Here is a 57,671-nt window from a genome sequence, read left to right on the forward strand (position 1 = left end):
AAGTGATCCACTAATTCCCATAAAAATGATTCCAATTGCACGCGCACGAAAATGCGGTTCTACTACACTAGACGCAAGTGTTACAGATAGTGCAATAATTAATGAACCACTCGCCGCACAAATAACCCTTGAGAACATTAGCATTCCGTAATTCACACTAAACGCGGAAATAATATTTCCGATTAAGAAAATCGATAATGCTCCAACATACAATGTTTTTCTTTCAAACTTCCCTGTCACAGCTAATAAAACTGGACCTGACAAAGCAAATACTACCGAAAATATTGTTATAAGCTGACCAGCTGCGCTAATAGATACTCCTAAATCATTGGCAACTAAATCGAGCGTTCCTCCTATAATTAACTCAACCGTTCCGACTACGAAAGCCGCGATAGCTAAAATATAAACACGAAAATTCAAGTCTTTCCCCACGCTTTCTATTTTGGTTACTACGATTATAGTAACCAAAATAGAAAGTGGACGCAAGTATAATTTTTTTACAGTAAAAAAGGTAGGCGTATTATACGCCTACCCTTCCATCATTCTGTTTCTTTCTTCTTATTTAAATACCAATACACCGGCAGTCCAGTAAAGACAATTCCAATTGATAAGAAACAACTTACTGGATCGTTAATAATCGCACTACCGATTACAAAGAACGAACCTAAAATCGCTACGATTGGTACGATTGGGAATAACGGTACACTATATGCACGCTCTTTATTCTTATTACGTTTTCTTAAGATGAAGACACCAATAAACGTCATTACGTAGAAAATATAAATAATGAATACGGAAATCTCAGATAGCTTATTTGGATCACTAATAATCATTAAAATAATTCCTAAAATGATTTCAACAGTAATCGCATTTGCTGGTGTTTTAAATCTCGGACTTTCCTTTGCAATAAACTTAGAAAATGGAAGTTGTCCACGCTCTGCCATAGACATTGGAATACGTGGGAATGTTAAAATCTTTCCATTTAAACAACCGAAAATAGAAACGATAATACCGATACTAATAATTTTCCCACCATATTCTCCAAGTAACATGCCTGCAGCTGTCGCTGTTGCATTTTCTCCAAGGTCTACAATTTTCGCTGCTGGTAATACATTTAATAACGCCAAGTTAATTAATACGTAAGCAGCCGTTACGATTAAAATCCCTACTGTCATTGCTTTCGGTAATAACTTTGTTGGATTCTTCATTTCTCCACCAATCGAAGCAAGTAAAATCCAGCCGTCATAAGCAAATAACGTTGCTAAAATTGCCATACCGATACTTTGATTTTCCGATATCGGCACAACTACGTTAAAGATATCGCTATTCCCTTTCCAGAAACCTAGCACAACAATTAACACAATCGGAATCATCTTCCCAATTGTCGTGATTGTTTGAACGATACCTCCGTATTTTGTTCCCATACTATTTACAACGCCAAGGAACACAACCGTTCCAATTGCGATTGGTAAATTCCACACTTTATCTAAATAGAAAAAATTAATCATTAAAGAACTAAAGTATAAACCTAATGTTCCGATAATAGCAGGTCCATAAACAATTGTTTGCATCCAACCTGATAAATATCCCCAAAAACTTCCGTAAATCTCCTCTAAATACGTATACAACCCACCATTTTTCGGGATTTGCGCTCCAATTTCAGCTACTGTTAAACCACTTGCTAGCGTCAACAGACCACCAATTACCCAAGCAAGAATGGCCATATTAGAACTCCCCGAGTAATCTAATACGCTCCCTGGTTTCATAAACACACCAGATCCAATAATCGTTCCTACTACGATAGAAAGTGCTACTGTTAAACCAATTTTGTTCTTCTCATCATGATGCATGCTGCGTATCCTCCTTCCAATCCTAGTGTGATGCAAAAATGAAATAAAAAAACACTCCTCCCTAAAAAAGGGACGAGTGTTGTATTCGTGGTTCCACCCTTGTTTCAATTCGTAAAGTAACACACTTCACCAATTTCTCAAGTCTAAATAACGGTTTTTGCCGGCAAGCAATTACTAGATGCTCGTTCACTGCTGCAGTTCAGAGGTGGTAATCCATTTTTCCGTATTAGGAAGCTCACAGCCAAAGGCTTCCCTCTCTGAAAATCGTAAAAAATTGATCATGTCCTCATCATCACTTCTTGATGTCGAATTTTGTAGTTATTGTTCATTATATTGAATTGTTAGAAAAAATCAATATATTTTTTTATATAACATAGGAAATATTTCTCTTCTTATATTATAACAGAACATACAAAACTTCTCTAATTCCCTAAAAATGGTATAATCCATTTAGGAGGTGTACTAATAATGATTGCTGTCTTTTGTATCATTGCTACGTTTCTCTCTATTCTATTCGCTATCATGCATCGGCACAAGTATCCTGGTTATAGCATTTTAGCGGTAGCTATTATACCAGCTGTTTCCTTCTACGTATTGGGTAAATATCAATATACGGAAGTGTTTATCGGTTTTGCAATCTTCTACTGCATCTTCGGATACATACTAACAATGAAAAGAATTTTATTGAATCATTAAAAGGGACCGATTTCTGCTGACAGAAATCGGTCCTCGCACGTACCTTCCGGTTGCCCACACGAAAGATACATAAATCAATTATTTATCTTCTTTTTTCATAAAAAACTTATGGTGCGGTAAATCAACATTCAATGCCTCTAATTGTTTCTTTTCGTTGTCTAAAATCGCTTTTGCTTTTGTTTTTGTTGCTTCATCTAATCCAGCAAAGATGTCTTCATGCTTCTCTTTCTCTGGAAGTTTCACACCTAATTTTGTTAATTCTTCTTTTGCTTGCTCATGCGTTAATTTTCCGGATTTCTTTTGCTCTAAAATTGACTTCGCTTTCTCTTTTGTCTGTTCATCTAAGTTAGCAAACATGTCTCCATGTTTACCTTTCTCCGGCATTTTCACGCCTAGCTTTGTTAATTCCTCTTTTGCTTGCTCATGCGTTAATTTTCCAGATTTCTCTTGCTCTAAAATGGACTTCGCTTTTTCTTTCGCCTGTTCATCTAATCCCGCAAACATTTCTTTGTGCTTACCCTTTTCCGGGAACTTCACGCCTAATTTTGTTAATTCTTCTTTTGCCTGTTCTCGTGTTAATTTACCAGACTTCTCTTGCTCTAAAATGGACTTCGCTTTTTCTTTCGCCTGTTCATCTAATCCTGCAAACATGTCTTTACGCTTCTCTTTCTCTGGAAGCTTTACACCTAGTTCCTCTAACTGTTTCTTTGTATCGTCCATAATTGTTTTTACTTTTTGTTTTGTAGCGTCATCCAAATCCTTTTTCGCCGTTTTTGCAGGCTGATCCACTGCTGGAGTATTCGTTGCCGCGAATGCCGGAATGCCGACTCCTCCAATGATTCCGAATGATAAAGCACCTGCAATCGCTAAATAACCAACTGTTTTCTTCTTCATAGGAAATTTCCTCCTTCATATTTCTAATGCATGTACACTTTCGTATACAATGCCTATAGTAATGTCGGTTTCTTAACATTTCCTTAACGATTTAACAAAAAAACACCGCTCGTAATGAGCGGTGTTTCTCTATGCTTTTTGTAATTGTAACTCTTCACGTTCCATTATTTTTCTTAATACAATTGTTTGTGTCATTGTAAATAAGTTACCTGTTATCCAGTACAACACAAGTCCTGATGGCGCCGCAAACCCCATAAATAGAATCATTGCCGGCATCATAATTTGCTGCATCTTTAGCATCTGTACTTGTTCTCCAGGTGTAATATTCGATTGGAAAACTTTCATCTGAATAAATGTCGTTAACGCTGCAATAATCGGTAATATATGATATGGATCTGCATGTCCTAGGTTCACCCATAAAAACGAAGATGTGCGAATCTCTTCAGTTCTGCTAATCGCATAATACAAAGCAGAGAAAATCGGCATTTGTATTAATAATGGCCAGCAACCAGCAAGTGGATTCCAACCGCCTGATTTCATTAGTTCTGACATTTCTTTTTGATACTGCTTTTGTTTTTCAAGGTCTTTGCTTACATCACCGTACTTTTTCTTTAGCTTCTGCAATTCAGGTTGCATTTTCTTCATTTTCGCTTGGCTGCGATATTGCGAAACAGCTAATGGAATCATTGCTGAACGAATAACGAGCGTCATAATAATGATAGCAATCCCAAAGCTAGCTCCAGGTATATGATGAGCAACAAATTGAATCATAAACGAGATTGGATATACAAAATAATGATCCCAAATTCCCGTACTATGTGCATCAATTGGGGCTGCATTACTGCAACCAGATAAAACAAAAACAAATAATAATGATAAACTAACGAGCACAGCTCGGTATGATTTTAACATGTTCATTCCTCCAATGTTTCGTAATTATTTAGCGAAACATTGGTGTATACGGACCGACCTCGTCATTCTCTTCACTTGATTCTTGTCTGCGTACAGAACGAATCATTCCATATTTATAAAAAATAGAAAATAGCGGTACATTTCCTGCACTATCTTCACATGTATCAACTAACGCAAAAGCTCTTTGTCTACCGTTTGATGCTTGTTGACGCACAAAGCGAGAAACATTAGCAAGGAAGAAAACTTCTAATAAACAAAGTGCCGTCGTTACAAACGATATATATAGAATTGCATCCTGCAATAAAAATTCCATCGCTTCACATCCTTAATAAGGTCATTTTAGCACATCGGGCAAATATTCTCTATTTCCTTTTATTTTCAAAAAAAGTATTTTGCATATTTTCTCAAGAAAACAATAATTAAGAAACGTTGTATTCGCTTTCTTTAGCATATTCACACACATCAATGAATAGGCTTGATTTATTAGAAATTTATAAAATTTTTGCATTATAATAAAACTATTGCCAGTTTTTGAAAAAACCTTTATTCTCTTCTTGTAATCAAAAATGAATATGGAGATGAAACATACTATGGGTCAACTAGGAGACGCCGATTACGTTCCCGACACCGCCTTTTTATCCTTCCCAGCAGCTAAAACATTTCACTTAGAATTTATGATACAGTTGGTTGTTATTTTTATAGCTTCTATTTTGTATGCAATTTCTATGAATATGTTTTTTATCCCGCATAATATGATTAGCGGTGGATTCGCTGGTGTAGGGATGATTATCGGTTATTTAATGCACTACAATATCGGTGCACTTATCTTTTTACTAAACATTCCTCTTCTTATTTTAAGTCACTTTTACTTAGGCAAGAAGACAACCTTTTTAACAGCTTACTTTGTAGCTGTGTCATCGTTAGCGATGAACATTATCCCGGTACACCAAGTTTCAGACGATATTTTACTTTCTTCTGTATTCGGTGGTGTTATCTGCGGAGCAGCTTCAGGAATTATATTCCGATTTGCTTCTTCAACAGGTGGTTTTGATGTTGTTGGATTGATTGTAGCGAAATATCGAGATGTTTCAATTGGAGCAATCATATTTGTATTCAACTTAATCTTACTTGTAGCAGCAGGTTTTATTTTCGGATGGGATATTACACTTTATACGTTAATTAGTCGATTTGTAGTCAGCAAAGTTATCGACGCTGTGCATACGAAACATATTAAATTAACGATAATGACTATTACAGAAAAAGGCGAGGAAATAAAAAGCGCACTACTACATCACGGCATACGTGGGGTGACAATGGTAGACGCTGTCGGCGGCTATACAAACCATAAGAAAAAAATGATTTACACTGTCGTGACTCGCTATGAGTTAGGCGAAATGAAACGTATTATCCGTCAAGTGGATAACAAAGCATTTATGAACATTACTGAAACAGTTGAAATTGTCGGCCGTTTCAAACGCATATAAAAAGGTTAATAAATTAAAGGGCATAACATATTAGTCATATATAATATGTTATGCCCTTTGTTATTCAACTAACGTACCTTTTAGCATAATAAAATCACTAAGTTTATTACTACAAATCGGAGGATAGCATTCCATATACAATACTATCTGTCCATTCATCTTTATTCCAAAAATCTTGTATGAAATGGGCTTCCTTTCTCATACCTATTCGTTCACACAATTTTTGTGAAGCTGTATTACGTGCATCAAGATTAGCCTGTATACGATGTAAATTACATTCATTAAATAATTTCAATACCAAACTACTTACTGCTTCTGTCGCCAAACCTCTCCTAGCTACTTCATTTGAAAAACTATAACCAATCTCAACAGTGTCTTTCATATTTGTGTACCATACGGATAAATCACCAACTACTTTAGTTTTGTATATAACTGCCAAACTTAATATTGTTTCTTTAGTAAGTACATTATTTGCTAACTTCTTATTAAATCTTTTCTGCATGTCTTCATGAGTCCACTTATTATGTAATAGGAACTTACATGTATCATCACTATTATAAATAGCAAATACATCCTGTAAATCAGTACTCTTAAAAGGTCTAATTATTAATCTTTCTGTTGTGAACTCCAAGTTAGCTCTCCTCCCTTACATTCATGCTATAAAACATTTTTTATAGTATTTAAGCCTCATTCTTAGATCTCACCTTGATTACATATTTCATCATAATAAATTAAAATCCTTCTTCCACTAAACTGCACCGTTAATAGTATTTCCTTGCGCTTTTTATTTTTTACACTTATTACAAAATCAGATAATTCTATTATTATGTCCCTAAATGTGTTATAATGAAAGCAGACTCACAAAAAAAGAGTATATAGACTTGGAAGTTTCTCTTATTTTACAAGCAAAAAGAAACGAGCAGTCGGGTATATTTCAGACACCATACACGTAACGGTTTAAACAACCGATCATCTTAGTTACTCTTCAATGATCTTTTTATAAAAAGATACGTACAATTAAAACTCACTTCAATATACTATACCTACCTTTTTGACTTCCAAATCATCTTATTACATAGGGAGATGAACATATGAATCAATATATACGATATACAATAGCTGTCCTGTTTGCTATTATCGGCGGAACAATCTGCTTCTGGACAAACACTCAGCTTGGAGAGAATATCATCTTTAATGGAATCGAAACACTTGTAAGCGCTTCAATTTTAGGCGGATACATTTACTTCCTCTTCAATCCAGAAGAAAACGCTCAAAAAACAATGTTATTAACAATGATCGGAATCGTTGGTGGATGTATTTCCTACTCAATGACAAACTATACATTACCACTTCAATTAAGCTCAGCTTTCTTCCACGGTCTATGGACTTGGTTCATTGCATTCTGCCTAGCAGACGTATTCAACCTTTTACAAGACAATGAAGAAGATAGCGGTCGCCAAATTGAAAGTAACTCTTAAGCTGGAAGATACTCTTCCAGCTTTTTTATGTTGGTTTGCATATCCCCGCATCACGATAAAAAGAAGTTACCCTCACGGCAACTTCTTTTCCACATACCCCACTTCGTATTCACTAAAATATATCAACGATTTTTCAAATATATCGATCGTTTCTCCACTTATATCAACGATTTTTTCATTATATCGACGCTTCGACACAAGATATCGATTTACCGACAACCTTCGACACTCAAAACGCACAACATACCCTATCCACCAAGCAACTTACTGCCGAACTCTACGATTAAAAAGATAATTAATAAGATCGCGAGTATCTTTAATGCTACATATGCCACTTTAAAAACAGCATAAATGAGCAAGACGATTAAAATAATCGCTAAAATTTCCATCTAGAATTCCTCCAAGCTTTGCTCTTCTTATCTCATTTTACTCGTCCTAGGCTGTTTATGGAACGGCATAAGATGACATAGAAAAAAGAGGATACCTCACCCATCGTAAGATACCCTCTCTTTCAGCTGCTCAAACCATTCTCTTTCTAATTGTAAATATCCCATCTCACTCTTCTCGGCGCTCTTTAATTCTTGATCGGCTTTCTTCATATAAGTACGGGACGCTTCCATATTACCCTCTACATATCTAATAATTCCTTGTGTACGGTAATATCCACTTAGGTCCATTTTTGTAATAGCCTTTGCATGTTCCTTTGCTTCTTGCAAAGAAAGACTATCCATCTGATAAAGGGCTTTATATAAAAGGTACCAACTATGAAAACTACTAACGAAAAACTTATTTTCTTTCGTTACAGGTAGTTGAACAATTCGTTCTATATACGGTATCGCTCTTTCCATTCCCTCTTGATCTGCACGAGCAAAAAAGACGAGCATAAGTCTACTCATTATCTCTCTTATCCCTTTATTCTCTTTTATTTTCTCCTCACTCAATTCTACTAACCTTTCATCCCAATCTTTCGGTCTTTTATAACTAAATAACTCACTCGATATTTGAATCTCATATAAGTGATTTCTAGCTCTTTCATCATCTTTAATTAAAATAAGAAATTGCATCCCATCACTCATAAGCATTCCTTTTATCGGCACAATTGTAACCGCAAAGATTGCAAAATGGAAAAAGGAAAAATATAAAAGATATTGATAATAACTCACCATATATATGTAACCGGAAGTAATACCAAATAGTAAACTCGTAATCGGTCCACCTAAAGTGAGCCACGCCCACTTTTTCGAAAGATTCGGTGTCTCTATAGAAGGTGGTACTAGTGTTGCAACGCCTCCAAAGTACGCCCACAATTTATTTTCTCGAATGCGTAATTTTCCCTTTTCTTTTTGAATAGTAATGGGTCCTACTGTCATAAATTTAAATGTCAAACCACCTATTACACCAAATACTACATGTCCTAGCTCATGAATGGCTAACACTAACAATGAAATTCCAACTATTGCCCATAAGTTCAAAATTACTTCTAATTTCCCAGTTCGGATTACTCCGTATAAAATGGACAGAATTAGCGCCACTGTCATTGAGCCAGCTGGCCTTCTTAAAATATCCACCTTTTTCTCCCCTTAATAAATCATTTTTCTTTGCATTTCGTACATGAACTTCCCGAGATGCAATATCCAAATAAATGAGATTAAGCCAATTAATACAAAATCGATATCACTAGCAGCTGTATATATAACGGCAGCCCACCATACATATGCCAATATTGTATTCGTAAATTCATACGCTTTATATCCAGCCTCATGCACAATGTGCTTTAATCCTTCATCTGCGTTTTTCGTCCACATTTTCATAGATTCCATATACGTTACACCTTGTTCAGGATATAGCTTATTATAACGTTTTTTTGTTATAAGTCCGATAATTACTACAGTAGTTAAACAAACAATAGAAGCTACTAAATTCCACACCGCAAATGAAACATTTGTATCCTGCAACAGTGCACGTCTACATGTAATAACTGCATATACAAACCATGCCTGCGTAACTATATCGCCTACACGTAAATATATACTTATAATGCCTAATTTTCTGCCTTGTACGCTCTCTTCTTCATCGCGTGCCTCTGCTAACATACGTGTATTCTTCCAAGTATAGTACATCATTAAGATTCCAAAAATAGTACATATACCTATAAATGTATTGGATGATAATTTTCTCGGTTCATCCGAGAGTAAATTTAAAGCTATATAAGACGTTAAAAAGCCACCCATCATACTTAATGCTATTTTCCCCACAGAATCAAATTGTTTTTTTCGTTTACTCTTCATCGTCCTCTTCCCCCTCTACTAACGTAAATATTTCCTCCACCGGTACATTGAAAATTTGTGCGATTTTTAACGACAATACGATAGATGGTGCATAATCCCCGCGCTCAATTAAACTAATCGTTTGCCGTGATGATCCAATCGCTTTCCCTAAATCCCCTTGTGATAAACGATGCTTTGCTCGCAATTCCCTCACTCGATTTTGAAGCTTCATGTCTTCCCTCTTTTTCATTTATTTAATTAAAATTGTAAATAATATCCTTATCTTTGTCAATTATAATTGTCATTACGACTATAATAATTGACAAGATACTTATTTCTTATCCTGTATCAAATTCCTATAAAGAATGTAAAATGTGCATTAAACATAGTCTTAAAAATAAAAAAGTCAGTGCTTTTGCACTGACTTCCTAAATTCTGACATAGAATGGATTTCATATTAACTTGCGTTTTGTAGTAATACTCGTTTTAACTGCTTACGGAAACGAATACCTAACGTAACCGCTACAATCACAATAACTCCAAAAATGATTTTACCGATATGACCTTCTAGCACTCCAAAGATATCATGTAAGTTTCCACCTAACCAGTAACCACCGATTAAGAAGAATGATACCCAAAATAGAGCACCTGAATAAATTGTAATGGCAAAACGACGGAATGGTAAATTAATAATTCCTGCAAAGTATCCTGTGAAATGACGTACACCAGGAATAAAGAAACCAATAAAAATTAAGAAGTACCCATACTTATCAAACCACATTCTCGTTAAGTCAATTTTTCTTTGCGTTAAAAATACGTATTTCCCATACTTTTGAATAAAAGGCATACCTAATTTATTTCCTAAAAAGTATTGAATCGTCATTCCTACACTTGTCCCAATAAAGGATAGAATAATTAAAATCGGTAAACTTAAATCACCCTTATGTGCTAAAAATCCCGCATATGCTAACGTTGGCTCTCCCGGAAACGGAAGTGCAATATATTCTAACAGCAAGCCGACAAGTACAACATAGTACCCGTATTGCTGAAATAATTCATGAATCCATTCCATGTCATCTCTCCTTTCAATCACGTACAACTTCTTACTATTATTGTATAAAAAAATTGTCGAAATAACTATCACAATAGCTTACATTTTTATTACATTTTTGTAAGGGTCACACTAGTGATTTTCGTTCTTTATTAAATAGTAAAAATCATTTTTCAAGTCGAAATAGCGAAAAGGCGCATTAATAACATGCAGATTTTATCCATTTTTTAGCACTAAAAACCTCTCTTATTTTGTTCTCAATAAAAAACCATCACAAACTCATACTAACTTCATATTAGCTTCATATATGTATTGTAAGATTATATCGGAATTTGTTGAAAAATTTAACCAATATATGACTAAGCATTAATTTGAATAAATATAAGTCGTTTTTCGAAATTGAAAAAAGGGTGAATACGAAATGGAAGCATATAAAATGCACGATTTTATTAATACAAATGTTGAATCTCATCAAAATGAAACCGTTTTTAATTTACAAATATGTGAAACAAGTGAATTTGACGTAAGTTTAACAAAATCTACAACACTATCTTTTATCGTTTCAAAAAAGAATATTAAAATTGTCACGAAAAAATGGATTAATTCAAATCAAGAAAGCATGATTGGCAAAAGCTACATCATTCCAACAAAAGCTTTTCATTATTTCTTACCAATCATCTCTGAAAATGAAGATGAGCTAAATATTCAAGTTCAAAGTTTTGGACTACGTGGTGAGCTTTTATTAAATGAAAGATTACTTATTGATAACAACAACAAACACAACAGCAAAATCACTACATTCTTTGAAACATTAGATGAAAATGTAAATAAAGCATTACGAGGATTACAACTTCATTGTATGTAAGACTCTTACGATAGTAAAAGGAGAATAACAATGAAAAAATTATTATTAAGCGCACTATTATCATTAGGATTTTTAACTCTTCCATTCTCTAGCGCAGAGGCAGCTACAACGAAAGATCAATTAATCGTAGACACTCAGTTAAATAAAATGGATTATTATCAGGATGGAAAATTTATAAAAAGTTTTACTGTCGCTACTGGAAAAGCTGCAACACCTACACCTAAAGGCACTTTTCAAATCGTAAATAAAATTAAAAATCGCCCTTATTATACAGGCAAAATTAAAGGCGGCGATCCACGTAATCCACTTGGTGACCGTTGGCTCGGATTAAATATGGCAGGAACTTACGGAACAACTTATGCGATTCACGGAACTAACAATAATCAAGCAATCGGCAAATGGACAACACTTGGTTGTATTCGTATGTATAACAATGATATACACTGGTTATTTGAGCGCGTTCAGCAACAAGCTACTGTCACTGTAAAATAGCCTAAAAACAAGATTTATGTGTAGCCAAGAATTTTATGTCTTGGCTTATTTTATTTATTCATTTACAGTAGCAAAACAACTGTATTTACATATATAATAGGAATAGATTTGATTAGCTGATATTTAAACATTGATAAACGTAGATATTAAAATTATACAGTTATAATGTTTTATAAATTTTATAATACATACTATAATAGAACTACTGTAATTCTGAACTATTCAGTAACACTAAACTATTCCCCTTGCTACCTTCATGATTATTTTATAGCGGGGGCTTATTATATGTATAAACAATCTGAGTCACTCGAAAAATGATGAATTCGAATATTGCAGTAAAAAGCGTTATTTAGGAGGTGTTACTATGACGCATATACTGGTGATTGAAGACAACCCAGATATACAAGAACTTATTCGTGAATTTCTAATGGCACAAAACTTTATAGTTGATGTAGTTGGTGCTGGAACAGAAGGTATTCTTCTTTTCCAAAAAAATTCATACGATCTTGTCCTCCTCGATGTAATGTTACCAGATATAGATGGCTATAGTATTTGTAAAATTATGCGAGGACAATCTGATGTACCAATCATTATGTTAACAGGCTTACATAATGAAGAAAGTGAAATTAAAGGATTTGAGTTAGGTATTGATGACTATATTACGAAACCGTTCCATTATACTGTATTTATTAAGCGTGTAGAGGCTGTATTAAGAAGGGCAGCAACGAAGGAAGCAGAAGCTGCAACTATACTACAATTCCATGAATTGATGTTAAACTCTACAGCATATGCAGCTTATGTTCATGGTAATCAAATTGAATTGACAACAAAAGAATTTGAAATTATTTATACTTTACTGCAAAATCGAGGAAAAGTATTATCAAGAAGTGATTTGTTGAATAAGGTATGGGGCTATGAACATTATGGTGATGTAAGAGTTATAGATACACATATTAAAAACTTAAGAAAAAAATTAGGAATTCCTTATATTAAAACGGTGAAAGGCATTGGCTACAAAATCGAATCGTAGCAAAGACAACATCACCAAAAATATTTTCATCAAAACCTTATTATTTTGTATTCTTTTATCACTTTGTCTTTATCAAATTATTTACTTTCTAGCTTCAAACTACGATAAAGAACGTTTTGCGAAAGAAAATGGAACGCCGACTACAGAACAGGCCGATTCAGATAAGCAAAACGACGGAAGTAAAACGAAGCAAAATAAAGCTGTGTCAGAGGGGAGCATTTCTAATTTCCAATCTTCTATTATAGATTATAAATCTCTTTCTACAGCTATCAATCACCTTTTGCAGCCTAGCCAAACTGTAAAGGCAAAAGAACATACACAAAATCTTTCGGGGAAAAATAGCACTTCTAATCCGCCTACAGAAGCAGAAAAGAAAGCCGCTAATAATGATGCCTTACATACACAAAATGCAGCAAGTAAAACAAATGATACAAATGATAATCCAAAGTTAGCAGATGCGTTGCAGCAATTAGCTCCACATATTGGCGCGACAATGCTTGCATTATCACTACTCGGATCTTTAATTTATACAAAACTAATTGCCAAACCTTTTCAATATATGAGCGATGCTTTAAAAGATATTATGAATCTTGATTTCTCAGATAAAAAGCTACTTAACAAAAATACAGATCAAACAGATTTTAATTTGCAAGTAGCTGCTTCACAAGTACCAAATATTGTGAAGCATTTACATGCAAGCAATCAAGATTTAAGAAATGAGCTCAAGAAGGAACAACAATTAGAACAATCTCGTAAAGAATTTATGTCTATGGTATCCCATGAATTAAAAACACCAATCGCAGCCGTTATGGGACAACTAGATGGCATGATTCACGGAATTGGAGCTTATAAAGATAGAGATAAGTATTTGAAACGTTCCTACGAGATGATGCAAGACATTAACATATTAACGGAAAAAATGTCGGAATTATCCAAAATACAAAACCCTCAATTTAAACCGAATTTAGAAGTCATTTCTTTATCTAATATTATTGAGGATGTTATGAAGAAAGTAGATTACTTTGTATCTGTAAAACAATTAAATGTACAATCTAATATTAAACACGACGTACAAATTTTAGCTGATCCTAAATTTATTCAAACTGCTATTTTTAACATTATTTCAAATGCAATTCATTATACAATTGACCATCAGCACGTATATATAAAGCTTTATGAAAAACCAAATGGTTACGCATTAGAAGTATTAAATACAGGTTCACAAATTGATGAAGATAAACTTGCTCATTTATTTGAGCCTTTCTATCGCGCAAACCCTGATAAACACGGTTTAGTACAAGGTAGTGGTCTTGGATTATATATCGTGAAACAAATATTAGATAAACATCAGTTTCCTTATGGGATACAAAACACGCCTCAAGGTGTAAAATGTTCTATTGTATTCCCAAAAGCAATGTAAAAACCTACTACAATTTCATACCCCAAATTCATACTTCGTATGAGTGGCGGAATTTTGTAGAGTATATGACTCTGTTTCGTTCGCCCGTTATCCTTATTTGGATAGCGGGCGTTTTTTATTACTTAAAAGGAGGATTTTTTATGGAAAAGTTTAAATATTCATTGCTCGTTTTATTCGGTGCTTGCAGCTATGGCATACTTTCAACTATTTTCAAACTCGGATTCATAAATGGATTTTCAGCACATCAACTATTAGGGGGACAATATGTCTTCGGATGGATTGGACTATTTCTACTCGTTCTTTTCTTTTCACGTCATAAAGTAACAAAAAAACAATTCTTTTCCTTACTAACCGTCGGAACAACAATGAGTATGACCGGGATTTTCTACGCTATTTCTGTAGAAGAACTACCCGCATCTATCGCTGTCGTCCTACTCTTTCAGTTCACTTGGATTGGTGTCATTATCGAAGCAATTGCAAATCGAACATTTCCAAGCCGCGATAAGATTATATCTATCCTTATTTTATTTGCTGGTACATTGTTTGCAGGTGGTGTATCTGAAGGCCTCGGACAAAGTTTTTCTACGAAAGGGATTATCTTTGGACTATTAGCTGCTGTCTCTTTTTCATTCTATGTTTTTGCAAGCGGGCGCGTCGCTACGGATGTTCCGCCTTATACGAAAAGCTTCCTTATGACAACAAGCGCTACTCTTATCGTATGCCTATTCTTTCCGCCAACCTTTTTAACAGACGGTGCTTTGCAAGCCGGTCTATGGAAATATGCTTTCTTCCTCGGATTATTCGGCGTTGTTGTACCTGTCATTTGTTTTTCAATCGGTGTACCAAAGGTTGGAACAGGGCTTGGTACAATATTAGGTGCAGCTGAATTACCAACTGCTATTATTGCTTCTATTACACTTGTACATGAAGTCGTAACGTTCATGCAGTGGATTGGAATTATTTTCATATTAGTTGGGATCTTCACTCCTAAGCTGCTTACGGCTAGGAAAGAAAGGAAACAAAATCGCGTGCATAGCGCTTGAAAAAATACAGAATTTATATAAAAGATATAACTGCAATTAAAATAAGTAAATTTATCTGGAGGTATAAATGACTATTTTAAGCATCGTATTTTTTGCTATTATGTGTATCTTCTTCCTAATAAGATATATGAAAGAAAAGAAATTTTACGATTTACTTCTCATTCCCGTTTGTATATATGCAGGAGCAGTGAAAACTCCTTTCGTAGAGTACTTAAACTTTAATACTACATTTAAAATAACGTATGATATTGCAGCTATTATTCTTGTAATCCTTGCTGTACTTTTCTTTTTGAAAGATAAGAAAGAGAATCATACTGCATAACAAAAGACCTTTCATTTACTTGAAAGGTCTTTTTCTCTATCTCATTTTACCGCTCCATACATCTTCTCTATCTCATGCTCAATTTGTTTTACATCGATTCGCTCAAATAATGGCTGTACGCTATCAATTCTACTTGGCAACGTATTTTGCGGTTCCCAATTTCGTTTCACAATCGACAATGTGTTTCGAACTCTTTCACTTGAAAATGGTAAAAACGGTTCAAGGAGATTTGCAAAATTAGCGATAAGATACACACAGTTATAAATCGTTTCTTCACATGAAACTGGATCATCTTCTCTTTGTTTCCAAGGCTGCTTTTCATCAAAGTATTTATTTGCAAAACGTACTGCATCAAATATTGTTTCTAGCGCCACCTTAAATTTAGTTTGCTCAATCGCCTCTCCTACACGCTTATATAATCCTTCTACTTTATCTTTCAGCTCTACCTCAATACTTCCCTTCGGCACGATACCACCATAATATTTTTCGATAAACTTTAATGTCCGGTTCACAAAGTTCCCGTATGCACCTAATAATTCACTATTATGACTGTAAATAAATTCCCGCCATGAAAAATCAGTATCGCGATTTTCTGGTGCGTTGACGGTTAAAAAGTAACGAATAGAATCTGGATCATAGCGTTCTAATATGTCAGGCACCCATACTGCCCAGTTTTTACTTGTAGATAATTTTCTTTTTTCAACTGTTAAATATTCATTCGAAACGATATGACGCGGGATTGCTTCCTCCCCTATTCCAAGTAATACCGCTGGCCAAATGACGGAATGAAACGGAATATTATCCTTTCCGTGCACATAATATGTTTTCGCTTCGCTATCCCAAAACTCTTGATCATCTTTCCCTGTTTCTTCAGCCCAATGTTTACTCGCTGAATAATAGCCTGTCACTGCTTCAATCCATACGTAAATTTTCTTATCTTCATACCCTTCTACTGGAATTGGTACCCCAATTGGTAAATCACGTGATACGGCCCTATCTAGTAATCCTTCCTTTACATATCTCTCTGTTAGTTGAATCGCATTGTCGCGCCATGTCCCTGTTTGCTTGGCAATTTCTACAGCCCTTTTAATTTGCTCCTGAAATGTATGCAATGCGAAATAGAAATGCTCTGTTTCCTGTACAGATGGTGTACTACCACATAACTTACATTTCTTTTCTAACAAATCGAGTGGATCTAAAATAGCAGAACACGCATCGCATTGATCTCCTCTTGCTGCTTCATGGCAATGTGGACATATTCCTTCTACATAACGATCCGGTAAAAACTGCGTACACGTTTCACAATACGCTTGTTCCACTATTTTTTTATAAATATGTCCTTCTTCTAATAAACGTAAAAAAACATTTTGAACCGTTTCATGATGGTGCTCACTATCTGTACGTGTATAGCAATCATAAGTAAAACCAAGGCTACGAAAACATCGCTGGAACTCTTCATGATACTGATCAGCAATTTCCTTCGCCGTCACACCTTCTTGTTTTGCCCTAATTGCAATCGGTGTTCCATTACAATCACTTCCTGAAACATACAGCACATTCTCACCTTTTGACCGGTAATAACGTGCTAAAATATCTCCAGGTAATAAACTCGCAATATGACCAAGATGTAATGAACCATTCGCATACGGCCAAGCGCCCCCAATAAAAATACTCATCTTACATTCCTCCTTTAAAATATAAAAAGCCCCGCCCCTATCTTAAAAAAGATAAGGGCGGGGCTGTATAAACAGTCGCGGTACCACCTTATTTCGCCAATCACTCACATAATTAGCCTTAACAAGTACGGAGCTCTATGCTCTTATACTGTGGTTTTGATAACGAGTACCAACTCTCGTCGCCGCCTACTATTATCATTTGATAAGTTCAGGACGAAGCTCAAAGGCCATTGTTCAAATGAATATTCTTGCTTCTTCTCAGCTACCGAAGCTCTCTGGAAAGAATGTGTTCATCCTACTTTTCCTTTTCAACGCTTTTACGTATAACAAGTATTGTACGACTTAATCACAGAAAAATCAAACTTTTATCTAGAACGAAAAGGAAATCCCATCCTCCCGCAGAATACCTATACGTTCACAAAAGGAGTGATAACATTGAACCAAAAACAACTAAGCGCTATAAATGAAAAAAGCTGGAATACAGCTGCTTATGAAGCTTGGACGAATCGCCATGGGGCACCGGAGGATTATGCGAAAAAAATTATGGAAGATCCCACACGCGAAGTAGCACATTATTTACCTTATATACAATCTCCAAAAGGAAAACGTATTATTAACTTACTCGGCTCAAAAGGAAATAAAGCTGTCGCACTTGCCCTTTTAGGCTCTGACGTAACAGTTGTTGATATTTCAGCAAGTAATGCAAAATATGCAAATGAACTTGCGGACGCAGCAGGTGTCTCTATCCAGTATGTCGTTTCTGATGTATTAAATGTGCAGCTCTCCGAATCATTTGATATCGTATTGCTGGAACTTGGTGTACTCCATTACTTTCTAGATTTAAAACCACTCTTTCAAAAAATTGCTACTTTACTTAAGCGAGATGGAATGCTTATCCTTCGTGACTATCATCCTGTTTACACGAAATTATTAGGAGTCGACCACCCATCATTTCAGGCCAATGGAAATTATTTCGATGAAGAATTAATTGAAGATGATGTTGCTTATAGCATCCTTCTTACAGAAGCACAGAAAGAATCGCTACCTAAAACAACCATCCGTCGCTGGACGCTAGGAGAAATCATTACAACACTTGCGGAAGAACGTTTTAAAATCGAAAAACTAGTTGAAGAACATGGATCTCATCAAAGATGGGTCTTTCCTTCTACTGCACCAGAAGGAATCGAAGAACGTATCCCTGGTCTATATACAATAATTGCGACAGCATGCAAAAAAGGATCCCTTCACGGATAGGATCCTTTTTGCATGCTCACGCATATAAGTTGAGGTTGGAGATTACCATAATTCTGTAGAATAGGACACAAGATATTTCAACATTTCGTCTCTGACTTACGTCGTCAAAAAGGGGTATGACCAACATAACGAAGAGTAATGTTTTTAGTTGATACTGATAATCGTTATCAACTAATTAGAAGTATACATGATGTCATTTCAAATTTCAATAGCATTTCTAATATTTATTTATGAATTTTATGATATGCAAATGTATACATTTTAAGAACTTTTTCTAATACTAATCTGACTCCTTCCATTATCTGCTATAATTTTCATTGAACAGATTAATAACTTCATAATAATGTTTTTATTAATTTCGTTTTAAATATCTATAAATCATAATAAACAGTTTAAATGAGGGTAGGGGTAACGATGAAATATGTTAGTATTCGAAAAAAACTACTGTTCACACTCTTAAGCATTTCTTCTTTATTTAGTATTGCTCTTATTGTTATTCTTTCATTCGCCATGAATCAAGCAAGTGAAATCGAAACGTTAAAAAATGATGTATCAAAAAGAGCGACGATTTTAAAAGAACGTGGCGATTGGTTCCAAGCACAAGTTGCTGGTTTACAAGAATATTTGCTATCACATGATCAAAAAGGATTAGATAAGTTCAATCGAGAAGGGAAAAAATTAGCTGATACTAGAGAGAAAGTAACAAGTGACAAGAAGCTCCCAGAAGGAATGAAAGAAGCTATTTTAATGGGTGGAAAATGGCGTAGCGTCATAGATAATGAGGTACTACCTCTTGCGCGTGAAGGAAAATGGGACGAAGCATCCAAAATTGCTTTATCACAAACAGATTATGTAAATGATCTTTTAGGTCGTTTTAATAAATATACAAATGAAGAGAATGAGAAACGTGACGCATTAATTGCTGATGTCGAGTCTTCTTCATCACTTATTCAATATATTATTTTCTTCTCACTTATTACATGTACATTAACGTCTATCTTATTAGCATGGTGGTTCTCTGGTAAACTCGTTAAACCAATTCGACAAATTGATGAGAAGTTAAAAGAATTAGCTTCTCAAGACGGAGATTTAACGGCTAGATTACACGTAACAAGTAAAGATGAAATTGGTGACATTGCAAATTCCTTTAATCAAATGCTCACTAACTTACAGCATATAATAAAACAAGTTCAACAAACATCAACAAGTGTAAAAGAAGCTTCCGAAAATGTATTTATCGAAACAACCGCTTCTATGGAAAATACCGCAAGAACCCAAGAAACTATGAATGCTCTTGAACACAATATTCGTTCACAAGTTTCTAGCATTGAAGAAAGTTCAACCGCAATGGATGACATGGCAACGAGTGTTCAGCGTATCGCTGAGTCCGCCTCTTCTGTTACTAGTTTAGCTGTCACAACTTCAGAAAAAGCAGATGATGGGAATAAAGTCATTGAGAAATCTATTACACAAATGCATACAATTAACGAAGCTGTTAACGCTACATCACAAGTAGTTGAGCGACTCATTACACATACAAATCATATTGATACTGCACTTCAATCTATTTCGAATATCGCTGAGCAAACAAATTTGCTCGCTTTAAATGCTTCTATTGAAGCAGCTCGTGCTGGTGAACACGGCAAAGGATTCGCTGTTGTTGCCGATGAAGTTCGAAAACTTGCTGAACAATCTCAACTAGCCGCAACTGACATTAACCATTTACTTCATCAAATTCAAGCTGATACAAAAATAGCAAATGATATGATGACACAAGGTCAAGCAGAAGCTTCTGAAGGAATTACGGTTATTCGTACCGCCGGATCTTCATTCTCAGAAATTGTTAACCACATTAACAAAGTCTCTACACAAATGCAAGAAATGTCTGCAACTGCTGAAGAGATGGCTGCAAGCTCTGAAGAAATGAACGCAGCTTTAAATAATATCGCTTCTATTTCAAACGAAGTTGCTGCAGAAACATCACAAACAGCGCATTCGGCTGGTGATCAAGTAAACAAAATGAGTATCGTGGCTAACAAATCATCTGAAATGAAAACAATCGTACAAGAACTTGAAGTTCTCGTCTCTCATTTCAAAACAAACGCTTAAAGTGAAAATGACACGAGCTCAAAGGTATAGGAATGAAAGTTTTACAGTCTCTCTTTTTTCACTTTAAAATATCTCTTTCTATCTCTCATTCCGTCTGCTATAATTCCTAAAGGAAATAAGAAAGCTTTATTCCAACTGGAGTAAAGCTTTCTTTCAATTTTTTACATTTATTAATTCTAATACTAAGATTTCACAAAGGAGGCTTTTAATTATATGAATTTTGTAAGTATCAGAAAAAAACTTATGTTCATGATGGGAACGATTTGCGCTTTATTTGGTGTCGCCTTAGCATTTATTTTATTTTTTGCTATCGACCAATCTCGTAAAGCTGAAACATTACAAAAAGAAATTTCTCCACTGGCAACAGAATTGAAAGAGCGTGGAGACGCTTATCAAGTACAGCTCTCTGCTTTAAGAGGTTATTTACTACAACATGATCAAGTCGAATTAGACAAGTTTAATGAGATGAGTAAACGTCTTGAGGATTCAAAAGATAAACTTCTTTCTAATCCAAATCTTTCTTCGTCCGTAAAAAGCACAATGGAATTAGGGTCTACTTGGAGAAAGTTCATTGAAGAAAAAGTATTCACTCTTGCAAAAGAACAAAAATGGGAAGAAGCTTTACAAGTAGCTTCTTCAGAAAACGGAACGGTCTATAAAGTAATTGGTGACTTCACAAATTACAGTAATGAACAAGCTAAATTACGTGAACAATCTATTGAAAAAATTGATCAATCTGCACTCTTAATCGAATATGTTATTTTCTTATCACTTGTTGTATGTATTATCGTTGCAATTATTCTTGCATGGTGGTTCTCTGGTAAACTGGTGAAACCAATTCAACAAATTGACACGAAACTAAAAGAATTGGCCTCTCAAGAAGGTGACTTAACGGCACGTCTACAAGTAAATAGCAACGATGAAATAGGTGCTATCGCAACATCATTTAATAAAATGTTAGAAAACCTACAACATATTATTAATCGTGTTCAAAAAACATCAGTGGAAGTACAAACCGCTTCTGAAAATATGCTAGAAAAAACGAATACATCACGTGAGGCGACATTAAGAGTCCAAAGCTCGATGTCCAACTTAAATGCAAGTATTCAATCACAAACTTCTAGTATGGAAGAAAGTTCAACTGCAATGGATGATATGGCAGTAAGTGTTCAGCGCATTGCTGAATCTGCTTCATCTGTAGCGGAACTTGCTGTTGCCACATCTGAACATGCTAGCGATGGCAGTACCGTTATCCAAAAATCTGTTTCACAAATGACAACAATACACGAAGCTGTAAATGCTACGTCAGAAGTGGTTGAACGTCTAATCACTCATACGAAATATATTGATACTGCTGTACAATCTATTTCTAATATTGCTGAGCAAACAAACTTACTTGCTTTAAATGCTTCTATTGAGGCAGCTCGTGCTGGTGAGCAAGGAAAAGGATTTGCTGTCGTAGCTGACGAAGTTCGAAAACTTGCTGAACAATCTAAAACAGCTGCAACAGACATTAATCAATTACTACATCAAATTCAAAATGATACAGAAACTGCTAGCTCTATGATGTCTCAAGGCCGTTCTGAAGCATTTGAAGGCATTAATGTTATTCGTGAAGCTGGTACTTCTTTCTCAACAATTGTAGAACAAGTAAATAAAGTATCTACTCAAATGCAAGATATATCAGCAACTGCTGAAGAAATGGCTGCAAGTGCTGAAGAAATGAACGCTTCACTTAATAACATCGCTTCTATCTCTACTGAAGTATCGAGCGAAACTGCCGCAACGGCACAATCTGCTGAACAGAAAGTTATTGTTATGAATGAAATGACAGTAACTGCTAGAAAAATGAAACAAACAGTTGAAGAGTTAGATCAACTCGTATCTCATTTTAAAACAGAATAGATGTTCAAAAAATATCCCTTCTTTGAAAGAGGGATATTTTTTTGAGCTCATTTCCTGCACATTATGCTCATTTCCGTTATAATGAGAATCGATATCATTAAAGTGTAGGAGGGGCTGCTTATGTCACAAGAAGCATTTGAAAATAAATTACTTGCCAATTTAGAGGCTGTTATTGACCCTGAACTAGGTGTTGATATCGTTAATCTTGGATTAGTTTATGATGTTACAGCAGATGAAAATAATAATGCTGTCATTACGATGACTATGACTTCTATCGGTTGTCCAATGGCTGGGCAAATCGTATCAGACGTTAAAAAAGTATTATCAACAAACGTACCTGAAGTTAATGAAATAGAAGTAAATGTCGTTTGGAATCCACCGTGGTCGAAAGAACGTATGTCACGTATGGCGAAAATCGCATTAGGCATTCGCGACTAAATAAAGTGGAAATTTCATCATTTGCGGATAGCGGGATAAAGAAAAGACCTGACTAGGATGTCAGGTCTTTTCTCTTATTATTTTACACCTACTGCATCATAAGCTTTCGTTACAGCTTGTACAGCTTTAGAGTTTTTACCATATAAATCTTCAGCTGACTGAAGAGCAGCTTGACGCATCATTTTGAAGTCAGAGTTTGCAGTTAAATATTTCGTAAGAGCACGGTAGTAAATTTTTTCTGTCGCTTCACGGCCCACTCCAGTTACTTTCACGCCGTAATGATCTCCGCCTTCAGATACTAAATATGCAGCTTTATTGTTAATACTGCTGTTAATATGAACACCGCCATTATCAGCTGTTCCAGTATAACGTTTACTATAGTGATCTGGGTAACCTTCACTTGGTTTTAATGGATTTGGAATAGACGCTGGGTCTTTAAGAGAGCGAAGTGCATCACCAGGTTTATCAGGTGTATAAATATCAGCACCTAAATCCCAGCTCTTCTTCTCAACCATAACACCCATAATATCAGATAACGATTCATTTAACGCCCCTGACTCATTTTTGTAAACAAGGTTTGCTGTATGTTCAGTTACAGCATGCGTTAATTCGTGACCGATAACATCAAGTCCAGCAGATAATGGAATGAATGTTTTTCCATCGCCATCACCATACATCATTTGCACACCATTCCAAGCTGCGTTATTCCAGCTCTCCCCTACGTGAACAGTTGAAATAAGCTTCGCACCTTTATCATCGAAAGAGTTACGATTAAATGTCTTTTTGTAGTAATCATATACTTTTCCTGCATTTACATGCGCATCAACTGCAGCTTTATCTTCGAAGAACTTAGATTTACTTTCAACTTCTTCTCCTGTATATCCAAGCCATTGTGAGAATAAATTAAACCAGTTCTCGTCCATATTTTCTGCATCAAATGTATGAACACCTTGTCCTCGTTTACCATCAAACAAGTTGAATTGTCCTGTTTTCGTATCTTGAGCAATTTCAAATGATTGTCTAGCACCTAATACTCCGTAACCAAATCCAGTAATGTTATCTACAGCGTTATATTTCTCAATAACATTTCCATTCGTTGCATCAACAAAATAATGCCAATACCCTGGAGCTGGTTTTGAAATCGATGCCTTAACTAAGTATGCAAGGTAGTAATTACCGTCTTTTTCATATACAAATAAATCTTTTTTCACACCATCATAACTCTTTACTTTACCAATTTCTTTCTCAATATCTGCCTTTGCAATTGTTTCTGCTTGTTCCGCAGTAATGCTTGCAGCTGCAGGAATATTTTTATCATCTAAATTCGGAATAACTTGTCCGAAGAATGCTTTTACATTATTCTCTTTATCAAGTGTAACAGTTTGATCAGAACCGTACACAGGAATGTTATTATGTTTCTCAACTAGCTTCACATGTGTCGTATCAGATTCAGCGTCTTTTTCTTCCCCAACGATATTAAAATGCTTTTCAATATTTCCTGCTAATTTAAACATATCTTTCTTACTCTCTAAGTATTGAAAGACTGTCTCTTTTTTATCTAGTCCTTCCGGTGCTTTCCATTCTTCACCTATGTATGCAGGTGTTTTAAATTCTTGATGATATTGAATTTTTTGTTCTTCCGCTTTCGTTGTCGTTGCCCCAAACGCTCCAAATCCCCCGGCGATAACAGTTAACGCTAATGCTGATGAAATGACTTGCTTTTTCACTATAACATTCCCCATTCCCATAAAGATTTTTGACACTTTTATACAATTCTTATTTTCCCAGCTGATACCTCTACCTAAAATTTGAGAAACATTTTTCAGACAATTCTAATCAAAAAAAGAGGACATCTATCGGATGTCCTCTTTTCTATAAACCTTTTATTGTTTTTTCAATTCAATTGCTAAATAGTGTGATTGCTCTTTCGCTTGAATGTGAATATCTTCTTCTACAGATTCTGCTGCATCCCGCATAACAAACGTTTCACCATTTATTACACTGCTTCCTTCAATTTGTACAAGGTACAATTGACGGCCTTCTTTCACTGGAAAATGAATTTCTTTTCCAGCCTCTAATGATAAAGAATATAAATTCGCATCTTGGTGAATTTGAATTGGTGCATTTCCTTCTACTGAAGATACCATATGGAACCATTCATCTTCACGCTTGCTCCAATCAAATTTAAACTCACCATAGTTTGGTTTATGATCTGCGCGGTCTGGTAAAATCCAAATTTGTAATAAACGCAGCGTTTCATCGCCTAAATTATGCTCGCTATGAAATACACCCGTGCCAGCACTCATATATTGAACATGTCCACGCTCAATTGTTCCGCGATTTCCCATGCTGTCTTCATGTGTTAAAGCACCATCTACAACGTAAGAAATAATCTCCATATCACGGTGCGGATGCATATCAAAACCAGTTTGCGCCGCTACTAGATCATCATTAATAACACGTAACGCTCCGAAGTTCATGTTATTTGGATTATAGTAATTGGCAAAAGAAAAATGAAAATGTGTATTTAACCAACCATGATTTGCTCTGCCCATATTTTTATGATCAACTTTTCTAAACATATCCTTCACCTCATACTATCTCGAATTCGAGATTTATTTTAAAATTTTTTCTTACTGTAACTTTTTTAATAGTGTTAATAACTGCTTTTGTTCCTCTATATTTAAATTATGAAACTTCTCTGCTTGGAACGTTTCTTGAGGTGGGACGATTTCCTCATATAAAGCTCTTCCCTTTTCTGTTAAAGAAATATATTTCGTAGTACCCTCTTGTTCACGCAAAATCCACTCAAGCTGCTCCATTTTATTTAAAAGCTACGTTACATTTCCTTTCGTAACAAATAGCTTATTTCCAAGTTCTTGCTGCGTTAAACGATTATGTCCTCCAATTTGAGCTAACACATCAAACTGGGCGGCAGATATATTCCATTTTTTCAAATGCTGATTCGTCTCACGAATACTCTTATTATAAAAGCGTGACAAACGAAACCATAATAGTAGCCCTAGTCTATCTTCTGTTTTCATTTCATCACCTCGCTTGTTTCATATCATTAGTTTAGAACTAAACTTAATAAAAGTCAAATACTTATTTTTAATAAGTGCAAAAAGCACAGCGCTATTTCTCCACTATGCTTTACATTAACTTTCTACTCTTATATTCATCTAATTTCCTCTCCGCGAACTTCCTCGCATCTTTTTCAATCCACCGCTCTTCGTACCGTTCACTTCCCACATACAATATATCTCTCTTATGCTGCATCGCATGGCGGAATTCATGCAGTAGCGTTTTGAGAACTTGATCATACTCTTCCCACATACAAACGAAAATTAATTGCTTTTCTTTATGATAAAAACCACCTACTGGGAATAGGAACTCTTCTTCCTCTTCCCCTAATGATAGAAGCACATCATTTGCATCACACGTATCACAAAAAATAACGGGCGTTTTACATACTCCAATAAGAGAAAACAAATCCTCTCTCAACTTTTTGACATCCCAAGGAAGCTCCGAATCCAACACATACCAATTCTCTACCTGTTGATATACATTTTGAAACTGGAGTTCCATTTCTCTTTATTCCCCTTTCCAAGCACCCTTTTTCTATATGTATGCCACAATATGGTAAATATTAAACGTATTCTTTCATCCTTGAAAAAATGCCAATAAAAAAGGAATCTACGTCGACATAGATTCCTTTTCTGTAATCACTTTTTTTTCATCATTTTTTTTAATACAAAATAACCAATTGCACAAACAATAGCAGCAAGTGCAAAGTATTTCACATATGGCCCCGCAACTTTATTAATACTTTCCCACTCTGTTCCTAATTTAAAACCTAAATATACAAACACAATTGACCACGGAATAACAGCTAATGTAGTTAGCGTAATAAACTTAGCATGTGACATTTTCGCAATACCCGCTGGTATCGAAATAGCATGCCGCACAACCGGAATAAAACGTGCGGTAAAGATAACGCCAGTTCCATAACGATTAAACCAATCTTCAGCATAATCAATATGTTTCTTCTGAATTAAAATATATTTTCCATATCGCTCAAGAACAGGTCTTCCTCCATATCGACCAATCCAATAAATGAATAGTTGTGCAATTACACCACCAATTGTACCGAACGCGACAGCGCCCCAAAATGTAATGCTTCCTGTTGATACTAAATAACCTGCATAAGACAATACGATTTCACTTGGAATAACCTCTAGCATTAATCCAAGCATAATTCCCCAATAACCAAGTCCTTCTAAAAAAACTAAAACCGAATGGATCAACTCTCCTAACATCATGTACCTCTCTTTACTGTTTTCATTACAAAAATGAAAGTACAAGCAGGAAATATCTTGTACTTTTATTTTTAAAAATTTAGTTTAGTTAGTCTTCGTATCCCACTTAAAGATTTTATTTAAGAATTTATATACATTCTTCGACTCTTTTGTCAAAAGTGGGCCTAAAATGGATAGTATAAGCACGTATAGTGCTGAGAATGGTTTCAGTACTGACATTAAACCACCGGCGATACCGATATTAGCCATAATGATGGAGAACTCTCCTCTTGAAACGATTGTTAATCCGATATTTGTTGATGCTTTATGAGATAATCCAGCTTGTCTTCCTGCAATCATTCCTGCTACAAAGTTACCGATTATCGTAAGAAGGACAGCACCTAACGTTAACCATATCGCTCCGCCTAATGAGAACGGATCAATACTTAACCCGAAGCTGAAGAAGAAAATAGCTCCGAAAAAGTCTCTAAATGGAACAACAAGATGTTCAATTCGGTCACTATGCTCTGTCTCAGAGAAAACTAATCCTAGAAGAAGTGCTCCAATTGCTTCTGCAACGTGAATTGTTTCTGAAAAACCAGCAATGAAGAATAATGAAGCAAATACTACAATAATAAAGATTTCATCTGAGCTAATATTGAGCAATTTATTTAATAACGGCGTAGCCTTTCTAGCTACTATAAAGAATAGAAGCATATATCCTAAAGCAATTCCAATTGAAGTAAGGGCACCTAAGAAGGAAGCGTGATCTCCAAGTACTAAACCAGAAACAACTGATAAATATACAGCAAGGAATATATCTTCAAACATAATAATTCCTAAAATTAATTCGGTTTCATTATTACCAGTTCTTCTTAAGTCCACTAACACTTTAGCAACGATAGCGCTAGAAGAAATCGTAATAATACCCGCAATAATTAAGATTTCTAGTAATGGGAATCCCATTATAAATCCGTATAACAAACCAAGTGAAAAGTTAATTAAAATATAAATCGTTCCGCCAATCGCAATAGAGCGTCCAGATTTAATTAGTTTTTTCATTGAAAATTCTAATCCTAGATAGAATAGAAGGAATAGAACCCCAATCCGTCCAAGGAAGGAAATTACACTTGCACTTTCAATAAATTTGAGATCGATAACACCTATTGTCGGTGCATGCGGTCCTACTAACATTCCAAGAACGATTAGAAAAGGAATTACTGAGAATTTAAATTTTCCAGCAATTACTGCTGCAATTGCCACTAAAACTAAAGCTGTACCAACTTCAAAAATTAACGTATCCATCTAATCAGTCCCCCCTATTTGAAAGTAATTCATTAATGATTTTTTTAATTTCTTCTCTCTCACCTGAAACTACAAGCATATCTCCTTCTTCAATTACTGTTTCTGGTCCTGGATTAAATAACTTCTTCATGTTCTTCTTCATAACCGCAATTATTGTTACGCTATATGTTTTTCTTATTTCAAGATCGCCAATTGTTTTTCCGATTGCTGGAGCTGTATTCTCCACTTTGAACCACTCAATCGCTAAACCTTCAAAAACCATCTCAACATTTTCTAACGCCCTAGGCTTATATACCATTCCACCTAATATTGCAGCGATTTGTCTCGCCTCTGAGTCACGTAGCGAAATACTTGAGATGCTTTCTTCATGATCTGAATCAAAATGATACATTTCTCTACGACCATCATCATGAATGACAATTACCATCTTTTCGTTACCTTTCGTAACGATTTGAAACTTATAACCAATACCTGGAAGTTCACTTTCTCTAATATTCATTTTTAGCTCCTCCATAACTTATTTATTTTAATTTTCTGTTTTTCTGTCTTTTATTCATCCAATCAACTTTAGAAATTCTAACCACTCAGGATATTTGTGATTTGGAAATCTTTTATTGTAATAATAAGTGGACCCTAAAAAGATACTTAAAGATGTAATGATAAAAAATATATTACTTCTCATTTTCAAACTCTCAAGGCTTACTTTCCATAAAGAATTTTCTTTCAAATTATCCCCACCTTCTCGCTTTAAATTTAGTTTTTTAAAATGTAAATAATTCTAAAAATATTACGATGTAACATAATCATAACACAAAAATGATTTAAGTAACATAATTTTTTAGAAAAATTGATTCTCGTATATTTTTTGCATATAATTTTCTTATTATGAAAAAAAGGAAGTGTATTATATGGTTGATATCTTTAGCAGATTCCTTGAGGTAACGAATAATATTTTATGGTCATATATTCTTATTGCAATGCTAATCGGCTTCGGTCTTTACTTCTCTTTTAAATTAAAATTTGTCCAAATTACTCATTTCAGTGAGATGGTCAGCTTAATTAGTAAAGGGTTTAATCGAAAAGAAAAAAAGAAAGATAGCATCTCACCATTCCAAGCATTTTGCTTAAGTGCAGCAGCACGTATCGGTATCGGAAACTTAGCTGGTGTAGCATTAGCAATTTCAATGGGTGGACCTGGCGCAATATTTTGGATGTGGTTTATCGCAATTATCGGAGCAGCTACTAGTTTTGTAGAATGTACACTTGCGCAAATTTATAAAGTAAAAGATGGAAGTAGGTTCCGTGGTGGACCAGCATATTACATGGAAAAAGGGTTAAACAAACGCTGGATGGGCGTCTGGTTTTCACTTCTTATTACAGTTGCGTACGGATTAATTTTCAATTCAGTGCAAGCAAATACAGTAACAATAGCGTTTGAAAATGCTTTTGGACTAGAGCGAACAATCGTAGGAGCTCTATTAGCCTTATTAGTTGCAGTTATTATTTTTGGTGGCATTAAGAGCATTTCACGTATTACAGAAATGATTGTTCCGCCAATGGCAATCGTTTATATCGGCGTGGCTATTTTTGTCGTTATTAACAACTTCAGTATGTTACCAAGCATTTTCATGGAAATCTTTAACGGTGCATTCGGTTTAGACCAAGCCATCGCTGGTGGTATTGGAGCAGCAATCAAGTTCGGAATTCAGCGCGGTTTATTCGCTACAGAAGCGGGAATGGGTAGCTCTCCTAATGCAGCAGCAACATCTGATGTATCTCACCCTGTAAAACAAGGGCTTGTTCAAGCGTTAGGCGTTTTCGTAGATACATTCTTAGTATGTACATCAACAGCATTTATCGTATTATGTTCTGGACTTTACAAAGGATCAAATTTAGAAGGTATCGAATTAACACAAAACGCATTAAGTTCACAAATTGGACCGTGGGCAAGCACCTTCTTAGCAATTATTATTTTCCTATTCGCTTTCAGTTCACTTCTAGGAAACTACTATTATGGTGAAACAAATATCGCATTCATTAAAGAAAGCAAAACATGGTTAATGATTTATCGTGTTGCAGTTGTCGGAATGGTATTCTTCGGATCAATCGCTGCTCTTAAAACAGTTTGGAGTTTAGCTGATTTATTCATGGGACTAATGGTATTCACAAACTTAATTGCCATCTCATTCCTTAGCAAATTTGCTTACGCTGCATTAGTAGACTATTTGAAGCAAAAGAAACAAGGAAAAGATCCTGTCTTCGTTGCAAACTCTATCCCTGGCTTAAAAAATACAGAGTGCTGGGATGGGCAGGATGTAGAAGAAAAACAAAAGGCCGTTTAACAAATAAAAGCGGAAGTGGCTCGTTCAGAACAGGAGGGTGTTGGAACTCCTGATTACGAGGCGCTTTTTGCCTCGAATGAAGGAGTGAAACAACCGACTGTTCTAGCCGCTGGAGCTGGATATCATTTAAAGCGGAAGCGGCTCGTTCAGAACAGGAGGGTGTTGGAACTCCTGATTACGAGGCGCTTTTTGCCTCGAATGAAGGAGTGAAACAACCGACTGTTCTAGCCGCTGGAGCTGGATATCATTTAAAGCGGAAGCGGCTCGTTCAGAACAGGAGGGTGTTGGAACTCCTGATTACGAGGCGCTTTTTGCCTCGAATGAAGGAGTGAAACAACCGACTGTTCTAGCCGCTGGAGCTGGATATCATTTAAAGCGGAAGCGGCTCGTTCAGAATCGCAGGACACTTCAAGCTCTCGACCTTGAAGCGCTTTTTGCTTCGAGCGAGAGAGCGAAATGACCGACTGGTCTAGTCACCGGAGCTGGATATCACTAAAAGCACAAGCGGCTCGTTTAGAACAAGAGCCATATCTCAAACAAAGGTCCTATTACTTCACCGTAATAGGGCCTTTTATTTACAACAGTTCATAATTTGTTCAAATTAATTCCAGCAAAAGGGTTGATTTATAGAGATTACTAGATTATAATGATTATAAATTAGTAATTGATATCACATAACAACTCAAAAGGAGATTGATCATAATGAAAAAACAAGTAATCGAAGTATTAAACAAACAAGTAGCAGACTGGAGCGTTTTATTCACAAAACTTCACAACTTCCATTGGTACGTAAAAGGACCTCAATTCTTCACATTACACGAGAAATTCGAAGAACTTTACACAGAATCAGCTACTCACATCGATGAAATTGCAGAACGTATTTTAGCAATTGGCGGCAAACCAGTAGCAACAATGAAAGAATACTTAGAACTATCTTCTATTCAAGAAGCAGCATACGGAGAAACTGCAGAAGGGATGGTCGAAGCAATCATGAAAGACTACGAAATGATGCTAGTCGAACTGAAAAAAGGCATGGAAATCGCTCAAGACTCTGACGATGAAATGACATCTGACCTACTACTAGGCATCTACACAGAACTAGAAAAACACGCTTGGATGCTACGTGCGTTCTTGAATCAATAATAATTAAAAGCGGAAGCGGCTCGCTCAGAATCGCAGGGCATTGGAGCTCTCGACCTTGAAGCGCTTTTTGCTTCGAGCGAGAGAGCGAAATGACCGGAGATTCTAGCCGCTGGAGTTGGATATTACTTTAAAGCGGAAGCGGCTCGTTCAGAACAGGAGGGTGTTGGAACTCCTGATTACGAGGCGCTTTTTGCCTCGAATGAAGGAGTGAAACAACCGACTGTTCTAGCCGCTGGAGCTGGATATCATTAAAAGCGGAAGCGGCTCGTTTAGAGTCGCTTTTTTATGTAATGGTCGCACTTAACGGTACACGAAATTATATCAACGATTTTTCAAATATATCGATCATAACTCGCAATATATCAACGATTTTTTCATTATATCGATCATTACCCGCAATATATCAACGATTTGACAAAGGATATCAATTTGCCGACAAATCACGACAATATCAGCGCCCCTCTCCCCTACTTTTATCAATATATTACAATCTCATCTATGTTAAAATATAGGAAACACCCTTTAGCTTTTCCAAATTCATCATTTACTACTTAAATGACGGGAGTGGTTCAGTTGAAAGACTACTTAATTAGAGCATTTTTTGCGTTAATAACAGTTGGGATTCTCTTACTTATAGCTAATATTTTCAATATACGTGTCGAGGTTAAGGACTATGCTTTCCTCGTTGTCGTAGCAATTGGTGGGGGCTGGGGTGGCTGGTACCTGTATAAAAAACAAAGCAATCAAAATGATAAAGGCATTCCAAAGTAATATGGAATGCCTCTTTTATTGCCTTCTGTAATAAATAATGAAATTCAGACCACTAATACAACCAATCGCAATAAACATACAAAACGATTGTGGATCTCCACCTAGATTATACTCATCAACGATAAATCCGGACATAAACAACGTTATCGCTGAAACACCGATACACAATACCGAGATAAACCAAAGCGAAAATTCATTAATCAACTCTTTCTTCTGTCTCAAAACAATTAGCATAACAAGAATAGACGCTGCTAAAATACTTTTAAAAACCGGACGTAAATATACGAACTCCTCCATCTATTTCTCCTTTCCCCAAAACATTACATCTAAACATTAACATATTTAACCAAATTAAAAACACATGCCATCTTAAATTAAAACGACATGTGTTTCCGTATTTGCTATGATAGTTGCTTCCACTTCGTTCCCAAAACAGGACGCTCATAATTTTGGATTGCATGAATTAGTTTATCTGCTGTCTCAGCTGAAACGATCAATTCTTTATTTGATGGATTCATAAATCCTTCTTCTGCTGCACGTTCAACCATTTGCAAAATTGGTCCGTAAAAATCTTTTATGTTTAATAAACCAACTGGCTTATTATGTATACCAATTTGCGACCAACATACAACTTCAAATAGTTCTTCAAACGTTCCGTATCCGCCTGGAAGCGCAATAAAAGCATCTGCAAGCTCTGCCATTTTCGCTTTACGTTCATGCATCGTCTCTACTTCAATTAATTCTGTTAATCCTGTATGCACAATTTCTCCTCGGAATAGACCGCGCGGCATAACACCTGTTACACGTCCACCTAAACGAAGAACTTCGTTTGCTACTTCTCCCATTAATCCAACGCATGAACCACCGTATACAAGCTCATACTCGTTCTCAACAAACATTTTACCTAACTGAATTGCCTGCTCTTTGAATTCTGGTCTCTCCCCTAAATTAGAACCTGCAAACACACAAATCTTTCTCATTCCTACACCCCGAAACTATATATTGTTATGATACAATTGACATTGTACAACATATTGAGGAGATGAGGAAGAAATGGATATCGTTGCATTTCAAAGATGGGTTGAGGAATTTTACGAAAAACGAAGCTGGTCACAGTATAATGCCTTTATTCGCTTAAATTTCTTAACCGAGGAAGTTGGGGAAGTTTCACGAGTCGTTCGTGCTATTGAAATTGGCCGCGATCGCCCTGATGAAGATGCGAAAACAGAAGAAGAGCTAAAACAAGAACTAAAAGAAGAACTTGGCGATGTACTATCTAACCTTATTATTCTTTCGCAAAAATATGATTTAGACTTACAAGACATTATGGACGCACACGTCGCAAAGCTTTCAAAAAGGTTCGAAGTATCTAAATGAGAATATTATCAATTATGGTATAATATTCTTGTCACAATACTAAGGGGGATTTTATGTTATCAAAAAAATTGCACGACGCATTAAATGAACAAATGAACTTTGAATTTTACTCTGCCCATGCTTATATGGCAATGGCTGCTTACTGTACAGCTGAGAGCTATGATGGATTTGCTAACTTTTTCCTTGTACAAGCTGAAGAAGAACGTTTCCACGCAATGAAGCTTTACAACTATATTAATGACCGCGGAGAGCGCGCTATTATTACTGGATTTGATAATCCGAATAACGAATACGAATCTGTATTAAACGCTTTTGAAGTCGCACTTGAGCACGAGCGTGAAGTAACGAAACGTATTTACAACTTATCTGATATCGCTTGGGACGAACGTGAACATGCAACAATTACATTCTTAAAATGGTTCGTTGACGAACAAGTTGAAGAAGAAGCTTCATTCGATAGCATCATTCAAAAATTAAAACGTATTACAAGCGATTCAAACGCACTGTTTATGCTAGATGCTGAATTAGAGAAACGTACATTTACGCCTCCAGCTGAGTAATATTTCAATCACCTTAATACATGTATTAAGGTGATTTTTTTGTTTGCTCTCTATCTTAAAATCACCTTAAATTTCCTCATATTTGACATAGTGCCAGATATAAAATGGTATTATTTTCAATGTAAAAACGAATATACGAGGAGAGGAAAAATGAATCAACGTGTAGAAGCTGTTGATGCAATTCGTGGTTTTGCTTTGTTTGGCATTTTACTAGTCAATATGACATTAATTCAATTTGGGTTCTTCACCAGTGAAAAACCAACTTATCTATTTGGCGATCTTGATAAAGGTGCTAATTGGTTTATTCAATTTTTCGGCACACATAACTTTATATCCCTATTTTCTTTTCTATTTGGGCTTAGCATTATTTTGTTACAAAAAAGTATTATCACAAAAGGAAAAAAATTCTTCCCCACATACATAAGACGTATTATCATTCTTTTACTACTCGGCTACATTCACGGCACTTTTGTTTGGGAGGGAGATATTTTATTTGCATACGGAATAATCGGGATTTTTTTAATGATATTCATCAATCGAAAACCGAAAACTTTGCTTATTTGGGCGATTATTCTACTCGCACTTATTACACTTATGTCTTATCAAACTGATCCATCTACAAATATAAATGATTTCGCACCTTATACTGAAAAAGAACATAAAGTCCATCAAACTGGAAGCTATATGGATCACGTCAACTTTAGATTGACTGAAAATCCTTTTGATTACATGGGAATTGACGGTGCATTCGGATTATTTTTCATATCAGTTTTCGCAATAATTTTTATGTCTCCACTGTTCCTACTCGGAATGTATGTAGGGAAAAAAGGCTGGCTATTTGAGGTCAGTAAACATATACCTGCTGTCAAAAAAATATGGTTTGCCACCGGTCTCTTCTCTTTTACAATTAAAATCTTAGCTATGTTCATAAAACACCCGGTTTTAATTATGTTACAAGATGGCCTTACACCAGTAACTATGACCTTCTTTTACGGAAGCACAATCATCTTATTATTCCATTACAAAAAAGCAACCCGTCTACTAACATACATGGCGAACATGGGGAAAATGTCCGTTAGTAATTACTTAGCGCAATCTATTATCGCAACAACCATTTTTTACGCATATGGATTTGGCTTATACGGGAAAATCGGCTATTTCTTCGGTATTCTTTTAACCATCGGAATTTATACAATTCAATTATTCGTTAGCACCTATTGGCTCCAGAAATACCGAATGGGGCCAGTGGAATATGTGTGGAGACTGGGAACTTATTTAGAGAAACCACGTTTTAAAAGAGACTTGGATAAAGCAAGTTAAACAAAAAAAGCAATGAGCCTACGCTCATTGCTTTTCTTAATTTATTAAAGCATAACCCCAACGATAATCGCTGATAATATACTTACTAACGTTGCACCGTATACAAGTTTTAAACCGAATGATGATACAACGTTTGCTTGTTTGCCATCGATACTCTTCGTTGCACCTGCGATAATTCCGATAGATGAGAAGTTCGCAAATGATACAAGGAAGATAGATAAAATACCTACTGTACGAGCTGATAAATCACCAGCTACTTTACCAAGATCAAGCATTGCAACGAATTCGTTCGTTACTAATTTTGTTGCCATAATTTGTCCTGCTTGTAACATCTCTGATGTTGGAATACCCATTACGAATGCTAATGGTGAGAAGATATATCCTAAAATGCTTTGGAATGTGATTCCGAAAATTGAATCGAATACACCATTAATTGCTGTAATTAATGCCACGAAACCGATTAACATCGCCGCTACTGTTACAGCGATTGAGAAACCAAGCATAATATATTCGCCTAACATTTCAAAGAATGTTTGTTTCTTGTCTTCTTGTAATTCTAAAATATCGTCTTCTTCTTTTACTTCATATGGATTAATGATATGAACGATAATGAATCCACTGAATAAGTTTAATACAAGTGCTGTTACTACATATTTTGGATCAATCATTTTCATATAAGAACCGACAATTGACATCGATACTGTAGACATTGAAGATGCACAAAGTGTGTATAAACGATTTTTCGGTAATTTGCTTAGTTGATCTTTTACTGTAATGAATACTTCCCCTTGACCAACGATTGCAGCTGCTACCGCATTATATGATTCTAGTTTTCCTAAACCGTTAACTTTACTTAATAGGAAACCGACTGCACGAATGATAATCGGTAAAACTTTAATATGTTGCAGAATCCCGATTAATACTGCTAAGAAAATAATCGGTAATAATACTGTTAAGAAGAATGGTGCTTGTCCATCGTTTGCTAGACCACCAAATACGAAATTAACCCCAGCTTCCGCAAATTTTAAAATAGCGCCAAATCCATCTGCGATCCCTTTTACTAATACAAATCCGACCTTTGTATTTAGTAAGAAATACGCAAGTACCAATTGAATGACAAGCATAAGTGCAATTGGTTTATATTTAATTTTCTTACGATCTGAACTAATAAGGAAACCTAGTACAAACACTACAAGTAAACCGACTAGAAACATTACGAACTTCATATGTGAATCCTCCACTTCTCCCACGAGTTATTGGTCGTATAACGTATAACGAATGACGTCTGACCATTGTTGTTAAAAAAATTTAAAACCCCTAAAACTATTCAACTGTCATCTAAAATCAGTAAGCGTTTACATGAATTGCAATTTATAAAAGGTAGCTTCTTCTCTCCTACCATACTTGAAAGTCTGAAATTGATACCACCTACAAATCAAATTGTAAGCGTTATCTAGACGAAATGCAATATAAATTTTAAAAGATTTTTATATGTTAATATATTCCTAATTAATTGGTTTTTTCATGTAAATTTACCATAAAAAAATAGCCCTAGCTATGAGCTAGAGCCATCCTTTTTTTATAACATAACACCAACGATAATCGCTGATAGAATACTTACTAATGTCGCACCGTACACAAGGCGTAGACCAAATGATGATACAACATTTGATTGATTTTCATCGATACCTTTCGTTGCACCTGCAATAATTCCGATAGATGAGAAGTTCGCAAATGATACAAGGAATACAGAAAGAATACCAACTGTACGAGCCGATAAATCACCAGCTACTTTTCCAAGATCAAGCATCGCAACAAACTCGTTTGATACTAATTTTGTTGCCATAATTTGTCCCGCTGTTACCATTTCTGCTTGCGGGATACCCATTACGAATGCTAATGGTGAGAAAATATATCCTAAAATAGCTTGGAATGTAATACCGAACATTGAGTCAAACAAGCTATTGATTGCTGTAATTAATGCTACGAAACCAAGTAACATAGCTGCTACTGTAATCGCAATCGTGAAACCAAGCATAATGTACTCGCTCAGCATTTCAAAGAATGATTGTTTTTTCTTATTTTCTAATTTCAGTGTATCTTCTTCTTCTGTAATATCGTACGGGTTAATAATATGAATGATAATGAAACCACTAAATAAATTTAATACAAGTGCTGTTACTACATATTTCGGTTCGATCATTTTCATATAAGAACCAACGATTGACATCGACACTGTCGACATAGAAGATGCACATAATGTATATAAACGATGTTTTGGGATTTTACTTAATTGATCTTTTACTGTAATAAATACTTCTGCTTGTCCAACAATGGCAGCTGCTACTGCGTTATATGATTCTAGTTTTCCTAGACCATTTACTTTACTTAACAACGTACCAATAGCACGAATAAATATCGGTAAAATTTTAAAGTGTTGCAGAATTCCGATTAAAACCGCAAAGAATACGATTGGTAATAACGCTGTTAAGAAGAATGAAACCTCTCCTTTATTAACAAGACCACCAAATACGAAAACGATTCCAGCTTCCGCATATCCAAGAAGTGCGCCAAATCCATCTGAAATTCCTTTTACTAAAATATAACCAACTTGCGTATTTAATAAGAAATAAGATAATGCTAGCTGAATTATAAGCATAATTGCGATTGGTTTATACTTAATCTTCTTTCGATCGGCACTTATAAGAAAACCGAGTACAAATACAACGAGTAATCCTACAAGGAACATAACAAACTTCATTAATAAAATCCTCCATTTAACTCTTCATTAACGTTGAACGTCTGACCATTCAAAACAAGAAATAATCCGAACTTTCCATTTCTCCTCCAAAATCTTCAATTGGATAGGAAAGATCATAAAACCTCTTATTTCAAAGGCATTTTCCATTCTAACACAAATCACAACTCATATCCGCACTTTTCTTTAAAAAATTACATTTTATTATAAAACGTCTATGAATGTTCGTCTTTTACTATCTGCAAATAGTTGAATAAAACAAAAAAAGAGCATCAAGTTTCACTTGATGCCCTTTTCATTATACCGCTTTTTCTTTATCAGCTACCGCTGACTCACCCCAACACTCTGTATTGTTCAAACCTGGAATAGACTCCGCATAAAAGACTGGATCTTTCCCTTGTTTCTTTTGCTTAATATAATCTGATAACGCTGCGAAAGCATACTTAGAAAGGAATACAATTGCTACTAAGTTAATAACAGCCATAATTCCCATAAATAAATCTGCTAAATCCCAAACGATTTGAATTGTCGCTACAGATCCTAGCATAACCATACCAAGTACAGCAATGCGGTATGCATTTAATAGCACTTTACTTCCATTTAAGAATTCAATATTTGTTTCACCATAGTAGTAGTTACCTACTAATGAACTGAATGCAAACAAGAAGATTGCAACTGCTACAAATATAGAAGCCCATGGACCGATATGTTGACTTAACGCCTGCTGCGTTAATTGAATTCCGTTTAAATCAGCTGCATTATGCACATCTGATAAAAGAATAATAAATGCTGTACAACTACAAATTAATAATGTATCAGTAAATACCCCTAAAGTTTGAATGAAACCTTGTTTAACTGGGTGCGTTACGTTTGCAGTCGCTGCTGCGTTCGGCGCACTACCCATACCTGCTTCATTTGAGAATAACCCACGTTTTACCCCTAATAAAATCGCAGCTCCTAATCCTCCGCCTACTACTTCTTTAATTCCGAAAGCATGTAAGAAAATTTCTTTAAATACATATGGAATTGCCGTAATGTTTGTTACAACAACGAATAATGCCACTGCTACATAAATAATTGCCATTACTGGAACAATCATTTCAACCGCGCGAGCAATTCGTTTTACTCCACCGAAAATAATAACTGCAAGTAAACCAGCCATAACAAGACCTACTAATCTACTATCTGTTTTGAACGCCCCATCAAAGGCAGCCGCTACAGTATTAGACTGTACAGCGTTAAAAATCAATCCGAAACTTACTGTTATTAGAACAGAGAACACAACACCTAACCAGCGTTTCTTTAAACCCTTTTCCATATAATACGCTGGGCCCCCACGGAATGCATTCCCATCTTTTACTTTATAAATTTGCGCTAATGTGCTCTCTACAAATGCAGAAGCACCCCCAATTACCGCGATTAACCACATCCAAAATACTGCTCCTGGACCACCTGCTGAGATCGCAATAGCTACACCAGCTAAGTTACCAGTACCTACACGAGAAGCTGTACTCATACAAAACGCTTGGAATGATGATACGCCGCTCTTCTCTTTTTGCGCCTTCCTCGTTTTCGAGCTTGCCCCGTCCCCAAGCAAACGAATCATTTCACCGAAGTAACGAACTTGGACAAATTTCACACGAAATGAAAAATAGAGTCCTAACCCAATTAACATCGCAATAATGATATATGACCAAAGGATATTATTTATATCCCCAATTACCTTAGCTAAAAAATCCATAATTGCATTGCCCCCTCTTCCTAACAATAAGAAAATTATATTCTAAAAACTTTTAGTAATCAAGAACTTTATGTTAGGTTTTATAACATGAGTACGTTAATTCTTTTAACATAAGTGTTTTTTCACATGAAAATATAGCCATTACATGCATTTATCCAATACTTAATAACTTATCCTATTCGACCAGCCATACTTTTAAAACAGGACGTTCCCCACAAATAACGAGAGAGAGAAACAAACAAAAAAGTTATATTAATAATTACCTCTCACCCTTTTCATCATTTACTACAACAAAAAAGGCGAGCATCGAATTTACCTCGATGCTCGCCTTTTCAATTACACTGCTTTTTCTTTATCTGTTACCACTTGCTTATCCCAGCACTCTGTATTCGTTAAACCAGGAATAGAATCTGCACTGAAGACTGGATCTTTCCCTTGTTTCTTTTGCCTTACATAGTCTGTTAATGCCGCGTACGCAAATCGGCCAAGAAGTGTAATCGCAATTAAGTTCGTGATTACCATTAGACCCATAAATAAGTCTGCCATATTCCATACAACTTGAAGCGTCGCAACAGAACCGAATAATACCATTCCAACTACCGCAATACGGTAAATTGTTAACCACGTTTTGCTTTGCTTAATAAATTCAATATTTGTTTCACCATAATAGTAGTTTCCTAAAAGAGAACTAAATGCAAATAAGAAAATAATAATCGCTAAGAAGCTACTTGCCCATGGGCCGATTTGTGAGCTTAATGCATTTTGCGTTAATTCAATACCTTCTAAATTCGTTGCTTTATATGCACCAGAACATAGTACGATAAATGCTGTTGATGTACATACTAAGAATGTATCTACTAAAACGCCGATCGTTTGAATAAAACCTTGTTTTGCTGGATGCGTTACATCAGCTGTTGCTGCCGCGTTCGGCGCACTACCCATACCTGCTTCGTTCGCAAATAATCCGCGCTGAATACCATATTTCATCGCAGCACCGATACCGCCACCTACAGCTGAATCTAAACCGAATGCACCTTTAAAGATTTCCGTAAACACATCTGGTATTAAATAGAAGTTTTTAATGACAACAAAAATAGCTACCGCAATATAAACAAGCGCCATTGGCGGAACAATCATTTCCGACATACGTGCAATACTTTTTACACCACCAAAAATAATAACCGCAACTAATGCAGCTAATACAATACCAACAATATAACGCTCTAAACCAAATGCATTTTCAAACGCTAATGTTACTGTATTCGCTTGTACTGAGTTAAAAATTAAACCATAACTAACTGTAATAAGGATAGAAAACCAAATTCCCATCCAACGTTTATTTAAACCTTTTTCCATATAATAAGCAGGACCACCACGGAAGCCACTGCCATCTTTTACTTTATAAATTTGGGCAAGCGTACTTTCTACGAAACTTGAAGAAGCCCCGATAATCGCAATAACCCACATCCAAAATACAGCTCCAGGTCCTCCCATAGATATAGCTAATGCTACACCAGCTAAGTTACCGATACCAATACGAGCTGCTGAACTCATACAAAACGCTTGGAAAGAAGATACACTACCTTTTTTACGCGTCTTTCCAGTTAATCCATCACTCATTAGTCGAACCATTTCCCCTAAATGAGTAATTTGTACGAATTTCAATTTAATAGAAAAATAAAGACCTAAACCAATTAACATCGCAATAAGAATATATGACCAAAGAATTGTATTTGTTGATGAAATAAATTGCTCTAAAATATTCATACAATTAACCCCTCCTTTTCTCCATAAAACGAATTATATTTAAAAAACATTCAAAAATCAACATTTTTCGACAATTTGCAATTTCCAAATATTAGCCAGGTTCACAGTAACAATGTCCTTATGACTGACTACCCTCCCTCTAACTGTGCATACTAAAACAAAAAATAAATTCACAAACAACCCTATTGACAAAAATACCAACCTGTAACTATAATGATTACAACGGGTTGTAACAAACCTAATTACAACAAATTCATTTACTTTCAGATATACAATTTAACAAAACACTTTGGAGGGATTTATTATGAAAATCGGAATTATCGGAGCAACTGGTAAAGCAGGAAGTCGTATTTTAAAAGAAGCATTGGATCGCGGACATGAAGTAACTGCAATCGTAAGAAACGCTGCAAAAATTACAGAAGAAAACGTAAAAGTTTTAGAAAAAGACGTATTTTCTCTTACATCTAACGACTTGCAAGCATTCGATGTAGTTGTAAATGCATTCGGTGCTCCAGCAGGACAAGAACACCTTCACGTAGATGCAGGAAACGTACTAATTGAAGCGATGAAAGGTGCACCTAACACAAAATTACTTGTAGTTGGTGGCGCTGGAAGCTTATTTGTAGACGAAGAGAAAACAACACGTGTATTTGAGACACCAGGTTTCCCAGGCGAATACCTTGCAACAGCTCAAAACCAAGGTAAAAACTTAGAAATCTTACAACAAACAAATGATATCACTTGGACATTCATCAGCCCTTCTGCACTATTCGCATTAGGAAAACGCACTGGTTCTTATACAGCTGGTAAAGACAACCTGCTTGTAAACTCAAAAGGTGATAGCTACGTAAGTTATGAAGACTTCGCAGTTGCAGCACTTGATGAAATTGAAAATCCAAAACACGTAAACGAACGCTTCACAGTAGTATCTGAAGCTGAATAATAAAAAAATCTCGTAAAACATTATGTTTTACGAGATTTTTCTTATTATTGCACTTGCTCTAATCCATTTTGAGTAATCTTAAAGGATATTTTTTGCCCCTTCATCGCATCCTCTTTTTTAACTAACTCATTCTTTTTATACCAATTCAAACGACTCGGTTCCGCATGGTATACTTTCAGCACATCTCCATACTCAAATGCCGTTCCATTTACTTGCCCAGCAAAATTCTTTGAAGTCTCTTGTCCTTCTGCCGTTACATGCTTTTTCTTATTTCCATTTTGATCATAAATCGTAAGGCCTATATACTGCTCATTTACAAAGCGATAATGAATCTCCTCATTTGTAAATGTTGCATGTAATTTCTTTTCAGCATGGTTTAACGTAACAATTGAACGTGTAACATCGGACACACCTTGATAGACTAGACTATCCCCATATGTCACTTCTACAGGAACTTCCGTCACCTTCTTATTTCCAAATCGATCTTTCGTTTCTACTTTCACTTTTTGCTGACCAATTTTTGTCGTATCTATTTCCCCTACAAAACCTACTACTTCTCCACCCTGTACTTCAACAAAGTTCTTCGCGTCTAGCGTTTCGCTATTTGTTCCGATTACTACTTGCTGCGGATTTGCTTTTACTGTTTGCTCACCGTCTAATCTTTCAAATCCATTTTCAGTTATTTTGAAGACTAATTCCTTTATCTCTTTACTTTTTCCTTCGCCCACATATACATCTTTTTGATACCAATGTAAACGAGAAGATTCCGCATGATATACTTTCACTACATCTCCATACTCAAATGCAATTCCATTTACTTCCTTAGCAAATTCTTGCGTATTCTCTAAACCTTTTACTGCTATATTTTTCTTCACTCTTCCTTCTTTATCGTACAATGTGAATTCAAAATACTTTTCATCTTTAAAGTAATCATGAATTAGGTTCTTTGTATCTGTCGCACTCAGTTTTTTCGTATCATGATGCAAAGTTACAATTGATTTCAAGTCACCATCTCTATAGCTCAGCCCATATACAAGTAGGCTATCTCCATATGTTACTGTTAGAGGAACTTCTGTCACTTTCTTATTTCCAAATCGATCTTTCGTTTCTACTTTTACTTTTTGTTCACCGATTTTTGTTGTATTTGGTTTTTCTACAAATCCAACTACTTCTCCATCTTTTACTTCAACAAAGTTTTTTGCATTTATTTTCTCTACATCTGTTCCGATTACTACCTTCTGTGGTACTGCCTTTACCTCTTGTAAAGTTTCCATTCTTTCAAAGCCTTTTTCAGTTACCTTGAAGAATAATTCTTTTTCTACTTTCGCCTTACCTTGGCCAGCAAGGCTATTATTTTGATACCATTTCAAGCGGTCCGGTTCTGCATGGAATACTTTTACTACATCACCATATTCAAACTGCATTCCACTCACTTGCTCCGCAAATTTCTTTGAAGTTTCTTGTCCTTCCGCTGTTACACGCTTTTTTGTGTTCCCATTTTGATCATATAGCGTAATCCCCATATACTCTTCATTTACATAACGATAATGAACAGGATTACCTGTAAACGTTGCGTGCAGTTCCTTTTTATCATGTTGCAATGTTACAACCGAACGTATTGCATTATCATTAGCATGAAATACTAAACTATCTCCATAAATTACTTCAAGCGGCACTTCTGTTATCTTCTTATTTCCAAAAGCATCCTTCGTCTCTATTTTTACTTTTTGTTCTCCAATTTTTGATGTATTTGGTTTTTCTACAAAACCAACCACTTCTCCATCTTTTACTTGTACGAATTCTTTCGGATCTAGTTTGTCTACATCCATTCCGACTACTACTTTTTGCAGTTTCGCCGTCACTTCTTGTAAACTATCTTTTAATTCGAACCCTTGCTCAGTTATTTGGAATAATTTCTCTTTTTTATTTTTAACTTTTCCTTGATCTACAAGTTCGTTATTTTTAAACCACTTCAAACGGCTTGGTTCTGCGTGGAATACTTTTATTACATCACCATATTCAAAATCCAATTCATTTAGTTCCATCGCAAATCTTTTTCCCGTTTCTTGTCCTTCTGCTGATACACGTTTCTTTTCAATCCCATTTCGATCATATAGCGTTAAGCCCATATATTCTTCTTTTTCAAAACGGTAATGTATTTCATTATTAGTAAAGTTTACATTTAATTTCTTCTTATTGTGGTGAAGTGTCACTGTCGACATTACATCATCTGAAAGTCCTTGAAAAACTATACTGTCATCATAAAATCCGTTAACTTGGACAGGAATTGAATTTTTATTTCCTTTCTCATCCCCAATTTCTACTAACACTTCCTGTTTCCCATTCTCTAATTTAGGCCATACAATCTTTCCTGTTACTTTTACATTCTCACCTAAATTTCGAACAAGCTTACTTGCTTCATTCTCGTCAGAATCTGTACCAACTAAAAGATTTTGTACTTCATTAGCAGGTTCACCATACGGAACCTTATACAGTTCAACTTGCTTCTCACGAATATCATTACTATCTGTAGCTTTCCAGATTTCCTTTTCTAATTTAGGTAACTTTGATTTTTCTATTTTCTCTCTAATATCATCATTTGGTGTTAATCCCCACTCCTCAAAGAAAGGAATTAAATTTTGCCCTGCCACTTTTGATGTCATATAAATAAATAGCTGCTTTTTCTCTTCATCAGAATGAGGCATTTCACTCTGAGGTAACAAACGATAAGCTTGATGTAACCTAGGATAAAAATGTTCTCCATACACTACATTTAATTGCCAAAACATTGTAAGAGGATTAATGTCATCAATGAATCTTTCTGCTTTAGGCTTCTCTAAATACTCAAATGAGTTTTTATAGTGCTCATCCATTTCTAATTGATTCCCTAACGCCTTTTGAACAGCTAATGAGTAAATATTTACTGTTACTTCCCTTACTTTAGACCACTTCCACGGTTCTTGCTGATGTAAATGACCAACTTCATGCCACGGTCCCCATCCATCCTTCTCAAGTACCTCTATATCTAAAACTCTATTCATTGCAGTTGGAATATATCCTGTATGATAATGTTTCGCAAACATAAAGTCCCCTTTAGCAGGCTTCCGTTTTTCAACAAACTGAACATAATGAGTTGGAGATTTTGCAACCCCAACACTGTCCTCAGATAATCCTGCCACTGCGTTTTCTAAACGGATAATCTTATCATGCAATTTCATTAAATCTGTTGGATCCGTATTCTTCATATATTTCTGCACAGAATCGTAAGTAGTAGTAATTAAGCTTCTCTCACCTTTTAATTCAACTGCATAAGGATCCTTATATTTTTTTAACATTTCATCCCAATCTTTTTTCGTATGCTTACCTAAAATAAATAAAGGAAAGTGACTACCACCATTTGTAACGGAAGCTGTTACTTCTCCTTCGTTATTCATATTATAAAAATATAAAATACCGCCTCTTGAAGATGAAATAACATTTTTTCCTGGTTTTAAATCAAACTCCTCTGGGTCCTTTTCATCATAAGATCTCGTTCCAATAAAAGCTTGGATAGACTGCGTTCCTTTTATGTCAATTGTAATCTCTTCATTTGGCTCTGCATAAATTCCAGTCGGTTCATTAGCGGAAAGTTTCCAAGTAACTCTTAAACGATTATTTTCTTCTTCTACGCTACCTTTCCCCGGCAACTGAAATACTCTCTGCTCAAATTTATTCTCTTCCAACTGCCCGCCCTTATTCTCTTCCAAAGGCGCCGCATATCCTTTTGATGCTTCGAAAGCTACTGGTGATAATAATGTAGATATACATATACCTGCTACTAATACCCTACTCTTTTTCTTCTTTGACATAATCTGTGTCCCCTGTCCTTTTTTTAGACAAACCATCCTATATATTCGTTTAATGAAAAATCCTATTATCTTTATAAAAACATTTAACGAATAGACTAACACCTCGCGCACCTGTATCTATTACTACCGCATTTCCCTCCATGTATTCGCTTTCTTACATTGTACAATTTTTATGTAATATCCCCTCCTCACTTCTCTCTATTTGTGATGAGTTCTCTTGCTACATAAAAAAGAGAATAGTAAAAGATATTTTTCAGTATTGTCATCTATACATCTAAAAATATGAACAACAATAGAGTTTTACATTTTCTTCATATATGACCATCTATAGGTAGTTTTTCCAACTGAATTGTACACGCTTTACACTTTGTTTGATAGCCTCTCTAATTAGAATAATGTTACAATTTCGTGAATAAAATCCATTTATTGTAACGTTTAGATTTCTCCATATTTTATTATTTTTAAATACTTCTTCAAACGTTAAAATAGTGTTTCACTCGATTAATTATTATCTTGATATATCTTTAAAGAATTCATATGAAAAAGCATTGGCATATACCAATGCTTTTTCATTATCTCTTTTGATTCGGTTTATGCGGTTCATTTGGAGTATATGGCTTATTTGGTTTATTTGGAGCCTCAGCCTTTTTCCAACTTACCGCTAACTCTGGACTTGTTTTTTCTTCACTACGCTCAAGTAATACTACTGCATTTTGAATAGTCGGTGTACCTTTATGCGCAATCCCTTGTAATTTCGTTAAATTTCCTGATACTTTAAAGCTAAATCCACCAGCTGGTGTTTGTTTCGGAATTAAAATGCGGAACTTTTCTCCTACATTAAATTCTGTTTTTGTTTCGCCTTTTTCATTTGCAAATTTCACGCCCGCTGGTGCACCTGTTGCTTGCACTTTATACGTTCCGCTTTTTGCATTTGTTTCTACTGTATATAAGCCTGTTTCAAAGAAATCATTTTTTAAGACTGCTTCTTGTTCTTCTGTAGGAGTTACACTCATCGTAATTTCTTGTAGCTCTTCGCTAGCGTTTGCTTTTGCAACGATATCTTTTGTTACTTTCTCTACATTTTTATTTCGGAAATCTAAATCATTAACATCAATTTGTTTTAACGCATTCCATACTGCAAGCTGCGTTGCGTAATGCGCCTCTCTCCAATCAGATACCCCTAATTCTTGTGGACTCTTTTGTGGATATCCATTCAATAGTACACGGTACACATTAATATCCACTTTCCCCATTTCCGGTAAATCTTGACCGCTTGGAGATTTCAAATCTACATTTAAGCAAAAAGCAATTTTGCCATCTGCCGTTTTAATAAGCTCTGTTCGAATTGGCTTCTTCTTGGACTTACTATAACTCCAATTCATTTCATACTTTGTATGGTCCATCACTTCTGCGAATGCTTTTTGAAGTGGGAATAACACAAATAAAACACTTAAAAACATAGCTAAAAGTTTGAACGATTGCTTTATATTCATGTTTACAGCCCCTTAATAACAAACTTAATACTAAGTAGTATTTATTTAGAAACTATTTTTATGCACAAAAAAAGAGTGCTTTTAAGCACTCTTTTTTCTTACCTTAATCTTAGAAATCGAAGTTATCAGGATCTGGACCAACGCGATGATTTTGATTTAACGCATCGATTTTTTCCATATCTTCTTTCGTTAATTCAAAGTTAAATACATCAGCGTTTGCAATAATACGGTGTTCTTTCGTTGATTTTGGAATTGTGATTACTCCATTTTGAAGATCCCAACGTAAAATAACTTGAGCTGTTGTTTTACCGTGTTTCTCAGCAATCTCTTGTAATGTTTCGTTATCTAATAATTGACCTTGCATTAGTGGTGACCATGCTTCCATTTGAATACCTTGTTCTTTACAGAAAGCTTGTAGTTCTTTTTGTGTTAAACGAGGGTGGTATTCTACTTGGTTAATCATTGGTTTAATTTCTGCATCTTTCATTACATCTTGTAAGTGATGGATTTGGAAGTTACTTACACCAATTGCACGTACGCGCTTTTCTTTATAAAGTGTTTCTAGCGCTCTCCATGTATCTTTATATTTTCCTTCTGAAGGCCAGTGAACAAGATATAAATCTAAATAATCTAGTCCTAATTTTTTTAGACTCTCTTCGTATGCAGCGATTGTTGTTTCATACCCTTGATCTGCGTTCCATACTTTTGAAGTAATAAATAATTCTTCTCTTGCAATACCAGTCGCTTCAATACCTGCACGAATTCCTTCACCTACAGCTTTTTCATTTCCGTAAATTGCAGCTGTATCGATGCTGCGGTATCCTGCTTTAATTGCTGATTTTACAGCTTCTACAAGTTCTGGTCCTTCTTCTACTTTAAATACACCTAAACCGAACCAAGGCATTTCTACACCGTTATTTAATACTGCTTTACTTTGTAAGTTTTTCATTTTATTTTCTCTCCTTTTATTTTACTTGATCTCTTTTTTCTAATGTCATGCTCCACGCTGTTAAAATAACAGCGGCTACTACCATAAGGCCACCTACCCAAGCAGTATGGATTAATCCTAATGAATTCGTTACAAGGCCACCTATATAAGAACCTAAAGCGATCCCTCCGTTAAATGCGGCAATATTAATTGCTGAAGCAACATCAACCGCACTCGGAACAAAGCGCTCTGCCAATATAACTACATATACTTGTAGCCCCGGAACATTCATAAATGCGAATAGTCCCATGAAAATAATTGTGATTAATCCAGCTACTTTAAATGGCGCTGTAAATGTTAAAACAAATAATATAATCGCTTGAATCAAGAACATGTAAAATAGCGCTCGAATCGGATTATGATTCGATAATTTTCCGCCGACCATATTCCCTATCGCAATTGCGATTCCATACACTAATAAAATGATAGTAACAGTACTTGCTTCAAATCCTGTTACTTCTTGTAATAACGGAGATAAATACGTAAATGTTACGAATGTACCGCCGTATCCAAGTGCAGTAATAATGAAAACAAGTAATAGTCTTCCATTTTTAATTAATTTAAATTGATCACGAAACGATACAGGTACACCATTTTTTAAATTAGATGGGACGAGTATACTGTTTGCGATGAAAGCAATAATTCCAATTACAACAATCGCCATAAATGACGCTCTCCAGCCAAATTGTTGACCGATAAATGTTCCAATTGGCACACCAGTAATAGTCGCAACTGTTAATCCAGTAAACATAATCGCAATTGCGCTAGCACGTTTATTCTCTGGTACGATTGCAGCTGCAATTGTAGATCCAATTGACATAAACACACCATGTGCAAACGCAGATACAATTCTTGCAATAATTAATACAGTGAAGCTTGTTGCTACCGCCGCAATGCCATTACCAATAATGAAAATAACCATAATCCACATTAATAATGTCTTTCGCGACATACTAGCCGTTAACGCCGTTAAAACAGGAGCTCCTACCGCTGCTCCTAACGCATATAAGGAAACCGTTAAACCGGCTGTTGTAACCGAAACATTTAAATCTTTTGAAATAGATGGTAGTAAACCGACACTAATAAACTCGGTCGTACCAATCCCAAACGCACTAATTGCTAGCGCTAATAAAGCAAACATACTTCTTCGGCTCGTCTGAGCTTCCGAAGATGGTACTGTATATGAACTCAATTGAATTCCTCCTTATTACAAGAAATCCAATCATAATAGTATGATAAAAAGGCCCTTTTATCTTCTAAAAAATATATTTCATACTTACAAATGCTATTATGAATGGTTTCATTCCTTTTTTGAAGAACGCACTTTAAAGTACGATAGGCACTAAAAAGTAACATAGTCACTTTTTGGTACCGTACTACTCATTTGCCTCTTACATGTGCTATTATGAAACATATTTAACATGATAAAAAGTACGTACTTTAAAGTGCTATAGGTACTAAAAAGTAACATTTGTATGATTTAACTTATTTTACTCACAAAGGGAGGATTTCATATGAAGAAATACAATATTCCTGTAGAGGCGACTTTAGAAGTTATCGGCGGCAAATGGAAAGTTGTTATTCTTTGTCACTTAACGAAAGGTACAAAGAGAACGAGTGAATTAAAACGCTCAATGCCTGGTATTACACAAAAAATGTTAACGCAGCAATTACGTGAATTAGAAGACGACGGCGTTATTCAAAGAAAAGTATACAATCAAGTCCCGCCAAAAGTAGAATATTCTCTTACCGATTACGGTTGGTCTTTAGAATCCATTCTTGATTCTCTTTGTTCTTGGGGCGAATGCCATCTTGAAAAAGAAGGTAACACATCGATGCTAATTGCGGAAGGTGAATAATAGGAAAAAGGAAAAACGAACATGAATTTGTTCGTTTCTTCCTTTTTTTCTTTATATATATGTACATTTCTAACTGGAACAAAATATTTTATACGCTTTCATACCTTGTCAGCACTACGTTATACACTCAATATCAAATAATTAGGAATCATTTTTATGTTAACATAGGTGTATATAGTATATAATATAGGATATATATTATATACACTTTCCGGTAACGGAGCTTTTCCATTATGCGGACAAGCCATGTATCGGACAGTTCATAAATAATAAGTAAGACGTTATGGTTTTAGATTTATGTTTGCAGCTTACTTGCTGTCATAAATTTAAAGGCATTTTATTGTGTTTTGTGAAACTTTGTATAAAGTTTCGTAACCGTTTACTATCTTACTTATAAAAAATAAGAGTATTGCTATCGTAAAGGAGAATTGGAGATGCCAGAAACTATGACTCAAACAAAGCCAGAACAAGAAACTGTACAAATTTCTGCTAGCCAAGGACAACTTGATGTACTTGATCAGTTGTTAAAACCTGAGGTACAAGAATCATTAACAACACTAGTAGAACAGCTTCCAAAATTAACTGAGCTTGTTAACATTTTAACTAAGTCTTATGACTTCGCTCAAACTGTTGCTACTGATGAAGTATTAAAAAGCGACACTGTTGGTGCAATCACAGAGCTTGTAGAACCTGTAAAAGATACAGTGAAAAGCATGGCTGCTACTGCAATCGAAGCGAAAGATCGTGCTGACGAAAGCAACGAAGTTATCGGCCTGTTCGGTCTATTAAAATTATTAAAAGATCCACAAGCACAAAAAATGTTCCGCTTTGTGAACGCATATCTTCAAATTAGTGCAGAACGTAACAATAAATAAGTTAACTTATAACAACAATTAGTAAAGACGGGGGATATCATACTATGTCAAAACAAATTGTCATCTTAGGCGCTGGTTATGGCGGTCTTCTTGCCGCTTTAAACGTACGTAAATATTACAGTAAATCAGAAGCACAAGTTACAGTGATTAACCAATACCCAACGCACCAAATCATCACTGAACTACACCGCCTTGCAGCTGGTAACGTGTCTGAGCAAGCAGTTGCAATGCCACTTACAAAGCTTTTCAAAGGTAAAGATATCGATCTTAAAATCGCAACAGTTGAGTCATTCTCAGTTGATAGCAAAGAAATCAAACTAGCTGGCGGCACTACTTTATCTTACGATGCACTTGTAGTTGCTTTAGGAAGTAAAACTGCTTACTTCGGTATTCCAGGACTAGAAGAAAACAGCATGGTATTAAAATCTGCTGCTGATGCAAATAAAATCTACAAACACGTTGAAGACCGTATTCGTGAATACGCGAAAACGAAAAACGAAGCTGATGCTACAATCGTAATCGGTGGTGGCGGATTAACTGGCGTTGAGCTAGTTGGTGAGCTTGCTGACATTATGCCTAAACTTGCAAAAAGCCACGGCGTAAATCCAAAAGAAGTGAAACTTCTTCTTGTTGAAGCAGGTCCAAAAATCCTTCCAGTATTACCAGACCACTTAATCGAACGTGCAACTACTAGCCTAGAAGCGCGCGGCGTTACATTCTTAACTGGTCTTCCTGTAACAAACGTTGCTGGCAACGAAATCGACTTAAAAGACGGTCAAAAACTTGTTGCTAACACATTCGTTTGGACGGGCGGCGTACAAGGTAACCCATTAATCGGTGAATCAGGTCTTGAAGTTAACCGTGGACGTGCAACAGTTGATGCATACCTACAATCTACTTCTCACAAAGACGTATTCGTTGCTGGAGACAGCGCTGTTGTCTTCGCTCCAGACGGACGTCCATACCCACCAACTGCACAAATCGCTTGGCAAATGGGTGAGTTAATTGGATACAACTTATACGCAGCACTAGAAGGCAAAGCATTCGAAGAGTTCGCACCTGTAAACTCTGGAACACTTGCTAGTCTAGGACGTAAAGATGCGGTTGCTACAATTGGAGCAAGCAATACTCCACTTAAAGGCTTACCAGCATCATTAATGAAAGAAGCAAGTAACGTTCGTTACTTATCACACATTAAAGGTCTATTCAGCTTAGCTTACTAATCTGAATATAAGCCCGAATCATGCCCTGCATGGTTCGGGCTATTTTTATCCGTAATTTTCTCTAACTTATTTATTCGGCAGAAGAATCGTATAACCCTTTTAATTATCTAAATTTACTGATTATTTTATGTCCAAATTGTGTATACGAAAAGATGGAAGTATTCTTCCTACTCCCATCCTTTCACACAAACTATTCGCCTAACTTCACAAGACTGTAATTCTTCTTCCCTTTACGGATAATAATAAATCGTCCATCAAATGAATTTTCTACAGTAACATCTGTACCCACATCTGTTACTTTCTCACCATTCATAGAAATCGCTCCGTTATTAATATCTTCACGCGCTTGTCGTCTAGATGGTTCAATTCCTAAATCAACTAGCCATTCTACGATGTTTTTCGTCTCTTTTGAAGACTGAAATGTTGGCATTTCTTTAAAGCCTTGTTCAATTTCATCAGCTGTTAACGATTTAATATCTCCGCTAAATAACGCTGCTGTAATTTTCTCAGCTTGCAGGAACGCCTCTTCTCCATGAACAAATTTCGTCATTTCTTCCGCTAATACTTTTTGCGCTTCACGTTTATGAGGTTCCGCTTCTACCTTCGTTGCTAATTCATCAATACGCTCTTTCGTTAAGAACGTAAAGTATTTCAAGTATTTAATTGCGTCACGGTCATCTGTATTTACCCAGAACTGGTAAAATTCAAACGGTGTCGTTTTTTCAGGATCAAGCCAAACCGCACCACCCGCTGATTTACCAAACTTCGTACCGTCCGATTTTAATAATAACGGAATCGTTAATCCGAATACTTTCGCCTCATGACCTTCTAACTTACGAATTAAATCTAAACCACTCGTAATATTTCCCCATTGGTCACTACCACCAATTTGCAGTTGAACATCCTCTTTCGTGTATAAATGATGGAAGTCCATCGCTTGCAAAATTTGGTACGTGAATTCCGTGAAAGAAATACCTGTATCCAAACGGCTTGCTACAATATCCTTCGCTAACATGCTATTGATGCTAAAGTTTTTCCCGTAATCACGTAAAAACTCAATAATATTTATTTCATGTGTCCAATCATAGTTATTTACCATCTTCACTTCGCTATTTCCACCAAAATCAAATAGCTTTTTCATTTGTGCTGTTAACGCATCTACATTATGCTGAACCACTTCTAACGTTTGAAGTTGACGCTCTGATTGTCGTCCACTCGGATCACCAATTGTTCCTGTTGCCCCGCCAATTAAAATAACAGGATGATGACCAGCTAATTGGAATCTCTTCATCATCATAAACGGAATCAAATGTCCGATATGCATACTATCACCAGTCGGATCAACTCCGCAGTATAGTGAAATCTTTTTCTCTTCTACTAGCTTACGTAAGCCTTCTTCGTCAGTCTGTTGATTAACGGCGCCGCGCCATTCTAATTCATCAATAATATTCATCTTTTGTCATCCCCTTTATTTTTTAAAAACAAAAAAGCCCCTATGTCTACGATAGACATAGGGACGATTATTCACCGTGTTACCACCCAGTTTGTATAAATAGCATAGCTACTCATACCACTCTTAGCAATAATATCGATTGCCAGTCCGCTTAGCATTACCTAAGATACTCCAGAGTGTAATTCACAAGTTTGTTTGTGCTAGGTTCCAGCAACCCCTAGCTCTCTCGTTAACAGTGACAAACTGCTACTGGGCTCTTTCAACGTATGTTATTTGTTAAATTATTAGCCATTATATTGAATTGAAAACAAATTGTCAACAATACCCAAATATTATTTTAAAATAATTCATATCTTCATACGTATTTCTTTATTCCTTATCTTCTCCAATAATCCTTACTTCTCGCTCCAACTTCACGCCAAATTTCTCTTCAACTGTCTTTTGTACGAAGTGAATTAAATCGATGTAATCTTGTGCTGTTCCGTTATCAACATTCACCATAAACCCAGCGTGTTTTAAAGAAACTTCTACTCCACCAATTCGCTTACCTTGTAGTCCTGAGTCTTGAATTAACTTACCAGCAAAGTTATTTGGTGGGCGCTTAAATACGCTACCACATGAAGGATATTCTAGAGGCTGTTTTGACTCACGTTTAAACGTTAAATCATCCATTTTTGCTTTAATTTCTTCATGTACACCTTCTTCAAGTTCAAATCTCGCTTCAAGAATAATGTAATGGTTGTTTGCAAATACACTCTTACGATATCCAAATTCAAATGCTTCTTTCGTCAAAGTACGTAGCTCTCCATCACCTGTCATTACGACAGCTTCTGTTAATACAAACGAAATTTCACCGCCGTATGCACCAGCATTCATATATAATGCTCCGCCAACTGAACCTGGAATACCACAAGCAAACTCAAGACCCGTTAAGTTATGGTCTAAGGCAATACGTGATACGTCAATAATTGCTGCACCACACTGTGCTACAATCGTCGTTCCTGTTACAGTAACACCTGTAATATGAATTAAACTTACTGTAATCCCGCGAATTCCACCATCTTTAATAATGACATTCGATCCATTTCCTAAAAACGTAACTGGAATATTATATTCGTTCGCATATTTAATAACTTCTTGAATTTCATCATAATTTGTAGGCGCAACAAAAACATCTGCTTTTCCGCCAACTTTAATATGCGTATGATTCTTTAACATTTCATCTTGTTTAACATGTCCTTCAGGCAATACCGTACTTAAATATTTATAAACCTCTTGCATATTCATTTTACGATTCCTCTATTTCTATATTCATTTTATCCCGTTATACGGGCCCATAATATCCCCACGTACATGAAAGAACCTAAAGTGGTGGATACAGTGTACCCAAAATCAATTCGAGACACCTATAAACCTCTTAATTTATAAGAGGTGCCACTCATATTAAAATATATATTGCATAATAAAGCAACCCAAATGGACTACTAAACTTGACATGTCATCAGAAAGACAACAATTTGTAAAATATGTGACTTTTTCAAAACACTATCCCTCAGTATCTTACTATACCACACAAAAAGAAAGTGGTATTTTTTTGTACTTTTTACTTTATTTACATCAATAAAAAAAGAGCACATCCGACAGAATGTGCTCTTTCTATACTCTTTATATTACTTTTCGTTCTCTTCTTTTTCTTTATCAAACCATAACAGCTCATCGTTATCAACTTCACCATTATAATTGATTAAAATTTCTTCTCCTGCTTTTATATCCTTATAAGCATAGAAGTTAAACGTATGGTTCTCGAAGACAATATCATACGTTGCATTCGGTGTATATGAATGATTAAATAACATACCGTATCCTAAAAGGATTGCCGTATGATTGATTCCATACTCAAATGCGTAGTCAGCAAGTAATGTTTTCTCAATATGTTCATGCTGTTCATTCGGATAAGAGATAACTGGTGCTGCGTGTATCAACTCACCTTTTTTAATATCACGAGTTGCAAATACACCTCTATTAAATTCTCCATCACTAAGTTCAGAAGTCTTAACTTCGATCATATGCGTCACCTATTTAATTCTTTCTTTGAAGTATTTTAATTCCGCTATTAGCTGAATTTTATCTCCTTAAGCTTGGCAGAAAACGCGCAGAAAAGCAATTAAATTCCTATCAAGTATTCGTTTCAATGAAAAAAGAGCACATCATTCGTGCTCTTTCCAAGCAATATTACTTTTCTAAAATATCTTCTAACAACTTCACTTGCTCGCTAACAGTTTGTAACGTCTTCACTGACGTATCATTTCGATGTTTTTCTTCTTCCACACTCGCTAGCACTTCTTCTGTAGCTGTAGAAGTTTGCTGAATTACGTTAGAAGCATGCGTAACATCCTTTACGATATTCGTCGTTTTAACTTG

Annotated in this window: 55 protein-coding genes, 1 pseudogene and 3 other annotated features (2 of these 59 cut by a window edge); of the genes and pseudogenes, 23 read left to right on the forward strand and 33 right to left on the reverse strand. The window is 35.6% G+C overall.

Annotated features, from left to right (window positions below):
* Nucleotides 1–432, reverse strand: partial view of an MFS transporter gene (locus M1D73_RS25670; protein ID WP_121868607.1) — the 5' end (the start) only. Its footprint begins 753 nt before the window's first position; only the first 432 of its 1,185 coding nucleotides appear in the window; the start codon lies at nt 430–432; its stop codon lies beyond the left edge, outside the window.
* A 107-nt stretch (nt 433–539) separates the two neighbouring features.
* Nucleotides 540–1,850: an APC family permease gene (locus tag M1D73_RS25675; RefSeq protein ID WP_000546311.1), complete on the reverse strand. Its 1,311-nt coding sequence runs from the start codon at nt 1,848–1,850 to the stop codon at nt 540–542.
* A 65-nt stretch (nt 1,851–1,915) separates the two neighbouring features.
* Nucleotides 1,916–2,152: a binding site (T-box leader), on the reverse strand.
* A gap of 166 nt (nt 2,153–2,318) precedes the next feature.
* Here M1D73_RS25675 and M1D73_RS25680 point away from each other — a divergent pair.
* The gene (locus M1D73_RS25680; RefSeq protein WP_000562231.1) at nt 2,319–2,546 is read left to right on the forward strand and encodes a hypothetical protein; all 228 of its coding nucleotides are present in this window, start codon (nt 2,319–2,321) and stop codon (nt 2,544–2,546) included.
* 78 nt (nt 2,547–2,624) lie between these two features.
* On the opposite strand, the gene M1D73_RS25685 is transcribed toward M1D73_RS25680, so the two are convergent.
* The 3 genes from M1D73_RS25685 to M1D73_RS25695 all read right to left on the reverse strand — a co-directional run bounded on the left by M1D73_RS25685 (nt 2,625) and on the right by M1D73_RS25695 (nt 4,665).
* Nucleotides 2,625–3,440, reverse strand: coding sequence for a hypothetical protein (locus tag M1D73_RS25685; protein ID WP_000730850.1), 816 nt, complete (start codon nt 3,438–3,440; stop codon nt 2,625–2,627).
* A gap of 129 nt (nt 3,441–3,569) precedes the next feature.
* Nucleotides 3,570–4,352 (reverse strand): membrane protein insertase YidC, encoded by a 783-nt coding sequence (yidC, locus tag M1D73_RS25690; protein WP_000920524.1) that lies wholly within the window; start codon nt 4,350–4,352, stop codon nt 3,570–3,572.
* 28 nt (nt 4,353–4,380) lie between these two features.
* Nucleotides 4,381–4,665, reverse strand: coding sequence for a hypothetical protein (locus M1D73_RS25695; RefSeq protein WP_000394926.1), 285 nt, complete (start codon nt 4,663–4,665; stop codon nt 4,381–4,383).
* A 277-nt stretch (nt 4,666–4,942) separates the two neighbouring features.
* Here M1D73_RS25695 and M1D73_RS25700 point away from each other — a divergent pair, with 277 nt between their 5' ends.
* Entirely contained in the window at nt 4,943–5,836 is an 894-nt protein-coding gene (locus M1D73_RS25700; RefSeq protein WP_000530044.1) for a YitT family protein, read from the forward strand.
* Nucleotides 5,837–5,945: 109 nt separating this feature from the next.
* Here the strand turns inward: M1D73_RS25700 and M1D73_RS25705 are convergent, their stop codons facing one another.
* Complete coding sequence (locus M1D73_RS25705) at nt 5,946–6,467, reverse strand: GNAT family N-acetyltransferase (protein ID WP_121868606.1); 522 nt, start codon at nt 6,465–6,467, stop codon at nt 5,946–5,948.
* 460 nt (nt 6,468–6,927) lie between these two features.
* Here M1D73_RS25705 and M1D73_RS25710 point away from each other — a divergent pair, with 460 nt between their 5' ends.
* Complete coding sequence (locus M1D73_RS25710; RefSeq protein ID WP_001077773.1) at nt 6,928–7,314, forward strand: DUF3938 domain-containing protein; 387 nt, start codon at nt 6,928–6,930, stop codon at nt 7,312–7,314.
* Nucleotides 7,315–7,562: 248 nt separating this feature from the next.
* Here M1D73_RS25710 and M1D73_RS25715 read toward each other — a convergent pair whose 3' ends face one another.
* The 5 genes from M1D73_RS25715 to M1D73_RS25735 all read right to left on the reverse strand — a co-directional run bounded on the left by M1D73_RS25715 (nt 7,563) and on the right by M1D73_RS25735 (nt 10,653).
* Nucleotides 7,563–7,703, reverse strand: coding sequence for a DUF3985 family protein (locus tag M1D73_RS25715; protein ID WP_086692156.1), 141 nt, complete (start codon nt 7,701–7,703; stop codon nt 7,563–7,565).
* A gap of 96 nt (nt 7,704–7,799) precedes the next feature.
* Complete coding sequence (locus tag M1D73_RS25720) at nt 7,800–8,852, reverse strand: zinc metalloprotease (protein ID WP_121868613.1); 1,053 nt, start codon at nt 8,850–8,852, stop codon at nt 7,800–7,802.
* A gap of 42 nt (nt 8,853–8,894) precedes the next feature.
* Nucleotides 8,895–9,602, reverse strand: coding sequence for a DUF3169 family protein (locus tag M1D73_RS25725; RefSeq protein ID WP_100655070.1), 708 nt, complete (start codon nt 9,600–9,602; stop codon nt 8,895–8,897).
* Entirely contained in the window at nt 9,592–9,813 is a 222-nt protein-coding gene (locus tag M1D73_RS25730) for a helix-turn-helix transcriptional regulator (protein ID WP_000776168.1), read from the reverse strand. The genes M1D73_RS25725 and M1D73_RS25730 overlap by 11 nt, the downstream gene beginning before the upstream one ends.
* A 225-nt stretch (nt 9,814–10,038) precedes the next feature.
* Nucleotides 10,039–10,653, reverse strand: coding sequence for a DedA family protein (locus tag M1D73_RS25735; RefSeq protein ID WP_000454754.1), 615 nt, complete (start codon nt 10,651–10,653; stop codon nt 10,039–10,041).
* Nucleotides 10,654–11,053: 400 nt separating this feature from the next.
* On the opposite strand from M1D73_RS25735, the gene M1D73_RS25740 reads away from it, so the two are divergent.
* From M1D73_RS25740 to M1D73_RS25765, 6 genes are all read left to right on the forward strand, one after another.
* Nucleotides 11,054–11,497: a DUF3978 family protein gene (locus M1D73_RS25740; RefSeq protein ID WP_000388769.1), complete on the forward strand. Its 444-nt coding sequence runs from the start codon at nt 11,054–11,056 to the stop codon at nt 11,495–11,497.
* Nucleotides 11,498–11,527: 30 nt separating this feature from the next.
* Complete coding sequence (locus tag M1D73_RS25745; protein ID WP_000735063.1) at nt 11,528–11,989, forward strand: L,D-transpeptidase; 462 nt, start codon at nt 11,528–11,530, stop codon at nt 11,987–11,989.
* A 364-nt stretch (nt 11,990–12,353) separates the two neighbouring features.
* Complete coding sequence (locus tag M1D73_RS25750) at nt 12,354–13,019, forward strand: response regulator transcription factor (RefSeq protein ID WP_121868605.1); 666 nt, start codon at nt 12,354–12,356, stop codon at nt 13,017–13,019.
* A complete protein-coding gene (locus tag M1D73_RS25755) occupies nt 12,997–14,439 on the forward strand; it encodes a sensor histidine kinase (RefSeq protein WP_121868604.1) in 1,443 nt (480 codons plus the stop codon). Before M1D73_RS25750 ends, M1D73_RS25755 begins: the two co-directional genes overlap by 23 nt.
* A gap of 140 nt (nt 14,440–14,579) precedes the next feature.
* Nucleotides 14,580–15,482 (forward strand): EamA family transporter, encoded by a 903-nt coding sequence (locus M1D73_RS25760; RefSeq protein ID WP_121868603.1) that lies wholly within the window; start codon nt 14,580–14,582, stop codon nt 15,480–15,482.
* A 67-nt stretch (nt 15,483–15,549) separates the two neighbouring features.
* Complete coding sequence (locus tag M1D73_RS25765) at nt 15,550–15,804, forward strand: hypothetical protein (protein ID WP_000154129.1); 255 nt, start codon at nt 15,550–15,552, stop codon at nt 15,802–15,804.
* A gap of 41 nt (nt 15,805–15,845) precedes the next feature.
* On the opposite strand, the gene metG is transcribed toward M1D73_RS25765, so the two are convergent.
* Nucleotides 15,846–17,480, reverse strand: a complete 1,635-nt coding sequence (metG, locus tag M1D73_RS25770) for a methionine--tRNA ligase (RefSeq protein ID WP_121868602.1) — start codon at nt 17,478–17,480, stop codon at nt 15,846–15,848.
* A gap of 50 nt (nt 17,481–17,530) precedes the next feature.
* Nucleotides 17,531–17,801: a binding site (T-box leader), on the reverse strand.
* Nucleotides 17,802–17,915: 114 nt separating this feature from the next.
* Here metG and M1D73_RS25775 point away from each other — a divergent pair.
* From M1D73_RS25775 to M1D73_RS25790, 4 genes are all read left to right on the forward strand, one after another.
* Nucleotides 17,916–18,734: a class I SAM-dependent methyltransferase gene (locus tag M1D73_RS25775; RefSeq protein WP_001072216.1), complete on the forward strand. Its 819-nt coding sequence runs from the start codon at nt 17,916–17,918 to the stop codon at nt 18,732–18,734.
* A gap of 414 nt (nt 18,735–19,148) precedes the next feature.
* Entirely contained in the window at nt 19,149–20,843 is a 1,695-nt protein-coding gene (locus tag M1D73_RS25780) for a methyl-accepting chemotaxis protein (protein ID WP_000878446.1), read from the forward strand.
* Nucleotides 20,844–21,056: 213 nt separating this feature from the next.
* Nucleotides 21,057–22,748 (forward strand): methyl-accepting chemotaxis protein, encoded by a 1,692-nt coding sequence (locus M1D73_RS25785; protein WP_001012209.1) that lies wholly within the window; start codon nt 21,057–21,059, stop codon nt 22,746–22,748.
* A gap of 120 nt (nt 22,749–22,868) precedes the next feature.
* Nucleotides 22,869–23,186: a metal-sulfur cluster assembly factor gene (locus tag M1D73_RS25790; RefSeq protein WP_000076422.1), complete on the forward strand. Its 318-nt coding sequence runs from the start codon at nt 22,869–22,871 to the stop codon at nt 23,184–23,186.
* Nucleotides 23,187–23,263: 77 nt separating this feature from the next.
* Here the strand turns inward: M1D73_RS25790 and nprB are convergent, their stop codons facing one another.
* The 7 genes and pseudogenes from nprB to M1D73_RS25825 form a co-directional block, all read right to left on the reverse strand.
* On the reverse strand, nt 23,264–24,913 hold the full coding sequence (gene nprB / locus M1D73_RS25795) for a neutral protease NprB (RefSeq protein WP_000745123.1): 1,650 nt from the start codon (nt 24,911–24,913) through the stop codon (nt 23,264–23,266).
* A gap of 156 nt (nt 24,914–25,069) precedes the next feature.
* Nucleotides 25,070–25,768 (reverse strand): pirin family protein, encoded by a 699-nt coding sequence (locus M1D73_RS25800; RefSeq protein ID WP_000488927.1) that lies wholly within the window; start codon nt 25,766–25,768, stop codon nt 25,070–25,072.
* 51 nt (nt 25,769–25,819) lie between these two features.
* Nucleotides 25,820–26,230 (reverse strand): annotated as a pseudogene (locus M1D73_RS25805) (MarR family winged helix-turn-helix transcriptional regulator).
* Nucleotides 26,231–26,339: 109 nt separating this feature from the next.
* Nucleotides 26,340–26,774: a DUF3920 family protein gene (locus tag M1D73_RS25810; RefSeq protein WP_000422806.1), complete on the reverse strand. Its 435-nt coding sequence runs from the start codon at nt 26,772–26,774 to the stop codon at nt 26,340–26,342.
* A gap of 137 nt (nt 26,775–26,911) precedes the next feature.
* Nucleotides 26,912–27,505 (reverse strand): undecaprenyl phosphate transporter UptA, encoded by a 594-nt coding sequence (gene uptA / locus M1D73_RS25815; RefSeq protein ID WP_000900214.1) that lies wholly within the window; start codon nt 27,503–27,505, stop codon nt 26,912–26,914.
* A gap of 84 nt (nt 27,506–27,589) precedes the next feature.
* Nucleotides 27,590–28,789 (reverse strand): cation:proton antiporter, encoded by a 1,200-nt coding sequence (locus M1D73_RS25820; protein WP_000380223.1) that lies wholly within the window; start codon nt 28,787–28,789, stop codon nt 27,590–27,592.
* A 4-nt stretch (nt 28,790–28,793) separates the two neighbouring features.
* A complete protein-coding gene (locus M1D73_RS25825) occupies nt 28,794–29,288 on the reverse strand; it encodes a cation:proton antiporter regulatory subunit (protein WP_001026075.1) in 495 nt (164 codons plus the stop codon).
* Between the two features lie 409 nt (nt 29,289–29,697).
* Between M1D73_RS25825 and M1D73_RS25830 the strand changes: the two genes are divergently transcribed.
* From M1D73_RS25830 to M1D73_RS25840, 3 genes are all read left to right on the forward strand, one after another.
* On the forward strand, nt 29,698–31,131 hold the full coding sequence (locus M1D73_RS25830) for an alanine/glycine:cation symporter family protein (protein ID WP_000227591.1): 1,434 nt from the start codon (nt 29,698–29,700) through the stop codon (nt 31,129–31,131).
* A gap of 702 nt (nt 31,132–31,833) precedes the next feature.
* Entirely contained in the window at nt 31,834–32,274 is a 441-nt protein-coding gene (locus M1D73_RS25835; protein ID WP_000745085.1) for a Dps family protein, read from the forward strand.
* Nucleotides 32,275–32,847: 573 nt separating this feature from the next.
* Complete coding sequence (locus M1D73_RS25840) at nt 32,848–33,045, forward strand: hypothetical protein (RefSeq protein WP_000656312.1); 198 nt, start codon at nt 32,848–32,850, stop codon at nt 33,043–33,045.
* Nucleotides 33,046–33,060: 15 nt separating this feature from the next.
* On the opposite strand, the gene M1D73_RS25845 is transcribed toward M1D73_RS25840, so the two are convergent.
* Together M1D73_RS25845 and M1D73_RS25850 are read right to left on the reverse strand one after the other, a co-directional pair.
* A complete protein-coding gene (locus M1D73_RS25845) occupies nt 33,061–33,342 on the reverse strand; it encodes a hypothetical protein (RefSeq protein WP_000390910.1) in 282 nt (93 codons plus the stop codon).
* 104 nt (nt 33,343–33,446) lie between these two features.
* Nucleotides 33,447–34,025, reverse strand: coding sequence for an LOG family protein (locus M1D73_RS25850; RefSeq protein ID WP_001225754.1), 579 nt, complete (start codon nt 34,023–34,025; stop codon nt 33,447–33,449).
* Nucleotides 34,026–34,098: 73 nt separating this feature from the next.
* Between M1D73_RS25850 and M1D73_RS25855 the strand changes: the two genes are divergently transcribed.
* The 3 genes from M1D73_RS25855 to M1D73_RS25865 all read left to right on the forward strand — a co-directional run bounded on the left by M1D73_RS25855 (nt 34,099) and on the right by M1D73_RS25865 (nt 36,302).
* Complete coding sequence (locus M1D73_RS25855) at nt 34,099–34,422, forward strand: MazG nucleotide pyrophosphohydrolase domain-containing protein (RefSeq protein WP_000355744.1); 324 nt, start codon at nt 34,099–34,101, stop codon at nt 34,420–34,422.
* A 53-nt stretch (nt 34,423–34,475) separates the two neighbouring features.
* On the forward strand, nt 34,476–34,982 hold the full coding sequence (locus M1D73_RS25860; RefSeq protein WP_000949403.1) for a ferritin: 507 nt from the start codon (nt 34,476–34,478) through the stop codon (nt 34,980–34,982).
* A gap of 150 nt (nt 34,983–35,132) precedes the next feature.
* Nucleotides 35,133–36,302 carry a DUF418 domain-containing protein gene (locus M1D73_RS25865; RefSeq protein WP_001076361.1) on the forward strand — a complete coding sequence of 390 codons (1,170 nt, stop codon included), beginning with the start codon at nt 35,133–35,135 and terminating at the stop codon, nt 36,300–36,302.
* A gap of 44 nt (nt 36,303–36,346) precedes the next feature.
* Here the strand turns inward: M1D73_RS25865 and M1D73_RS25870 are convergent, their stop codons facing one another.
* From M1D73_RS25870 to M1D73_RS25885, 4 genes are all read right to left on the reverse strand, one after another.
* Nucleotides 36,347–37,528, reverse strand: a complete 1,182-nt coding sequence (locus tag M1D73_RS25870; RefSeq protein WP_000673874.1) for a NupC/NupG family nucleoside CNT transporter — start codon at nt 37,526–37,528, stop codon at nt 36,347–36,349.
* Nucleotides 37,529–37,881: 353 nt separating this feature from the next.
* On the reverse strand, nt 37,882–39,063 hold the full coding sequence (locus M1D73_RS25875; RefSeq protein WP_000673839.1) for a NupC/NupG family nucleoside CNT transporter: 1,182 nt from the start codon (nt 39,061–39,063) through the stop codon (nt 37,882–37,884).
* A gap of 295 nt (nt 39,064–39,358) precedes the next feature.
* Entirely contained in the window at nt 39,359–40,801 is a 1,443-nt protein-coding gene (locus M1D73_RS25880; protein ID WP_000346373.1) for an alanine/glycine:cation symporter family protein, read from the reverse strand.
* A gap of 336 nt (nt 40,802–41,137) precedes the next feature.
* A complete protein-coding gene (locus M1D73_RS25885; RefSeq protein WP_001022931.1) occupies nt 41,138–42,568 on the reverse strand; it encodes an alanine/glycine:cation symporter family protein in 1,431 nt (476 codons plus the stop codon).
* Between the two features lie 304 nt (nt 42,569–42,872).
* On the opposite strand from M1D73_RS25885, the gene M1D73_RS25890 reads away from it, so the two are divergent.
* Entirely contained in the window at nt 42,873–43,511 is a 639-nt protein-coding gene (locus M1D73_RS25890) for an NAD(P)-dependent oxidoreductase (protein ID WP_000689906.1), read from the forward strand.
* A gap of 44 nt (nt 43,512–43,555) precedes the next feature.
* Here the strand turns inward: M1D73_RS25890 and M1D73_RS25895 are convergent, their stop codons facing one another.
* From M1D73_RS25895 to M1D73_RS25910, 4 genes are all read right to left on the reverse strand, one after another.
* Nucleotides 43,556–47,359: a putative mucin/carbohydrate-binding domain-containing protein gene (locus tag M1D73_RS25895; protein ID WP_121868507.1), complete on the reverse strand. Its 3,804-nt coding sequence runs from the start codon at nt 47,357–47,359 to the stop codon at nt 43,556–43,558.
* Nucleotides 47,360–47,931: 572 nt separating this feature from the next.
* Entirely contained in the window at nt 47,932–48,852 is a 921-nt protein-coding gene (locus M1D73_RS25900; protein ID WP_001022532.1) for a thioester domain-containing protein, read from the reverse strand.
* A gap of 109 nt (nt 48,853–48,961) precedes the next feature.
* Nucleotides 48,962–49,801: an aldo/keto reductase gene (locus M1D73_RS25905; protein ID WP_000793532.1), complete on the reverse strand. Its 840-nt coding sequence runs from the start codon at nt 49,799–49,801 to the stop codon at nt 48,962–48,964.
* Nucleotides 49,802–49,817: 16 nt separating this feature from the next.
* The gene (locus M1D73_RS25910) at nt 49,818–50,981 is read right to left on the reverse strand and encodes an MFS transporter (protein WP_002026553.1); all 1,164 of its coding nucleotides are present in this window, start codon (nt 50,979–50,981) and stop codon (nt 49,818–49,820) included.
* 373 nt (nt 50,982–51,354) lie between these two features.
* Here M1D73_RS25910 and M1D73_RS25915 point away from each other — a divergent pair, with 373 nt between their 5' ends.
* The 3 genes from M1D73_RS25915 to M1D73_RS25925 all read left to right on the forward strand — a co-directional run bounded on the left by M1D73_RS25915 (nt 51,355) and on the right by M1D73_RS25925 (nt 53,797).
* Entirely contained in the window at nt 51,355–51,699 is a 345-nt protein-coding gene (locus M1D73_RS25915; RefSeq protein WP_000760481.1) for a winged helix-turn-helix transcriptional regulator, read from the forward strand.
* A 434-nt stretch (nt 51,700–52,133) separates the two neighbouring features.
* Nucleotides 52,134–52,574 carry a DUF1641 domain-containing protein gene (locus M1D73_RS25920; RefSeq protein WP_001115309.1) on the forward strand — a complete coding sequence of 147 codons (441 nt, stop codon included), beginning with the start codon at nt 52,134–52,136 and terminating at the stop codon, nt 52,572–52,574.
* A gap of 44 nt (nt 52,575–52,618) precedes the next feature.
* Nucleotides 52,619–53,797 carry an NAD(P)/FAD-dependent oxidoreductase gene (locus tag M1D73_RS25925; RefSeq protein ID WP_000043202.1) on the forward strand — a complete coding sequence of 393 codons (1,179 nt, stop codon included), beginning with the start codon at nt 52,619–52,621 and terminating at the stop codon, nt 53,795–53,797.
* Between the two features lie 190 nt (nt 53,798–53,987).
* Here M1D73_RS25925 and tyrS read toward each other — a convergent pair whose 3' ends face one another.
* The 4 genes from tyrS to M1D73_RS25945 all read right to left on the reverse strand — a co-directional run.
* Nucleotides 53,988–55,250 carry a tyrosine--tRNA ligase gene (gene tyrS, locus M1D73_RS25930; protein ID WP_001021088.1) on the reverse strand — a complete coding sequence of 421 codons (1,263 nt, stop codon included), beginning with the start codon at nt 55,248–55,250 and terminating at the stop codon, nt 53,988–53,990.
* A gap of 56 nt (nt 55,251–55,306) precedes the next feature.
* Nucleotides 55,307–55,522: a binding site (T-box leader), on the reverse strand.
* Between the two features lie 97 nt (nt 55,523–55,619).
* A complete protein-coding gene (gene murB / locus M1D73_RS25935) occupies nt 55,620–56,537 on the reverse strand; it encodes a UDP-N-acetylmuramate dehydrogenase (RefSeq protein WP_001057102.1) in 918 nt (305 codons plus the stop codon).
* Nucleotides 56,538–56,920: 383 nt separating this feature from the next.
* On the reverse strand, nt 56,921–57,316 hold the full coding sequence (locus M1D73_RS25940) for an SET domain-containing protein (RefSeq protein WP_000573649.1): 396 nt from the start codon (nt 57,314–57,316) through the stop codon (nt 56,921–56,923).
* A gap of 166 nt (nt 57,317–57,482) precedes the next feature.
* A protein-coding gene (locus tag M1D73_RS25945) for a DUF4077 domain-containing protein (RefSeq protein ID WP_000455082.1) crosses the window boundary here: on the reverse strand, nt 57,483–57,671 show its end. 1,314 nt of this gene lie beyond the right edge of the window; 189 of the gene's 1,503 nt are visible here — the last part of the coding sequence; the start codon falls outside the window, past its right edge; its stop codon occupies nt 57,483–57,485.

This window comes from Bacillus sp. PK3-067 (genome assembly GCF_056738645.1).

Bases quoted from the DNA above. Each gene is read 5' to 3' on its own strand.
- M1D73_RS25675 (WP_000546311.1), bottom strand. From the start codon at position 1,850: ATGCATCATGATGAGAAGAACAAAATTGGTTTAACAGTAGCACTTTCT.
- M1D73_RS25680 (WP_000562231.1), top strand. From the start codon at position 2,319: ATGATTGCTGTCTTTTGTATCATTGCTACGTTTCTCTCTATTCTATTC.
- M1D73_RS25685 (WP_000730850.1), bottom strand. From the start codon at position 3,440: ATGAAGAAGAAAACAGTTGGTTATTTAGCGATTGCAGGTGCTTTATCA.
- yidC (WP_000920524.1), bottom strand. From the start codon at position 4,352: ATGTTAAAATCATACCGAGCTGTGCTCGTTAGTTTATCATTATTATTT.
- M1D73_RS25695 (WP_000394926.1), bottom strand. From the start codon at position 4,665: ATGGAATTTTTATTGCAGGATGCAATTCTATATATATCGTTTGTAACG.
- M1D73_RS25700 (WP_000530044.1), top strand. From the start codon at position 4,943: ATGGGTCAACTAGGAGACGCCGATTACGTTCCCGACACCGCCTTTTTA.
- M1D73_RS25710 (WP_001077773.1), top strand. From the start codon at position 6,928: ATGAATCAATATATACGATATACAATAGCTGTCCTGTTTGCTATTATC.
- M1D73_RS25715 (WP_086692156.1), bottom strand. From the start codon at position 7,703: ATGGAAATTTTAGCGATTATTTTAATCGTCTTGCTCATTTATGCTGTT.
- M1D73_RS25720 (WP_121868613.1), bottom strand. From the start codon at position 8,852: ATGACAGTGGCGCTAATTCTGTCCATTTTATACGGAGTAATCCGAACT.
- M1D73_RS25725 (WP_100655070.1), bottom strand. From the start codon at position 9,602: ATGAAGAGTAAACGAAAAAAACAATTTGATTCTGTGGGGAAAATAGCA.
- M1D73_RS25730 (WP_000776168.1), bottom strand. From the start codon at position 9,813: ATGAAGCTTCAAAATCGAGTGAGGGAATTGCGAGCAAAGCATCGTTTA.
- M1D73_RS25735 (WP_000454754.1), bottom strand. From the start codon at position 10,653: ATGGAATGGATTCATGAATTATTTCAGCAATACGGGTACTATGTTGTA.
- M1D73_RS25740 (WP_000388769.1), top strand. From the start codon at position 11,054: ATGGAAGCATATAAAATGCACGATTTTATTAATACAAATGTTGAATCT.
- M1D73_RS25745 (WP_000735063.1), top strand. From the start codon at position 11,528: ATGAAAAAATTATTATTAAGCGCACTATTATCATTAGGATTTTTAACT.
- M1D73_RS25750 (WP_121868605.1), top strand. From the start codon at position 12,354: ATGACGCATATACTGGTGATTGAAGACAACCCAGATATACAAGAACTT.
- M1D73_RS25760 (WP_121868603.1), top strand. From the start codon at position 14,580: ATGGAAAAGTTTAAATATTCATTGCTCGTTTTATTCGGTGCTTGCAGC.
- M1D73_RS25765 (WP_000154129.1), top strand. From the start codon at position 15,550: ATGACTATTTTAAGCATCGTATTTTTTGCTATTATGTGTATCTTCTTC.
- metG (WP_121868602.1), bottom strand. From the start codon at position 17,480: ATGAGTATTTTTATTGGGGGCGCTTGGCCGTATGCGAATGGTTCATTA.
- M1D73_RS25780 (WP_000878446.1), top strand. From the start codon at position 19,149: ATGAAATATGTTAGTATTCGAAAAAAACTACTGTTCACACTCTTAAGC.
- M1D73_RS25785 (WP_001012209.1), top strand. From the start codon at position 21,057: ATGAATTTTGTAAGTATCAGAAAAAAACTTATGTTCATGATGGGAACG.
- M1D73_RS25790 (WP_000076422.1), top strand. From the start codon at position 22,869: ATGTCACAAGAAGCATTTGAAAATAAATTACTTGCCAATTTAGAGGCT.
- M1D73_RS25800 (WP_000488927.1), bottom strand. From the start codon at position 25,768: ATGTTTAGAAAAGTTGATCATAAAAATATGGGCAGAGCAAATCATGGT.
- M1D73_RS25810 (WP_000422806.1), bottom strand. From the start codon at position 26,774: ATGGAACTCCAGTTTCAAAATGTATATCAACAGGTAGAGAATTGGTAT.
- uptA (WP_000900214.1), bottom strand. From the start codon at position 27,505: ATGTTAGGAGAGTTGATCCATTCGGTTTTAGTTTTTTTAGAAGGACTT.
- M1D73_RS25820 (WP_000380223.1), bottom strand. From the start codon at position 28,789: ATGGATACGTTAATTTTTGAAGTTGGTACAGCTTTAGTTTTAGTGGCA.
- M1D73_RS25825 (WP_001026075.1), bottom strand. From the start codon at position 29,288: ATGAATATTAGAGAAAGTGAACTTCCAGGTATTGGTTATAAGTTTCAA.
- M1D73_RS25830 (WP_000227591.1), top strand. From the start codon at position 29,698: ATGGTTGATATCTTTAGCAGATTCCTTGAGGTAACGAATAATATTTTA.
- M1D73_RS25835 (WP_000745085.1), top strand. From the start codon at position 31,834: ATGAAAAAACAAGTAATCGAAGTATTAAACAAACAAGTAGCAGACTGG.
- M1D73_RS25845 (WP_000390910.1), bottom strand. From the start codon at position 33,342: ATGGAGGAGTTCGTATATTTACGTCCGGTTTTTAAAAGTATTTTAGCA.
- M1D73_RS25850 (WP_001225754.1), bottom strand. From the start codon at position 34,025: ATGAGAAAGATTTGTGTGTTTGCAGGTTCTAATTTAGGGGAGAGACCA.
- M1D73_RS25855 (WP_000355744.1), top strand. From the start codon at position 34,099: ATGGATATCGTTGCATTTCAAAGATGGGTTGAGGAATTTTACGAAAAA.
- M1D73_RS25860 (WP_000949403.1), top strand. From the start codon at position 34,476: ATGTTATCAAAAAAATTGCACGACGCATTAAATGAACAAATGAACTTT.
- M1D73_RS25865 (WP_001076361.1), top strand. From the start codon at position 35,133: ATGAATCAACGTGTAGAAGCTGTTGATGCAATTCGTGGTTTTGCTTTG.
- M1D73_RS25870 (WP_000673874.1), bottom strand. From the start codon at position 37,528: ATGAAGTTCGTAATGTTTCTAGTCGGTTTACTTGTAGTGTTTGTACTA.
- M1D73_RS25875 (WP_000673839.1), bottom strand. From the start codon at position 39,063: ATGAAGTTTGTTATGTTCCTTGTAGGATTACTCGTTGTATTTGTACTC.
- M1D73_RS25880 (WP_000346373.1), bottom strand. From the start codon at position 40,801: ATGGATTTTTTAGCTAAGGTAATTGGGGATATAAATAATATCCTTTGG.
- M1D73_RS25885 (WP_001022931.1), bottom strand. From the start codon at position 42,568: ATGAATATTTTAGAGCAATTTATTTCATCAACAAATACAATTCTTTGG.
- M1D73_RS25890 (WP_000689906.1), top strand. From the start codon at position 42,873: ATGAAAATCGGAATTATCGGAGCAACTGGTAAAGCAGGAAGTCGTATT.
- M1D73_RS25895 (WP_121868507.1), bottom strand. From the start codon at position 47,359: ATGTCAAAGAAGAAAAAGAGTAGGGTATTAGTAGCAGGTATATGTATA.
- M1D73_RS25900 (WP_001022532.1), bottom strand. From the start codon at position 48,852: ATGAATATAAAGCAATCGTTCAAACTTTTAGCTATGTTTTTAAGTGTT.
- M1D73_RS25905 (WP_000793532.1), bottom strand. From the start codon at position 49,801: ATGAAAAACTTACAAAGTAAAGCAGTATTAAATAACGGTGTAGAAATG.
- M1D73_RS25910 (WP_002026553.1), bottom strand. From the start codon at position 50,981: ATGTTTGCTTTATTAGCGCTAGCAATTAGTGCGTTTGGGATTGGTACG.
- M1D73_RS25915 (WP_000760481.1), top strand. From the start codon at position 51,355: ATGAAGAAATACAATATTCCTGTAGAGGCGACTTTAGAAGTTATCGGC.
- M1D73_RS25920 (WP_001115309.1), top strand. From the start codon at position 52,134: ATGCCAGAAACTATGACTCAAACAAAGCCAGAACAAGAAACTGTACAA.
- M1D73_RS25925 (WP_000043202.1), top strand. From the start codon at position 52,619: ATGTCAAAACAAATTGTCATCTTAGGCGCTGGTTATGGCGGTCTTCTT.
- tyrS (WP_001021088.1), bottom strand. From the start codon at position 55,250: ATGAATATTATTGATGAATTAGAATGGCGCGGCGCCGTTAATCAACAG.
- murB (WP_001057102.1), bottom strand. From the start codon at position 56,537: ATGAATATGCAAGAGGTTTATAAATATTTAAGTACGGTATTGCCTGAA.
- M1D73_RS25940 (WP_000573649.1), bottom strand. From the start codon at position 57,316: ATGATCGAAGTTAAGACTTCTGAACTTAGTGATGGAGAATTTAATAGA.